Source organism: Aquipseudomonas ullengensis, assembly GCF_014174475.1.
Classification (GTDB): Bacteria; Pseudomonadota; Gammaproteobacteria; order Pseudomonadales; family Pseudomonadaceae; genus Aquipseudomonas; species Aquipseudomonas ullengensis.
This window is the reverse complement of record NZ_JACJUD010000002.1, coordinates 761,230-816,717: the sequence shown is the minus strand read 5'-3', so window position 1 is coordinate 816,717 and position 55,488 is coordinate 761,230. Positions and strand designations below refer to the sequence as shown.

Here is a 55,488-nt window from a genome sequence, read left to right as displayed (position 1 = left end):
CAGCGGTGAAAGTCCAGACCTTGCGGGTGCGGCCATCCATGCACTCGACCCGCAGCATCGGCTGCTCGCCACTGGCCTGGGCGTCGAGGTCAAACTGCCAGGCATGCAGATCGTCGATCAGCAGCATGTCGGCGGTTTGCAGTTCACTGAGCAGGGTTGGCGTCGCGGTCATGGCAGTCACTCAAACAATCGGGGGGCTCATCATAAGCCAAGCCACCCCCGCAGGCTCAGGCCGGTTGACGGGGCAGCATCAGGCTGGCCTGCAAACCGCCCTGCACCCGGTTGGCCAGGACCACACGACCACCCAGACGCGAGGTGATCATCTGCACAATGGCCAGGCCCAACCCTGCGCCCTGGCTGTTGTCGCGGCGATAGAAGCGCTCGAAAACCTGTTCCAGCTCCTGCGCTTCGATGCCCGGCCCCTGGTCCTCGACGCTGAGCAAAAAGTCCTGTGCCTGGGCGCTCAACAGAACCCGTACCTGGCCACCTGCCGGCGAGAAGTTCACCGCATTGGTCACCAGGTTCTGCAGCGCGATGCCAACCGCCCCGGCATCGGCGTTGATCCGGTAATCGCCCTCCGCCACGTCCAGAGACAACTCCAGCCCCTGCTTGAGCACCCAGGGCGTCAGCTCGGCCAGGGTCTCGCGCACCACCGCCTGCAGGTCGATGCGCGGCCAGTTGCCACGGGCCAGGCTCGGCTCGACACGGGCCATGGTCAGCAACTGGTTGACCACCCGAGTGGCGCGATCAATACCGCCGATAAGGAAATCCAGCGATTCGCTGCGCTGGGCTTCGTCACTGGCCTGGATGGCGTTCTGTACATGGATGCGCAGCACCGCCAATGGCGTACGCATCTCGTGGGCGGCATCGGCGATGAAGCGCCGCTCGCGCTCCAGCACCTGATCGATCTGGAACAGCAAACGGTTGAGCGCCGCCTGCATCGGTGCCAGCTCGCTGGGCAGCGGCTGCAGTTGCAGCGGTTCCAGGGAATCGGCATGCCGGCCCTGGATCACCGCCGCCATGTTGCGCAGCGGCCGCAAGCCCCAGCCAATGGCCCACCAGACCAGTGCGGCGAGCAGCGGAATGCCGATCAGGCTCGGCCACAGGCTATGGCGGACGATTCGTCCAATCAGATCCTGGCGCACGTCATCGCGCTCGCCGACCCAGATCAGCACCGCCTGCTGCTCGTCCCGGAGCAGAAAGCCCCGCCACTGATGTTCGCCCAGGTCGATGTTGGCGTAGCCAGGGCGGGCCGGTGGTTGGCTCAGGTGCGGAGCGCTGGCGGTGCTCACCAGCAGTTCGCCGGCGGCGCTCCACACCTGGAAGGCCAGCTTGCTCTCATAGGGATGGCCCGGCTTGCGCTGCCCGGCGCGTTGCAGCGCACTGTTGAAGGCGTCGTACAACTGGGTGCGTTCCACCCCCTGGATGGGCATCTGTATCACGCCCTGCAGCAGCCGCGCAGTCTGTGCCAGCTGGGCGTCGTAGATCTCGGTGATCTCATGGGAGCTGTCGACGTAGTTGAACAGCGAGATCACCGCAGTGCCCAGCATGAGCAGGCCCAGAACCAGGGCCAGGATGCGCCGGCGAATGGAGATCATGCCTGCTCCTCCACCAGGTAACCGACACCGCGCACGGTGCGGATCAACTGGCTGAAGAGTTTCTTGCGCAGGTGATGGATATGCACCTCCAGGGTGTTGCTCTCGGCCTCCTCGTCCCAGCCGTACAACGACTGGGCCAGGCGCTCGCGGGTCAGCACCTTGCCCGGCTGTGACAGCAGTTCGTGCAGCAACAGGTATTCCTTGGGGGTCATCGGCACCGCCTTGCCCTGGTAGGTGACCTGCTGGCTGGCCGGATCGAGGCACACGCCGGCATGTTCGATGCGCAACTGCGCCCGCCCGGCACTGCGCCGCAACAAGGCCCGCAAGCGGGCCTTGAGTTCGTCGAGGTCGAAGGGTTTGATCAGGTAATCGTCAGCACCGGCATCCAGGCCGGCGATGCGGTCTTCGGTGGCGTCGCGCGCCGTGAGCACCAGCACGGGCAGGGCCGAACCGCTCTTGCGGAGCTGCTGCAGCACCTGGATACCGTCAAGGCGCGGCAAGCCGAGGTCGAGCACCAGCAGGTCAAAGCTCTCGCTGAGCAATGCATGCACAGCGCTGGCGCCATCTTCCAGCCAGTCCACCGTGTAGCCTTCCTGGCGCAGCCCAAGGCGCACGCCCTCGCCCAATGCCTTGTCATCCTCGACCAGCAGCAAACGCATGCGTTTCCCTCAGTTCAGTTTGGCTTCAAGCGCTTTCAGCAGCTCGTCGATCTCATGCTGGCGACCGCGATCAGCCAGCTCTCGGCCCGGACGCGGTGCGGCCTGTTTAGCCTTGAGCAAGGCCTCGCGCGCTGCAGCATATTGCCCCTGGCGGAACAGGTGGTCACCCCAGAAGTAAAGACTGTCGATACCGTTCGGGTTGATCTGCAAGGCTTGCTTTAGCAGCTTCTGCGCCTCGTCTTCGTCGCCGAAGCCTATCGGCCAACCCGGCACACGGTCATACAGCGTGCCCAGGCTGGTATACGCCGAGCCCTGCAGGGCCTGTGGGTCGAGGCTGATGGCCTTTTCCAGATCGGCCCGCGCCTGTTTGGCCTTGCTCAACGCGCCCAGGCCACCCTCGGCGCCGGCCCAGCTGCTGGTGACGATGCCGTGCCAGATCCACGCCTCGGCGGCCTGCGGTTGCTCGCGGGTGAAGGCCGCGCTGACGCCTGCCAACTGCTCGAAGGCCTTTGCCTTGTCGGCCTGCGGTACTTCGTATTGAATCCGCGCCCAGCGTTGCTGCACCTCAAGCAGACGCTGGCTGCCGGCCTCGTCCAGGGCCCAGGCAGGCGCACTCAGCAAGAGTGCCAGGCAGAGGCTGAAAAGTTTGTTCATGGTTGGGATTCCTTGTGTTTGGAGGTCTGGCTGAAGTGTCGAATCAGCGGCAATTGCTTGCGCAGGGCCCGGTCCACCAGACCCGGCAGCATGCTGTTGAGGCGCACGAAGAACTTTTCCGGCCAGCCCAGGTACAGCTCGCTGCGGTTGGCCACCACGGCGGCGATAACCTCGGCCGCCACGCTGGCCGGGGAATCCATGCTCACCTTGAGCGCCTCATTGAGCGCCACGGCTTCACTGCTGTTCATCGCCGTGCGGGTGGCGCGCGGAGCGACATACAGCACGCCCACGGCGGTATCGGCCAGCTCGCGGCGCAGTGCCTCGGAGAACCCACGCAGGGCGAACTTGCTGGCGCAGTACGCGGCATAGCCGGGGTAGCCAATGGAGCCGTAGGTCGAGCCGACATTGACCACCAGGGCACGACGCGGCTGGCGCAGTAACGGCAACAGCGCACGAGTCAGTTGCAGGGTGGCGATCACATTGAGTTCGAGCATCTCCGCTATCTCGCCGTCGTCCAGCTGCTCGAGCAAAGCGAAACGGTTGATCCCGGCGGCGTTGATCAACAGGTTGAGGCCGCCCATGGCACGCGCCGCATCGACCACGGCCAGGCGGCCGCCCACCGTGGTCAGATCCGCCTCGACCCGCCGCACCTGCTCGGGATAGCGCAGGCACAGCTCATCCAGTGCCTGCCCCTGGCGCGATACCGCCAGCAGCTGCGCACCGCCGGCGCACAAGGCCTCGGCCAGGGCCAGGCCAATACCGCCACTGGCCCCGGTGAGCACCACGCGCGACTCAGGCAGTCGCATGCTGCACCTCGCGCGGCGTCTGTTCTCCGGTGCTGCGCGGCAGGCCACGGAACATGTCGGCGTAGAGGCGATAGACCACCTTGCTGGCATGGATGACCGCGGCCTTGTCCTCAGGGCTGTCGAGCTGGTTCATCAGGGCGCGATAACTGTCCATGTGGCCGATATCCAGCGAGCCGTGGGAGAACAGGTAACTGAAGGCCTCCTTGGGCAGGTTCAGGCGCCCTTGGATGGTCGCCGCCGCCTGGGTGGCCAAGGCAATGCTGGTGCCTTCCAGCACGTTGACCATGCCGAACAGGCCCACCGGGTTGCCACGGGCGATGGTGTCGTAGAGGAAGCTGACCATCAGCTCGATCGCCAGCGACGGCTGCCCGTCGCGCACCACTTCATGGTCAGCGCCGCAGGCGGCGATATCGCTGAGAATCCACTGCTCATGGCCGTACTCCTCCTCGATGTAGTCACGCACCGCCGCGCGCAGCCACTCCTTGCCAGCCGGCAGGCGTGCACCGCAGGCCATCATCAGCGGTACGGTATGGCGTACGTGGTAGTAGGCCTGGGTCAGGAAGGCTACATAGCTGTCCAGGCTGACCTGGCCACTCAGCGCCTCACGGATCACCGGCACACTGAACAGCGCCTGGCGCTCTGCGGTGGTGGCGGCTTGCAGCTCATCAAAGAAATTCATGCTGGGTTCCTCATTCGGTTACAGGTTCGCAAAACAGCTGTTGGTAGCGGGCCAGGATGGCCTCGCGCCGGGGCCGGCCATTGGCGGTCAGCAGGCCATTGGCCGGGGTAAAGGGTTCGCTCAGGCGCACCCAGCTGGCCACGCGGGCATAGTCAGGCAGGCTCAGGTTGGCGGCGGCCACACTGCTGGCCAGCAGCTCGTCCGGGCAGGCGGGATCGTGCGGCCAGAGCAGCGCGACATTGCGCGGCAGCCTCTCGCCATGCACGAAGGCCTGGGCGATGGCGCCGCCCTGGGTCAGCTCGGCCTCGACCCACTCCGGGTTGACGTTGCGGCCGAAACTGGTGACGAACTGGTGCTTCTTGCGCCCACGCAGGTACAGGTAGCCGTCGCTATCGAACTCACCGATATCGCCGGTAGGCCACCAATCGCCGCTGAACCCCGGTTCACCGAGATAGCCAAGCAAGGTCGAACCCTGCACCAGTACCTCGCCATCCTCGGCCAAGCGCACCTGCACATGCGCCAGTGGCTGGCCGACACTGCCCGGGCGATGGGCATCCGGGCGATTGAGGCAGACCACCGAGGCGCACTCCGACAGGCCATAGCCTTCATAGACCGGCAACCCGACACGCACGGCGCGCTGCAGCAGCGGCGGCGATACCTTGGCACCGCCGACCGCGATGAAACGAAAACCGCTGGCCGGCACCGCACCACGTTCGATGGCGGTGACCAGGCCCAGTAACAGTTGCGGCACCAGGATCAGGCTCTGCGCCCCCCGCGCCATCAGCATGCCCAGCAGGCGCGGCCAATCCACCCCACTGGCGCCGCTGATGCCCAACTGGCGCTGGCTCGGCAGGCTGACCGTGGCGCCAGCAAGCAGCGCCGCGTAGATCCCCAGGTTTTCCAGCAGCACCGCCAGCGGCAATACCGCCAGGTAATGCTGTGGCGCGCTGGCGCGGCTGACCAACTCCAGCTCACGGGCCACACGCAGCATGGCTTCGGCGCTCAGGCATACGCCCTTGGGCGTACCGGTGGTGCCGGAGGTGTAGGTGACCTTCGCCGTGCCGGGCACCATCGGCACCTCGCCCGCACCCGACTGCGGCCGCCAGAACGGGCCGTCCAGGCGATAGCCACAGGCCTGCAGCTCCTCGGTCAGCGCCTCTTCGGCAACCACCAGTTCGGGTTCGCTCTGGTGCAGACAGTGAGCGCGCTGCGCGGGGCTGAAGAACGGCGGCAAGATCAAGCAGGTAACCCCAGCGAACAGTGCCGCCAGGTCCCAGATCAGCGCCTGCGGGCCGTTTTCCAGGGCCAGGGCAAACACCGAAATTCCCGACTCGCGCAGCAGCGATTCGCGGGCCTGCACCTCAGTCAGCAAACCCTGGTAGTCCAGGCGCTCGCTATCGCCCCACAGCGCCAGCCGCTGCGGCTGGCGCTCGGCATGCTCGGCCAGGGTGTCACGCAGGTGCTGAAGCTCAGGCTGCATGACAGGCCTCCCGGCTAGGCAGGGTAAAACCCAGGCGCTGCAGCACGCCCTGCTGCTGCAACTGGCGGAAACCCAGGGTGATGCTGCCGGCAAACACCTGTGGATGCTGCTCGTAGTAGTCGCCCCAGGTAAGCCGCTGCTCGCCCAGGCGCAGCGGGTCGGCTTCACACAGGCGCAGCGGCTCAAGCCCCAGGCGACGGAAGCTGTTGATCAGGCTGGCCGCGCCGGTGAACACCACCCACTCCAGGCCGCGACGGGCCAGCAGGCTGGTCATGGCAATGATGATCAGCCGCGCGCTACCGGCACTGCTGGCTGCCAGGTTGCCGACCTCGACAATCGCCTCGCGCGGCACCGCCCGCCCGGCCAGGCGGGAAATACGCATCTGCACCGGCTCGTTCAGGTACTGCTCGAGAAATAGCTCTTCGCGCTCGGCCAGGCGGGCCCCGGCAACCGCCTGCAGGCTGTGGTCTGCCGCGTGCAGGCCGATCAGCTCCGGCATGAAGTGCGCGACCTCGGCACCATGCGCCTCGCTAAAGCGCGCCTGGATGAACTGCTCCAGCACCGGCCGGGCAGGCGCGCCCTCGGCGACCAGGGTCAAGCTGGCCTGGTGCAACGGATCGCTACCGAAATACAGGGGAAAAGTGGTGTTCCACTCGCTATGGCTCATCAGGCTCCCTCCACGGGAATGATTCGTGGAGTGGAGTATCTGCAGCCAGTCTTAATGAATCCTGAAGGTCGCCTTCAGGCAGCAGGCAGGCCTGAACTACAGGCCAGCAGCAGCTGCAGTGCCGTGGGGCAACGCCACGGCTCGCTCAAACATCACAGCAATTGGCTTTCCAGGTTAGCCAGGCGCTCTTCCAGGGCGGCGATGCGTGCCTCCAGTTCGGCGATGCGGCCCTCATCGGCCGGTGCCGCGCGCGGCGTGCTCTCCGCCTGGCTGCGGGCAGCCAGCAGCGTGTCGAGATCGCCAGGTTCGCCCAGCAGGTGCATGTAGCGTTCTTCGCGCTGGCCCGGCTGGCGTGGCAACTGGCAGGCCAGGCCACGGCCGGCGAGACGCTCCAGCTGGTGCTGGACCTCGTCGACATCCTCGAAGGTGTGCAGGCGGTTGCTGCGGGTCAACAGCTCGCTGAGGGTTTGCGGGCCGCGCAGCAGCAACAGGCCGATCAGCGCCACCTGCGGCTTGACCAGTTCCAGGGTCTTGTCGGCGCGCTGTTCCCAGCGATCGGCGCGGCCACCCATGACCAGGCGCGACAGGCCGCGGCCCTCCAGGCTACGCAGGCTCTGGCCGACCTGGCCTTCGGTGAGGCTCATCAGGGGCTCGCGGCTGGTCTTCTGGTTGCAGGCCAGGAGCAGGGAGTTGAGCGTCAGCGGATAGGTTTCCGGGGTGGTGGCCTGCTTCTCGATCAGGCAACCCAGGATGCGCACCTCGACGGCGTTGAGCGGCTCGAAATCGGGGGTCTCGCTAGACATGGCAGCATCCACAGGTAAAGGGCCACTAGCCTGCCACGTGCGCCGCGCAGTGGGAATCGCCGTGTCAGCTATCGCTGGCCGGTTGATCCTGGGCCGGTTGCCCCGCCGCGACGGCGCCCGGCACCTCGGACGCCAGCACCACCCGGTCGCGCCCGCCGCTCTTGGCCTGGTACAGCGCCTGGTCGGCAGCCTTCAACCACGCGCTGGAGTCCAGCTGGAGCGGGCTGTAGCCGGCCAGGCCGATGCTCAGGGTAAAACGCAACTGCGGCGCCAGCTCGCTGCGGATGTCCGCCAGGCTATGGCGCAGGCGCTCCATCACCTCGGTGGCCAGCACCGGCGGGGTATGCGGCAGGATCACGCAGAATTCGTCGCCACCATAGCGACCGGCCAGGTCATCCTCGCGCAGGCTGTGCACCAGGCGCTCGCTGATCAGGCGCAGCACGCTGTCGCCAACCAGATGGCCGTGGGTGTCGTTGATCGACTTGAAGTGGTCGACATCGATCAGCGCCATCGTGGAGCGCTGCTCGCCCTGCCGGCATTTGCTGAACTCGTGCTGCAGCAGGTCTTTCCAGTAACCGTGGTTGAACAGCCGGGTCAGGCTGTCGGTGCGGCTGACCGCGCGCAGGGCCTGCTTGTGCTCGGCCAGCGTGATGGTCAGCCGGTAGCACACCAGGCCCAGCGCCAGCGGGTAGAGCACCAGCATCGGCAGGCAGGCGTACAGCTGCGCCATGCTGGTGGCCGGACTGAAGGCGAAACCGAACAGCGTCATGGACAGCAGCGCGCCGAATAGCTGCGCGGCACAGCCGGCGAGGAAGAAACGTGCACCGCCGGCGGCGATGTTGTTCATCGCCATCATCGACAGGATGGTCACCGTTGGCAGTGCGTTGAACTGCATGGCGCCTGCCCAGAAGCCGCCGAAGACCGAGTCCAGCAACAGGTTGCGGCGCTCGGTCAGGTAGGGCTTGGCGGAAAAACGGGAAATCTGGAAGGCCAGGTGCGGCCAAAGGTAGCCGTTGAACACCAGCACCACCCAGATCCAGCTCGGCATCGCCATCGACCAGAGGCCCGCAGCGACACAGAAAAAGCCGACACCCAGGCCGATGGCACGAGGCAGGTAAATACGCTTGGCAAACGACAGGCCAGAGCCGGTGTTTCTATCCATGGTCACACTCAGCGGTACGGTCAACATGCGCAACTTCTTGATCAACGCCAGGCAGCGACCCTAGCACAGGCGGGCCTTTGCGGGCAGATGGGGGCCGCTCGAAAGCTGCCCGCTCCATCAACTAGTGTGGCCGGAAAATCCTTTCTGGCGAATACCAAAGGCACCCTTGTGATCGCACCGGGCACTGGGTAACGTGGCCGCTTCTTGCCTGGAGTGCCCCCATGTCCCCCGCTCGTGCCCTGATTTTCGCCCTGCTTCCGCTGTTTGCCGGCTGCCAGGTGTTCGTTCCCGGCGAAAACGCAGGCGAGCCGCCTCGCCAGCGCCTGCAAGGCGAGCTGAACCTGCTCAATGGCCAGCTGCAATTGCGCCCCTGCGGCGAGCAGCGCCAGTTCCGCCTGCTCAATGACGGCAGCAGCGAGATCGTCCGTGAGGCGGGTGAACTGCTCAAGGACGGCCCCGGCCCGTTGTTCGTCGACCTGAGCGGCCACCTGAGCGCCGGCAAAACCGCCGACAACGATGGCGAACTGCAGGTCAGCGAGGTCTACCGCATCCAGCGCGAAGGCCTGGGCTGCGACGATCCGGCCTTCAAGCGCCTGGTGCTGCGCGCCAGCGGCAACGAGCCGGACTGGAGCATGAATATCACCAGCCAGGGCCTGGTTCTCTATCGCCCTGGCCAGGAACCGCTGGCCCTGCCGTACCTGGAAGAGCAACTGCCCGATGGCCGTTTCGCCATCAGCAGCGAAGCCAACGGCCAGCGCCTGGACCTGTGGGTCGCCCCCCAGCGCTGCAGCAACAGCATGAGCGGCGCCGTGCAGCACCTCAGCGCCGAACTGCGCCTGGATGGCCAGGTACTGCGCGGCTGCGCCGCCTTCGGTGGTGCCCGCAACCGCTGATTGAACGCAGCCCGGCCATCCGCCACCTATGCTGAGGGCAACCCCGCCAGCCGGAGATTGCCATGCTGCGCATTGCCCTCAATGGATACGGGCGCATCGGTCGCGCCCTGCTCCGCGCGCTGTTCGAGCGCGGATTGGAAAACCAGCTGCACCTCGAAGCCATCAACGAGATCGGCGACTTCAAGACGCTGGCCCACCTGACCCGCTTCGATTCCACCTTCGGCCGCTTCAATGGCCATGTCGAACTGCATGAAGACATGCTGCTGGTACGCGGCCAGTCGATCCGCCTGCTCGGCGAGCGCGAAATCACCCAACTGCCCTGGAAAGCCCTCGGCGTCGATGTGGTGGTGGACTGCACCGGCAAACTGAAAAAGCGCCTGCTGGCCGACCAGCACCTGGTAGCCGGTGCGCCACGCGTGTTGCTCTCGCACCCGCTGGAGGGTGCCGACCTGACGGTGGTCTACGGGGTCAATCACCAGTTGCTGGGCAACCAGCAGATCGTCTCCAACGCCTCCTGCACCACCAATTGCCTGGCTCCGCTGGCCCAGGTACTACACACCGCCGTGGGCATTCGCCAGGGGCTGATGACCACGGTGCACGCCTACACCAACGACCAGAACCTGCTGGACAAGACCCACAACGATCTCTACCGCGCCCGCGCCGCGGCCCTGTCGATGATCCCCACCGCAACCGGCGCCGCCAAGGCCATCGGCCTGGTGATTCCAGAGCTGGCCGGGCGCCTCGATGGCATGGCCATCCGCGTGCCGACCGCCAATGTGTCGCTGCTCGACCTGACCTTCAGCAGCGAACACCCGACCAGCCGCGAAGCGATCAACGACATCCTGCAGAAGGCCGCCCGCCAGTTCCCCCTGGGTGTGATGGAGTGCAACGACCTGCCGCTGGTCTCCAGCGACTTCAATGGCTACCCGGTGTCCTGCGTGGTCGACCTCAACCACACACGCGTGCAGGGTGGTGATCTGGTCAAGGTGCTGGCCTGGTACGACAACGAATGGGCCTTCGCCAATCGCCTGCTGGATGTGCTGGTGGCCTGGCTCAGGCCGCTGGAGTCGTCACGCACGGTGCCCGTGCAGCCTGGTAGCTAACGGTGGGCGCAGCCGTAGATTGGGGTTGAGCACAGCGGGCACGCCAAGAGCCGAAACGTGCCATCAACCCGCAGTTACGTAGCGCATTGCGACTATTTTTTCAGCCCGTCATCTCCGCGCAGGCGGAGATCCAGTGCCGGCAACTCCGTGTATTTCTGTATTAGCGCGTTGACTGAAGCACCTCTGGTTCCCCGCCTGCGCGGGGACGACGGGGTAAGAGACGTGCATACCGGCAGTGTTTTCAGAAGTTAAGGTCGTGCTCGAAAATCAGCGTACACAGCACCTTGATATTCACTGCCGTCATACGTAGTTGCCCGCGGGTATCCATCAATCCAGCACCCCGGCCGGCACCGGCGCACTGCTGCGCCACTGGCTCAACGCCACGCCGACGAACACCAGGCCAGCGGCCAGGTACTGCACCGGACTCAGGCTCTCGCCCAACAGCAGGGCGGCGAAGATCAGAGTGAACACCGGCAGCAGGTTGGTGAAGCCGGATGCCTGGCTCGCCGGCAGGCGGCTGACGCCGAAGTTGTACAGCCCGTAGGCCCCCACCGTGACCACCAGGCCGAGGTAAATCACCGAGCCAACGCCCAGCACGCTGAACTGGCTCGGTAGCGGCTCGGTCACCAGCGCCAAAGGCAGGAAGAACAGCGAGCCGATAAAAGCCTGCATGGCGGTGAGGATGAAGGGCGAGTAGCGCTCGGAGAGGAACTTCAACAGCAGCGTGTAGCAGGTGGCGCAGAGCATGGCGACGAATTCGTAGAAGTTGCCCAGCAGCGGCGCCGGCGCACTGGCGTCCGCCTCGCTGGCCAGACTCAGCCAGACCGCACCGCACACCGCCAGCAGAAAGCCAGCCCAGGTAGTGGCGGCGACCCGCTCGCGCAGGAAAGTGAACGCGCCCATGGCCACCAGCAGCGGCAACAACGCGGTGATCATGCCGGCCTGGGTGGCGCTGGTGTGCTGCAGAGCCAGGGCCTCGAAGATGAAGTACAGACAAGGCTCGCAAGCCGCCAGGGCGAGCAGGTACTTCCAGTCACCGGGGCGATAGTCGAGGCGACCACGCCAGCGCCAGGCGCAGAGGAACACCAGGCTGCCGAGGGCCATGCGGCCGAAGATCACCCACATCGGCGGCAGCTCGGCAAAGGCGAACTTGAGGGCGATGAAGGAACTGCCCCACAGGGCCATGGCCAGCACCAGACACGCCATCGCAAACAGTCGTCCCTGCCGGGCCATCACATCACCTCAACCAAAAGGCCCAGTGTAGAAGCCTGCCTGAAGTGCCAACAGACACAGCGGCGCGGCAAAACTGTTCAGGCTCACCAGAGCCGGTGAGTCGGCAGCACATCTCGCAGCAGGCAATAGACCAGCGGAATCACCAGACCCGCGATCAGCACGCCAGGGCGGCGCGGCCGCCCAACCAGCAACCCCAGGCCAGCCAATACGCTCAACGCTGCCAGCAGGAAAACCAGAACCACCAGCAGCAAGTCGATCAAGTCCGACGGCCCATAGGGATCACCCGGATAAGGCTCCCAACTGGCCCAAACCAGAGAACGAAAGGCCAGCCCAAGCACCGCCAACACGGCGGCCAGCCAGGCGCTACTCAGGCCGATAATGCGCAACAACCGCTGGCCTCGCGCCACCCTACTGCAGCCAGGGCTTGCCGCGGGTCTTCTGCTCCAGCGGCAACTGGTGCAGCACCGCCGCCTTGGCCAGCATGTAGGCGCTGACCGGGGCGCTGATGAACAGGAACAGGCTGATCAGCAGCTCGTGGGAACTCAGGGTCTGCTCACCCACGCTGAAGAAGATCAGCGACGCCACCACCATGCCGCCCACGCCCAGGGTGGTGGCCTTGGTCGGGCCGTGCAGGCGCATGAAGAAGTCCGGCAGGCGGTACAGGCCGATGGCGCCAACCAGCACGAAGCCACTGCCGAGCAGCAGCAACAGCGAAACGAGGATTTCCAGCCACAGGCTCATTCGATGATGTCTCCGCGCAGCATGTACTTGGCCACCGCCACGGTACTGACGAAGCCGAGTACGGCAATCAACAGCGCCACCTCGAAGAACAGCTCGCTGCCCTTCCAGATGCCGTAAAGGATGATCAGGGCGATGGCGTTGATGTACAGGGTGTCCAGGGCCAGCACCCGGTCTGGCAGGCTCGGCCCCTTGATCAGGCGCGCCGCCGCCAGCAGCAGGGCCAGGCCGAGCATGGCCAGGCACAGCAGGATCACGTAGGCGAGCATGGGAATATCTCCTTCAGCGGCGCCTCGTAGCGCTGCTTGATCTCGTCGATCATGGCTTGCGGGTCCGGTACGTCGAGGCCGTGTACCAGCAGGGTGCGCTGGTCCAGGCTGAGGTCGGCGGCCAGCGAGCCGGGCGTCAGCGAGACCACGCTAACCAGCACGCTGATGGCCAGCTCGTTATCCAGCTCGATCGGCACCTCGACGAAGCCCGGGCGCAGCGCCTCGACCCGGCCCAGGGTCAGGCGCGCGACATGAAAGTTGGCCACCAGAATGTCGCCCATCACCAGCAGCAGGAAGCGCAACAGCTTGAGCGGCTTCCAGCCCTTGGGGTGTTCGATCAGCAGGCGGTTGAACATCAGCGGAATGGCGATGGCGAGGACGCCACCCAGTAGCCACTGGCCGAAGGCGAAGGTGTCCACCAGCAGCATCCAGGTCAGCAACAGCAGCACACTCTGCGCCGGGTGCGGCAGCAAACGGTTCATCGTGCGCCCTCCGCGAGGATGGCCCGGTACTGCGCGATGTCATGCAGTTGCGCCGCAGCCGCCTGGGTGTAGTCGATCAGCGGCTTGGCGATGGCCACCAGCAGCAGGCTGCAGGCCAGCAGCAACAGGGTCACGGCCAGGCGCCCGCGATCCAGCTCGGAACTGTCCAGGGTGCTGCGCCCGACGCGCCAGAACAGCGTACTGCCGGCCCGACTGAACGCCATCAGGCTGCAAAAGCCGGCGCCCAGCAACACGCTCCACAAGGCTACCGCCGCGCCACCGGGCGGCACCGCCTGGAGCATCAGCAGCTTGGCGAAGAAGCCGGACAGCGGCGGCAAGCCGACCACCGCAATCGCGCCGAAGAAGAACAGCCCACCAAGCAGCGCCGGATGTTCCAGCGCGGGCCCCTGCACCAGTTCACCCGCCTTGTCACCGCGCTGACGCGCCAGCAGGTCGGCCAGGAGGAACAGGCCACCAGCGACCCAGGTGCTGTGCAGCAGGTAATACAGCGCCGCCGCTTGCGCTTCGGCCGTGCCCAGGGCGATCACCGCCAGCAGCGTGCCGGCGGATACCACCACCAGGTAGGCCAACAGGCTCTGCAGGGTGCGCGCCGCCAGGGCGCCAAGTGCGCCCAGCACCACACTCGCCAGGGCCAGCGGCCATAGCCAGGCCTGGGCCAGGTTGGCCAGCAGGCCGGCGCCTTCGCCGAACACCTGCGTGTACACGCGCAGGATGGCGTAGATGCCGACCTTGGTCATGATCGCGAACAGCGCCGCCACCGGCGCCCCGGCCACCGCATAGGCACGCGGCAACCAGAAATACAGCGGCAGCAGCGCGGCCTTGAGGGCGAACACCAGCAGCAGGAGCAGCCCCGCCGCTGCCAGCAGCGGCGCCGTATCGGCGCTGGCGGCCGCCACCTGCACCGACAGGTCGGCCATGTTCAGGGTGCCGGTCAGGCCGTACAGCGTGCCGACCGCGATCAGGAACAACGCCGAGCCGCACAGGTTGAGCACCACGTAGTGCAGCCCCGCCCTCACCCGCTGCGCGCCGCCGCCATGCAGGAGCAAGGCGTAGGAGGCGATCAGCAGGATCTCGAAGAACACGAACAGGTTGAACAGGTCGCCCGTCAGGAAGGCGCCATTGACACCGAGCAACTGGAACTGGAACAGCGCATGGAAACGCGGCCCGGCCCGATCATCGCCACGCACCGCATAGAGCACCGCAGCGCTGGCCAGCACCGCGGTGGCCAGCAGCATCAGCGCAGCCAGGCGGTCGAGCACCAGGATGATGCCGAACGGCGGGCGCCAGTCGCCCAGGGCGTAGATCTGCACGGGGCCGGCCGCAGCCTGGGCCAGCAGGACGAAACTCAGCGGCAGCAGCGCCAGGGTGGCCAGCACCGACAGGCCGCGCTTGAGCCGCTCATGGGACGGCAGCACCAGCAGCAGGCCACCACAGAACAGCGGCAGCAGGATGGGCAGGATCAGCCAATGGTTCACGGCGTCGACTCCTCATCCTGCTGCCCGTCGACATGGTCGTTGCCCAGCTCGGCCACGCCGCGTAGGGCCAGCACCACCAGGAACGCGGTCATGGCAAAGCCGATGACGATGGCAGTGAGCACCAGTGCCTGCGGCACCGGGTCGGCCGGCGTGCCGCCCTGCCCCAGCACCGCCGCCTCGCCACTGAGGCGGCCCATGGCGAACAGGAACAGGTTGACCGCGTAGGACAGCAACGTCAGCCCCAGCACCACGGCGAAGGTGCGCGCCCGCAGCAGCAAGTACACGCCGCTGGCGGTGAGCAGGCCCAGGGTCACGGCAAACAGCGCCTCCATCAGTGAATCTCCTCGCTGGCAGCGGGGGCCAGGCTGAGCCGCCCCAGGTTGACCAGAATCAGCAGCGTGGCACCCACTACCGTCAGGTATACGCCGAGGTCGAAGAGCATGGCCGTGGCCAGCTCGAACTCACCCACCAGCGGCAGCTCGAAGTGGCCGAAGGCCGTGGTCAGGAACGGCCGGCCGAAGGCCCAGCTGCCCAACCCGGTCAGCCCGGCGATCAGCACGCCGACGCCGGCCATGCGCTGGTAGTTCAGCGGCAGGCGCTCCTCGACCCAGTCCACACCATTGGCGATGAACTGCAGGACTAGCGCCACCGCGGTAATCAGCCCGGCGATGAAGCCGCCACCCGGCAGGTTGTGCCCGCGCAGGAAGATGAACAGGGAGATCAGCATCGCCAGCGGCAACAGCAGGCGCGACAGGGTCTTGAGGATCAGCGGGTGCTTGGCCCAGGCCCAGCGCCGGCCCTGCGGGTCGCAGGTCGGGTTGCTCAGGCGCAGGCCGTTGAGCATGGCGATGATGCCCACCGCAGCGATGGCCAGCACGGTGATTTCGCCCAGGGTATCGAAGCCGCGGAAGTCCACCAGGATCACGTTGACCACGTTGGTCCCGCCGCCACCACTGACGCTATTGGCCAGGAAGAACTCGGCAATCCCGGCATAGGGCCGGGTCAGCACGCCGTATGCCAGCAGCGCCACCATCACCCCGCAGCCGCCGGCCAGGACGAAGTCGCGCAGGCCACGCAGGCTGGAGCTTTCCTCCGGCGTACGCCACGGCAGGTAGTACAGCGCCAGCACCAGCAGCACCAGGGTCACCACCTCGACTACCAACTGGGTCAGCGCCAGGTCCGGCGCGGAGAAACGCGCGAAGGCCAGCGCCACCAGCATGCCGCCGACCCCAAGGATCAGCAGGGCCACCAGGCGCTGGCGATGGAAGATCGCCGTCAGCACACCGCTCACCGCCAGCATCACCAGACCCAGGGCGGTAATCCCATCCAGCGGCGTCAATGCGCGCTCCCCTCCCAGCTGCGCCAATGGCGCCAGGGCGACGGCCGTCAGTACCAGGGCACTGCCCAACAGCAACGCCAGGTAGCGCTGCTGCGAGCCGTTTTCCAGCAACCCGGTCAGCCAGTTGGCGAAAGCCGTGATGCGCTGCACCTGCTGCTCGAACACCAGCTTGGCGTCCACCTCCGGCAGGCCGGCATACCAGCGAAACAGCGGCTGGCGGAAGACATATACGAGAATGCCGCCGACCGTGGCCACACTGCTCATCAGCAGCGGCAGGTTGAAGCCGTGCCAGATCGCCAGGTCATAGGCCGGCAGGTTGCCCCCCAGGCTGGCATTCGCCGCCACCGCCAGCAGCGGCGCCACGGTGTACGCGGGCAGCATGCCCACCAGCAGGCAGAGGAACACCAGGATTTCCACCGGCACCTTCATGTAGCGCGGCGGTTCGTGGGGCGGGAACTTGGGCAGGTTGATCGGCTCGCCGTTGAAGAACACGTCGTGCACGAAGCGCAGCGAATAGGCCACCGAGAACACCGCTGCGAGGATCGCCAGCGCCGGGATCACCCAGTTGAAGCTGCCCAGCAGGCCCTGCTGCAGGGCCTCGCCGAAGAACATTTCCTTGCTCAGGAAGCCATTGAGCAGCGGCACCCCGGCCATCGCCGACGACGCCACCATCGCCAGCACCGCCGTGTGCGGCAGGTAGCGCCACATGCCGTTGATGCGGCGCATGTCGCGGCTGCCGGTCTCGTGGTCGATGATCCCCGCCGCCATGAACAGCGAGGCCTTGAAGGTCGCGTGGTTGATGATGTGGAACACCGCCGCAACGTTGGACAGCTGCGTATCGAGCCCGAACAACAGAGTGATCAGGCCCAGGTGGCTGATGGTCGAGTACGCCAGCAGGCCCTTGAGGTCGTGCTGGAACAGCGCCATGAACGCGCCCAGCAGCAACGTCGCCAAGCCGCTGAGGCTGACCAGGTAGAACCACAGGTCCGAGCCGGACAGCGCCGGGTACAGCCGCGCGAGGAGAAAGACACCGGCCTTGACCATGGTCGCCGAGTGCAGATAGGCCGACACCGGCGTCGGCGCCGCCATCGCGTGGGGCAGCCAGAAGTGGAAGGGAAACTGCGCCGACTTGGTGAAAGCACCGAGCAACACCAGCACCAGGGCTGCCGGATACAGCGCGTGGGCACGGATCAGGTCGCCACTGGCGAGCACCGTGCTCAGCTCGAAGCTACCGACGATATGGCCGATCAGCAGGATGCCGGCGAGCAACGCCAGGCCACCGCCACCGGTCACCGCCAGGGCCATGCGCGCCCCCTTGCGCGCGTCGCTGCGGGCGCCCCAGAAACCGATCAGCAGGAACGACGACAGGCTGGTCAGCTCCCAGAACGTCAGCATCAGCAGCAGGTTTTCCGACAGCACCACGCCGAGCATGGCGCCCATGAACAACAGCAGGTAGCTGAAGAAGCGGCCAATCGGCTCGCGTTCGGAGAGGTAGTAGCGGGCGTAGAGGATCACCAGCAGGCCGATGCCGAGGATCAGCAGGGCAAACAGAAAGCCCAGGCCATCCAGGCGCAGCGACAGGTTGAAGCCCAGCTGCGGCAGCCAGGGTTGGCTCACCACCCGTACATCGCCGGCAAATACCTGCGGCGCCAGCCACAACAGCAGGCCCAGGGCCAGAAGCGGTGCGAGAGCAGTGGAAAGGCTGCAGGCCAGTCGCCCGAAGCGTTGAAACAGACAAGGCAGGAAGGCGCCGAGAAACGGCAATCCGACGATGAGCAACAGCTCCATGAATCCCCCTCAGCGGGCCCATCGCCAACCTGCCGAGCAGCGCCTGCGAAGGACGAATCGTCCTGGATGCATCTGCGCATCAGCGCAGAACTATTCGCCGATTATCCATAACCAACGGGAGCAAGTCATGGCTGAATTATTACTAAAACTTATCTAAATACCGGTAGCCGATAGAGCCAGCAGTGAAAAAGCCCGGTAAACACCGGGCCTTCTGGCTATCAGTGAGCGACGCGGCTGGTGCCGTCGACGGTCATGATGCGCACGCGCTCGCCGACGCGGAAGATCTGGTTTTCCTCTACCTGCTGCACGTAGGCGCGCAGGGTGCCGTCGTCTTCACGCACAGTGATTTCCACACCCTGGGTACGGGTGATGCCTTCTTCGGTCATGGAACCGAGCAGGCCGCCGGCCACGGCACCGATCACCGCAGCGACCACCGAACCTTTACCGCCGCCTACCGTGCTTCCCGCTACACCGCCGACTACCGCACCGGCGCCGGCGCCGATTGGAGTCTTGGTGCCTTCGATCTTCACTGGACGCAGCGACTCGATGGTGCCCATGCGCACGGTCTGCACTTTGCGTGCTTCATCGCGGCTGTAGCTGTCGCCACTGAGGTTGGAGGCACAGCCACCGAGGGTCAGGGCCAGAGCGGTGAAGGTCGCAGTCAACAGCATGGATTTACGCATTGGGTTCTCTCCGTATGAGGCAGTGAACATTAGACCTTGGCCACCGCTGGATGTCACTCGCTGTGCTATCCAGAGTGTAGAGGCCCGGCTAAAAACGCAAAGCTCCCGCCGCCAGATCCGCTTAGCGCACCGCCTGGGCCACGCGCCACAGGCGCGCCAGATCGGCACTGCGCGCCTCCAGCTCCTGCGCCGCCTGGGCCAGCGCCTGTTCCAGGCTGAGCGGCCCCGGCACAAGGCTGAAAGCCGCATCGATCCCGGCGCCGTACACCTGCTGGTAGCCCTCCCCCAGGCTGCCGGCCAGGGCAATCACCGGCACACCGGCGGCCTTGGCGATACGCGCCACACCCACAGGCGTCTTGCCGTGCAGGCTCTGCGAGTCGAGTCGACCCTCGCCGGTAACCAGCAGATCAGCCCCCTGCACCGCCTCGGCCAACGCAGAGAGTTCGGCCACCAGTTCGATGCCGGGGCGAAACGTGGCATGCAGGAACGCCTTGCAGGCGAAACCCAGGCCACCTGCGGCACCGACGCCGGGCAAGCGGCTGTGGTCTTCACCCAAGGTCGCCGCAACCCGCTGCGCGTAGTGCGCCAGTGCCGCATCCAGCAACTCGACCTGCGCCGGGCTCGCGCCCTTTTGCGGACCGAATACATGGGATGCGCCCCGAGGCCCGCACAACGGGTTGTCGACATCTGCCGCCACTTCGACCTGCGCCTGCAGCAGCCGCGCATCCAGCCCGCTCACGTCCAGCTGATCCAGTTGAGCCAGCGCGGCGCCGCCTGGCGGCAACTCGGCGCCATTACGATCGAGAAAGCGGATACCCAGCGCCTGCAGCAACCCGGCCCCGCCATCGTTGGTGGCACTGCCGCCCAGGCCGAGAATGATGCGCCGCGCCCCGGCATCCAGGGCCTGGCGAATCAGCTCGCCCGTGCCATAGCTGCTGGTGCGCGTGGCGTCGCGCTGCTCGCGCGGCACCCAGTGCAGGCCACTGGCGGCGGCCATCTCGATCACTGCCGTGGCATTACCCAGCCAGCCCCAGTGCGCCAGTACCGGGGTGCCCAGGGGCCCTCGAACTGTGCATTCGCGCCGCTCGCCACCCACCGCCGCCAGCACGGCGTCCACCGTGCCTTCACCGCCATCGGCCATCGGCCGCAGGACGATCTCAGCCTGGGCAAATACCTGCCTCCAACCACGCCCGATGGCAGCCGCCACGTCGGGTGCGCTGAGGCTCTCCTTAAAGGAGTCCGGAGCAATGACAATTTTCATGGATACCTCGAAGGTTGCGAGCGCCCAGGGGCGCCCGCGATGTAGCAGGAATTACAGCAGCACCAGGCTGAGCAGCCAAACGGTGATGATCCCGGCGATACCCTGGATCAGCGTCGCCACGGTTTGTGCGCGATAGGCCACGGCCACCGGCATGCGGCTGAACTGGGTCACCACCCAGAAGAAGCTGTCGTTGGCGTGGGAAACGGTCATCGCGCCCGCACCAATCGCCATCACGGTGAGCACCCGGCCCATCTCGCTGTCTAGGCCGAGTTGACCGAGCAGCGGGGCCACCAGCGCCGAGGTGGTCACCAGCGCCACGGTGGTCGAGCCCTGGGCGCTCTTCAGCGCAGCGGCCACCACGAACGGCATGAACAGGCCAATGCCGAGCCCCGACAGGGTGCTGCCGAGGTAATCGCCAAGCGGGGTGATCTTCAGGATCGCGCCAAACGCACCACCGGCACCGGTGATCAACAGGATCGGCGCGGCCGAGAGCAGCCCCTCGACCACGTGATCATGGAATTCCTTGCGCTTGTCGGCACTCTTCAACAGTGTGCAGGCCAGCGCCAGGCCAACCAGCAAGGCCACCACCGGCTGGCCGAGGAAGATCAGGCTGGACAGCACGATGCCCTCGCCAAACGGCTTGCTCGGGAACACGGCAATGGAGCCCAGGCAGATCAGCAGGATCGGCACGAAGATCGGCGCAAAGGCCTGGAAGGCACTGGGCAGCTTGCCGTAGCGCGCTTTCAGCTCGGCGAAATCTTCGGCGGCGGGCAACGGCAGGCCGTCATCCTCCAGGGCGATGTCCTTGCCGATAAAGCGGTTGGCCCACCACATACCGGCCATGGCCGTGACAAAAGCGACCACCAGGCCCACGGCGATCACCAGGCCGAGGCTGTTTTCCAGGCCCAGGTTGCCGGCAGCGGCAATCGGCCCGGGCGTCGGCGGCACGAATGTGTGGGTGGCATACAGGCCGGTGGCCAGGGCCACGCTCATCGCCACCACGGAGACTTTCATCCGCGCGGCCAGGGCATTTTTCAGCGAGTTGAGGATGACGAAGCCCGAATCACAGAACACCGGGATCGACACCAGGTAGCCGATGATCGACATGGTCAGCGTGGGGAAACGCTCGCCGAGCAGCTTGATCACCGTTTCCGCCATGGTGATCGCCGCACCACTGCGCTCGAGGATGACCCCGATGATCGTGCCCAGCACGATGACGATACCGATATAGCCGAGGATGTTGCCGAAGCCGGCATTGATGGTCTTGACGATTTCTGCGCTGGGCAGCTGATAAGCGAAGCCGGCGATAAAGGCGGCGGCAAGCAGGGCAAGAAAGGGATGCAGTTTGAGACGGGTGGTGGAGAGCACGATAAACGCGATCAATGCCACCAGGATCATGACCAGAAGCATGGCCGACTCCTCATTGTTGTTATGGGTATGGTGTCGCTAGACGCGCCATTGTTGCCCAGACAATGCGGCGCACGCCTTGTTCAAGCGCACCTCAAGCACTGACTCGAAGGCATGCCGATATGTGCAAACGCACAATGCGGCCCGCGCTATTCGCCCAGCAGGTCCAGCCCCAAGGTGAACAATAGCCGCTGGTCACGCCGCGCCAGGTCCACGCCACTCAGCTCGGCAATACGTTCGAGCCGGTAGCGCAGGGTATTGCGGTGAATGCCCAGTGCCTCGGCACACGCCTGCGGATGACCATCGTGCTGGCACCAGGCTTCCAGCGTTTCGCGCAGTACGCCCTGGGCATCCTGGGCCAGCACCTTGCGCAAGGGCGCCAGCCAGCGCTGCATCGACCAGCCCTGGCGCTGCCCGAACAGCAAGGCGGGAAGTCGGTATTGCTCCAGCCGCAGCAGGCGCGAAGTGGGCTGGCGGGCACGGGCATAGGCTTGCAGCTCACGCAGCGCCAGCGCCGCTTCGCGCAGGTCACTCAGGTTGTCCAACCCGTCGCTGAGCAGCAGGCGCTGTATGCCCCACTCCCGGCTATCCGCCTGAACCAGCCAGGCCTGGTCATCGCGCGCAGCCTGGAACGGTCGACTCAGCAGCAGCTCGCGCACGCCCAGCGGCGCGCATGGCTGCTCTGGCTTGTTTGCCAGCGCGCCGAGCACGCGCGCCTGCCGCGCCAGCGGATCGCCCTCCTCGACCAGTTCGAGCAGCAAGACCTGACGCGGCCAGCTCAACTGCAGGCCAATGCGTTCGGCTTCTGCGGCAAGTTGGGCAAGGGCGACGGAGGGGTCGAGCAACTGGCGCATCCAGGCATCCAGCTGATGCCGCTGCCAGTGCCGCTCAGCCTGCAGCTGACGCTGCTCGACCAGCATCTCGGCGGCCATGCGCACCAACTCGGCATAGGGCCGCACGACCTCGGGCTCGCCGGTGATGCCAAGCACGCCGATCAATTGCTCGGCATGCAGCAACGGCAGATTGACCCCTGGCTTGACCCCACGCAGGCACGCGGCGGCCTGGGCGTCGATTTCCACCACGCGGCGGTTGCTCAGCACCAGTTGCGCCCCTTCATGGCGGGTATGCAGGCGCTGCGGATCACCACTGCCGATGATCATGCCCTGGCCATCCATGACATTGATGTTGTGCGGCAGGATGGCCATGGCACGGTCGACGATGTGCTGGGCCAGGGTGGAATCGAGCTCGATCATGCAGGCGACCTCCGAAACGAGGCCGCCAGTTTAGGGCGCCAGACGCTCGAACTGCCAGGCGCCATCGACCTGACGATAATTCAGGCGGTCATGCAGGCGGCTCGGCCGCCCCTGCCAGAACTCGACGCGCTCGGGCAGCAGGCGGTAGCCGCCCCAATGCGGCGGGCAATGCGGGGCCTGCTCGAGGAAACGCCGCTCGGTCTCGGCCAGCAGGCCCTCCAGCTCAGCACGGTCGGCAATCACCTGGCTTTGCGGCGAAGCCCAGGCGCCGATGCGACTGCCCAGCGGGCGTACCTGGAAGTAGGCGTCGGACTCCTCGGCACTGACCCGCTCCACCCGCCCCTCGATGCGCACCTGGCGCTCTAGGGTCGGCCAGAAGAAGGTCATCGCCGCGAAGGGGTTGGCCTGCAGTTGCTGGCCCTTGGCGCTGTCGTAATTGCTGAAGAAGGTGAAACCGCGCTCGTCGAGCCCCTTGAGCAGCAGCACCCGGCAATGCGGACGACCGTCGTCATCCACCGTTGCCAGGGTCATGGCGTTGGGTTCCACCGGCAGCTGCTCGGTCAGCACCGCCTCGTCGAACCAGCGGCGGAACAGGGCAAAGGGCTCAGCCGGGGCCTGCGCCTCGCTGAGCCCTTCGCGGGTGTAGTCACGTCGCATATCCGCGATGCGCTGGGACATGCTGCTCTCCTAAGGCTCAGTCGACCTTGGCCGGCTTGATCTGCTCGATGGAGGTTTTCGCTACGACCGGCTGGTTGTACTGGGCCAGCAACGCCACCAGGGTCTCTTGCGGGGTCAGCACCAGCTCCACACGACGGTTGAGCTTGCGCCCGTCGCTGCTGTCGTTGGCGGCGCGCGGCATGTCCGAACCGACGCCCTTGAGCATCAGGCGATCGCGGTTCAGCCCGCTCAGGCGGAAGATCGAGGCCACCGCCTTGGCGCGGTCCTCGCTGAGCTTGCGATTGGCCTCGACCTGGCCCGAACTGTCGGCATGGCCGAGGATCAGCACGCCGGTCAAACGATCCTTCTCGAGGATCTTGGCCACCCGGCTGAATGGGCCGAGGGCTGCCGGCAGCAACATCGACGGGCGATCCGCGTTGAACGAGGCGTCCACAGGGGCGGTGACTACCAGCACGTTCTGCCGGCGCTCTAGCTCCATCTTCGAGCCTTTCAGGGCTTCGCGCAGTTGCGGCTCGTACTCGTCGAGCCAGGCCGTGGTGAGCTTTTTGTCGATTTTCGGCACTGCCGCCGGGGCGGCGACCTTTTCCTTGCCACCGAACGACCACCAATTGCCAGAATCGGCAGACTTGTCGGAAGAAGCGGCACAAGCGGTGAGGCTGCTGCAGAGAATCAAGGCAAGGCAGTTAGCTCGCATCATCGATATTCCTGAATGAGGGTTCAAAGACACTGATCCAATACCCGCGCCAGCTTTTGCGTGCGTGGGTCCATCAGAACATAGGGGCCGAGGCTATTGGTAACGAAACCGAACGCGACTTCACGCTCGGGATCAGCGAAGCCTACCGAGCCACCAGCGCCCGGATGGCCAAAGGCCTTGCGGCCCATTCCGTAGGTGGCGTTGGCCACCTCCGCCTGGTCGAGCATGCAACCCAGCCCCAGACGCGTCCGGGTCAGCAGGGTGCGGTCTTCGCCGCAGGCATGTTCGCGGGTCATTTCATTGAGCAGTTCGGCCGGCAACAGGCGGCCATCCAGCAGGCCGGCATAGAAACCCGCCAGCGCACGGGCATTGCCGTGGCCATTGGCGGCCGGCTGCTGCATGCGCCGCCACTCCGGCTTGTTGGTGCTGGTGAGGATCGACGGCGGATTGGTGAACGCCCGCGTGCTCATGGCAGTCGGCTCGCTCATCATGCATTTGAGCAGGCGCTGCGCCGCGGCATCGCCCAGGTCGCCCTTCTTGCGGGCGATATGCGCCACGCGTTCGAACTCGCTGTCGGCCAGGCCGACGTGGAAGTCCAGCCCCAGCGGCTTGGCGATGCGCGCCACGATAGACTCGCCCGGGCCACGGCCCTCGATACGCTGGAGCAATTCGCCAGTCAGCCAGCCATAGGTGATGGCGGCGTAACCGTGGTCTTCGCCAGGCGTCCACCAGGGCTGCTCGGCGGCCAGGGCAGCGGTCATGCGCGCCCAGTCGTACAAGGCTTCCGGCGGCAGCAGCTCACGCAGGGCAGGCAGGCCGGCACGATGGCTGAACAGTTGCCGAGGCGTCACCAGCTCCTTGCCGGCTGCGGCGAATTCCGGCCAGTAACGCGCCACCGGAGCGTCCAGGTCGAGCCTTCCCTCGTCCACCAGTTGCAAGGCGGCGACGGCAGCGAAGGGTTTGGTGCAGGAGAAGAGATTGAGGATGGTGTCGCTGTGCCAGGCCTGTTCGCCGTCCTTGTCGGCCGTACCGGCCCAGACGTCGATCACGGTCTCGCCGCCGACCTGTACACACAATCCCGCGCCACGCTCCTGCGGGTCGGCGAATAACTCGGCGAAGGCTTCTTTAAGCGGCTCGAACTGCAGGTCGAAATAACCCTGAATCTGCAAGCGTTACTCCTTGGTCTCGATGCGCGATCTGCGTCGCGCTGGCCATCTGGCGATGGATGGGCATTGTGGCAATGCCCGTCGCCGAAAGAAACCGTAAGGAGACGGGCTGCAGGTCAGATCAGTTCTTGCCGGCCTCGGCGGCAGCCGGGGCCGCAACGGACGCCGGCTTCGCAGCTGCCGGCTCAGTGGCACCAGCAGCCGGCTTGGCCTCGGCCTTGGCAGCCTTGCCGAGCAGGCTTTCCGGCACGCCCAGGTTGGCCTTGCGCACGGCCTCGACGAAGCCCTGCCAGGGTCGATCGGTGATGCCGACCAGGCCCAGGTGGCCGTTCTCACCATCGAGCAGGCGACCGGTGGCTGGCTGGTCGAGGTACTGGAACCAGTGCACACCGACGATCGTCGGCTCCTCCAGGGCCTTGTTCAGGAAGCGCGCGTAGGCCGGGCCACGCTCCTCTTCCTTGTACACCTCGCTGACACCGCCCCAGAACGGGCCGCGATCACGCGAGCCGAAGTGGAACTCGGTGACCAGCACCGGTTTGTCCAGTTCGCGCAAGGCGGTGAAGTTCTGGCCTTGCTGCGGTTCCGGGGTATAGAGGTTGAAGCTCATCACGTCGCAGTACTTGGCACAGGCGGCGATGGCCTCCGGCGTGGTGATGGCGAAGCGGCCACCGAGCAGCAGGTGGTTGGGCGCGTGCCACTTGAGCGAGTCGGCGATGGTCTTGAAGTAGGTGTCGGCAAACAGGTTCTGGAAGTTACGCAGATCCTCTTCGATCTGCGGGTGCTCGGCGCTGGGCAGCGGCGCCTCGAAGCCCGGGTCTTCCATCAGCTCCCAAGCGCCCAGCTCGATGCCCCAGGCCTTGGACAGGCCGCTCTGATTGCGGTACTTGTCGCGCAGCTGCTTGAGGAAGGCGCGCTTGGCTGGGACGTCGGTGGTCAGGCGCAAGGTGCCGTAGGCCAGGCCGTAACGGGCTTTGGGGTCATCACCCGGGCCGGCCCAGGCCAGCTCGTTGTCAGCGAAGAAACCAATCAGCCAGGGATCTTCACGACGATCACGGGCGGCGATGGCAATGGCGCGCTCGGCGGCCATGGCGAAGCGCGGGTCGAACGGGTCGGGCATGCCGCCCCACCAATCGAGGCCGGTGCTGATGGTGGCGTAGTCGCCAGAAATCGACAGCGGGCGGGTATACGGCACGCGCTTGGCATCGCCCAGGGTGTCGTCGCTCCAGTTGCCCAGGCTGTTGAAGCCCCAGGCCTGCAGGCGATCAAGGCTGTGCTGGGTCCAGCGCTCGGCATCCAGACCTGGTGCCGGGCATGGACTGGCGACCACAGCGGGAGCACTTGCAGGTGCGGCGGCCGGCGCAGCAGCAGGTGCTGGCGGCGGGCATGGCTGGGCATAGCTGCGCTGCAGGTTGGCGCGGTAGAAGTCGAACCAGCGGCCATGGTCGAAAGCTCGGCCACGGTTGGCACCGCTGTTGCTGCGGCTGTCACGCTTGCCGTAGTAGGCGGCCAGTGGCTCGCCTTCCTTGGGCAGGCTCTTGAACAGCGACTCGCGGCCTTCGACGTAGGTCTGGCTCTGCCAGGCGCTGACGGCGTTGACGCCGAGGGAATAGAACGGATGACCTTCCGGGGTCACCAGGAACCAGCGGCCGTCGCGTTTCTCGGTACGGAAGAAACCACTGGCCTCGAAGCTCGGGCCTTTCAGCCAACCGCCAAAAGCGTCCTGCTCGGGGCGCTTGGTCAGCCATTGCTTGAGCTGACCCTGCTCGCGACTGGCGGCCTCGCGCAGTTGCTGGTCGCTGCTGATTTTCTCCGGCCACTGGCCACGGCTGTACTGACCCCAGGCATCCATGATGCCGTCGTAGATGGCCGCCTGTGCGCTGGCAGCGTCCTGCACACCGAAACGGCCGAGCAGGATGTTCTGCGCAGCGGTCGGATTATCCAGGGCGATGGTCACGGCGCTGACCTGGGCGGCGTTCAGCTCACCGTTGACGCTTTCGGCCAGCAGCACCCGCTGCCCGTCCAGGGTGACCGGCATCGGCGGGCCGGCACGCATGCCACGGGCCAGCGGCGAAGAGGCCGTGAGCGGTACCAGCAGGGTTTGCGCCGGGCCGGCCGGCAGCGCGATGCGGCTGGTCAGAACCTTGCCGTCGCGGCTTTCGATGCGGACTTCGAGGGTGATCGCCCAGTCCATGGCGTTCTGCAGGCGCAGGCTCATGGCGCCGGATTGCGACCAGTCCCAGTCGCCACTCTGCGGAGTCAGGCGCAGGTTGGGGTGTTCGGCGGCATTGAAGGTGAAACGACGCAGCACCTCGCCTTCGGCGGTGGGTTCGGCGGTCAATTCGGGGAAGCTGGCCTGCTCGGTCACCACCTGCACCACGTCGGTGGGCTTGATGAAGCTGAACAGGGTTTGCTGGCCGGCCGGGGCGGCAATGGCCGGGGTGGCGAGCAAAAAGGCAAAAATACTGGGCAGTGAACGGCGAATCATGTGGCAGGTACTCCGGAAGACGCACAAGTAGACAACAGCTGGGCCGCTTGATGCCAGTGCGTAGGCGGATTAAAGCGCTGCAGTCATCCCCTCTTGCTGTTCACACCGCCGAGCGCTTGATCCGATCAAGCAGCCGATCCGGCAACAGGCGATTGAGCACGCGAAACAGCTTGGCCGGTACGGTGACCGGATAGCGAACCCGCGGCACCCGGCGCTGCAAGGCCCGCAAAACCACCTCTGCCACGGCCTCGGCGGGCAAGGTGTACTTCACCGCCGCACCCTCCTTGGCCAGGCGTTCCTCCATCTGCACATAGGCCTCGGCATGCACACTGCGCTGCCTGTCGACGTGCTTGCGCAAAGCCACCAGGCTGTTGGCACGAAAGCGCGCCATGATCGGCCCAGGCTCGATCAGCACCGCCTCGATGCCGCTACCGCTCAGTTCCAGGCGCAAGGTATCGACCAGGCCCTCGATGGCGAACTTGGAGGCGTTGTAAGCGCCACGCAGCGGCAGCGCCGCATAACCAAGCACCGAGCTGTTGAACAGGATGCGACCATGGCCCTGGCGCCGCATCACCGGCAACACCGCGGCGGTCAGTTCGGCCGGGCCGAACAGGTTGGTCTCGAACTGCTCGCGCCAGGCCATGCGCGGCAAATCCTCGATAGCGCCCGGCTGGCCATAACCACCATTGTTGAACAGCGCATCCAGGGTGCCGCCGGTCTGCACCAGCACCGCCGCCAGAGCCGCCTGGATGCTCGCCGAGTCATTCAGGTCCAGCTGCAGGGCGGTAAACCCTTCCGTCTGCAGGCAGGCGACATCCTCGGCATCACGCGCCGAGACGAACACCTGCCAGCCGGCTGCACGGCAAGCCACCGCACTGGCGTAGCCGATGCCCGAGGAGCAGCCGGTAATCAGGATGGAACGGGGAGCGTTGGACACGGAGCCCTCTCCTTGGCGCAGATGGATGATGGATAAAACTCAGCTGATCTCGCGGCGAAACGGCGGTAGCGCGTTGAGGATGGCCTTGCCGTAGCGCTGGGTCACCACGCGCCGATCCAACAGCGTGATGGTGCCGCGATCTTCCTCGGTACGCAGCAGACGGCCGCAGGCCTGCACCAGTTTCAACGAGGCATCGGGCACGGCGATTTCCATGAACGGGTTGCCGCCGCGTGCTTCGATCCACTCGGCCAACGCCGCTTCCACCGGGTCGTCCGGCACGGCGAAGGGGATCTTGGCGATCACCACGTGCTCGCAATAGGCACCCGGCAAATCGACGCCCTCGGCGAAGCTGGCTAGGCCGAAGAGCACGCTTTCCTCGCCGCTGTCGACGCGCGCCTTGTGTTTGTTCAGGGTTTCCTGCTTGGACAGGTTGCCCTGGATGAACACGCGCTTGCGCCATTCGCGATCGACACCGTCGAACACTTCCTGCATCTGCTTGCGCGAAGAAAACAGCACCAGGGTGCCGCGCGAGCCTGCCACCAACCCTGCCAGGTCGCGAATGATCGCAGCGGTATGCGCCGCCGCGTCACGCGGGTCGGCCTTGAGATCCGGCACCCGCAGCACACCGGCGTCGGCATGCTGGAATGGGCTGGGCACCACGGCGGTGACCGCCGCCTTGGGCAGGCCGGCACGCATGCGGAAACGGTCGAAGCTGTTCAGCGCAGTCAGCGTGGCCGAGGTCACCAGGGCGCCATAGGCGACATTCCACAGGTTGCGACGCAGGGTCTCGGCGGCGAGGATCGGGCTGGCGTTGACCTCGATATCGAACAGCGCACCGCTGTCGGCCAGGGTCAACCAGCGCGCCATCGGCGGGCTGTCCTCGGGGTCTTCAACAGTGAAGGCGGTCCACAGCTCCCAGTTGCCCTGGGAGCGCGCCAGCAAACTACCGAACAGCGGATACCACTCCTCGGCCTGGTGGCTGGCGATGCCGACACTGCCCTCTCCATCCATGGCCTCCTTGAGCAATTCGGTGAGACGGGTGAACACATCCGTCAGCTGCGAGAAGCCTTTCTTCAGCTCGATGCCTTGCTCACGCAAGTGTTCCGGCACCAGGCCGCCGACGAACCGATGGCGCGGACGCTCGCGGCCTTCCATGTCTTCGCCGGCCTTGAAATCGGCCAGTTGCTCGCAGGTGCTGAACATGAACTGCTGCTGGGTGCGCAGCTCGCGGGCCATTTCCGGGACTTTCTCGATCAGCCGGCCGAGGTCGCCGGGCAACGGGTTCTGTGCCAGCAGCTTGGTCAGGTTCTTTTCTATCTGGCCGAGCCAGTCGGCCGTACTGCGCAGGCGAGTGAAGTGGGCGAAGTGGCCGATGGCCTTGTCCGGCAGGTGGTGGCCTTCGTCGAACACGTAGAGGGTTTCACGCGGGTCGGGCAGCACCGCGCCGCCGCCCAGGGCCAGGTCGGCCAGCACCATGTCGTGGTTGGTGACGATCACGTCGACTTTGGTCATGCCTTCGCGCGCCTTGTAGAAGGCGCATTGGCCGAAGTTCGGACAATGGCGGTTGGTGCACTGGCTGTGATCGGTGGTCAGGCGGCTCCATACGGCATCATCGAGTTCCTCGGACCAGCTGTCACGATCGCCGTCCCAGCGATTGCCGGCGAGCTTCTCGATCATCCCGGTGAACAACTTTTGGCTGCTTTCGTCGACATCCAGGCGAAAGCCTTCTTCGGCGAACATCTGTGCGGTAGCGCCCTGGGCCTCACCTTCCTGCAGCAGCATGTCGAGCTTGGACAGGCACAGGTAGCGGCCTCGGCCCTTGGCCAGGGCGAAGCTGAAGTTCAGGCCGCTGTTACGCAGCAGGTCCGGCAGGTCCTTGTGCACGATCTGTTCTTGCAGCGCCACGGTGGCCGTGGCGATCACCAGGCGTTTGCCGGCGGCCTTGGCGATGGGGATCGAGGCCAATGCATAGGCCACGGTCTTGCCGGTGCCGGTGCCCGCCTCGACCGCCACCACGGCCGCCTCGCCATCGCGCTGACCTTCGTCGTTATGCTGGATGGTGCCCAGCACCTTGGCGATCTCGGCAATCATCAGGCGCTGGCCATAGCGCGGTTTGAGGCTCTTGGCTTCGAGGAAGCGGCTGTAAGCGCCCTGGATCTGGGACTTGAGTTCGGGACTGAGCATGGGGCGCGCAATAGAGACTGGATAAATTCTCAGTAGTTTACCGGCAGGTTATGATGCCGCGCCATGCTTAACCGCCCACTGACGGAGAACCCGATGACTGCCTTTGCCGCTACCTATGCCCTGCATGTACTGGCCGCCCTGATCTGGGTCGGCGGGATGTTCTTCGCCTGGATGATCCTGCGCCCCGCCGCCGTTGCCACCCTGGAAGCGCCCGCACGCCTGACGCTGTGGGCCGATGTGTTCCGGCGCTTCTTCCAGTGGGTATGGGCTTGCGTACTGCTACTGCCGATCTCCGGCATGGCCATGCTGCACCTGCGCTTTGCCGGCTTTGAAACCGCGCCTCGCTACGTGCACATCATGATCGGCCTGTTTATCGTCATGCTTGCGCTGTTCCTGCGCGTGCAGTTCCTGGTGCTTCCGGAACTGCGCCGTGCCATTGCCAGCCAGGACTGGCCTGCCGGTGGCGCCGCACTCGGCAAGATCCGCAAGCTGGTGGGTTTCAACCTGCTGATCGGCCTGACGCTGGTGGCGGTTGCAGCGATCCGGCCCATGTTCTGACGCTACCTGAGCGCTTTGCGTGCAGGACAGAAAGAGGATTTGAAGGGGAAACTCCTGCGCTATCGAGTTAGCGATAACGCAGGAGCGGACTGCGGACCAATAGGCTGACTAAGGCTTGGCCTCAACTGCCGCTTCTACCCGGCGGTTGATGGCTCGACCTTCGTCGGTATCATTATCGGCAACCGGTTTCGACTCACCGTAACCTGCTGCCGACACCCGATCGCCGCCCACACCATATTGGTTGACCAGCACATCACGCACCGCATTGGCGCGGCGTTCGGACAAGCTCTGGTTGTAGGCATCGGTACCCTTGGAGTCTGTATGCCCTTCCACCACGGTAGTGGTTGCAGGGTACTGACCCATGAAGTCGGCCAGGGCCTTGATATCGGCCTGACTCTCTTCTTTGACCTCCGACTTGTCGAAGTCAAACTTCACGTCCAATTCGACGCGCACCGCTTCGGTCGCCTCGGCAACCGGCTCTGCAGCAGGTGCTTCGGTGCTCGGATAGTCCGGCAGCGGACAACCGTTATGACGAACCGGGGTATTGGCAGGGGTATCCGGGCAACGGTCGCGGCGATCGTGTACACCATCGCCATCTGCGTCACCATCCTGGGCATAGCACACCAGAGTACCGAGGACCGCACCGGCCACCGCTCCTCCACCTGCCCAAGCTGAACTCTCGATTGCGCCAAGCCCGCCTCCGGCCAAGCCGCCAATCACTGTACAAATCGGCCAGTTCCCTTGGTTAAGCGGTGCGTCTCCCGTACTGGAAGTCGTAGCGCAACCAGAAAGAACACTACTGACCAAGAGAAGGGGTACTGCAGCCCTTGAGAGTCTTGTTCTCATGGCGATGATCTCCTGTGTCACCGGTTGAATACCGGTAACACAGGAGTAAAGACCCGTCCCCCGAAGTCTACAAGCCCGCTAGGGCAGGCATATCGGGGGCTCGGGGGTTACGGACGGGTTTCCACCTCAGCCTCAACGCGACGGTTGATGGCACGGCCTTCTTCAGTCGCGTTGTCAGCAACCGGGCGGCTTTCGCCATAACCGGCAGAGTTCACGCGATCAGGCGACAGACCGTACTGGTTGACCAGCACATCACGCACGGCATTGGCGCGGCGTTCGGACAGGCCCTGGTTGTAAGCATCGGTGCCCACCGAGTCGGTGTGGCCTTCTACGTCAGTCGTGGTTTGCGGGTATTGCGACATGAAGTCGGCCAGGGCTTTGATATCGCCATAGCTCTCTTCCTTGACCTTGGCCTTGTCGAAGTCGAACTTGACGTCCAGTTCGACGCGAACCGGCTCGGCAACTACAACTTCTTCAACCACGGCAACCGGCTCCGGCAATGGGCAGCCTTTCTCGTCGACCTTGGTGCCTTTCGGCGTATCACGGCAGTCGTCGAGCTTGTTGACTACGCCGTCACCATCCTGATCGCCATGTACCCAGCAATAGGCCGCGCCGGTAAGAGCACCAAGACCCAAGCCAGCAGCAGCCCAAGAGGAACTCTCGATGGCGCCCAGACCTGCGCCACCCACACCACCGATCAGCGCGCAAGGCGGCCAATCGGTTTCGGGAAGGCTCGAGCAGCCTGTCAACAGACTGCCACACAGAAGCAAAGGTACCGCTGTCCTTACCATGTTCATCTGCATCTCTCCTCGATAGATCGGTTTATCCCGATGCTAGGAATTAAAGACGCAGCTATTAAAATCCGCCAATCTAGAGCCAATCTGATTGAATCATCTGCGAAGAGAAACGCATGAGCACACCGCAAACGCCGCAACAGGCGATCGCCGCCCTTCTCGACCGCTATCGTCCCGGCAACCTATTGGTGGTCGGCAGCGGGGAAATCCCGGCCGTGGCCGCGTTCGCCGCCGCGCACCCTGAAAGTCACGTCCTGCAAGTGCCCGCAGGCCCTTTGCCGCCCGAGGCGGCGGCCCAGCGCTTCGAATTGGCACTGCTGGTCGACTGCCTGGAACACCTGCCCAAGCGCACTGGCCTGGAGCTGCTGGGCGGCATCCGCAACCTGAACGCTAGCCGCCTGGCCGTGCTGGCCGATCTCAGCGCCTGCGATTGGCAGGAGGCCGACTTCTTCTCCCTCGGTCTGCGCGTGGATGCCCGTTTTAGCCGTGATGAACAATGCCTGCACCTGTTCAGCTACGACCTGCACGACTACAAGCAGATCCCCGACTGGCTCAACGCGAAGTTCTGGGCCAACCCGGAAAACTACGGAAAATACTGGTGGTGATGCGATGAGTCAGGCCTGTCCCTGCGGTAGTGGCAGCTCGCTGGAGCAATGTTGCGGCCACTACCATAGCGGCGAAGCCCACGCGGCGAGCGCGGAAACCCTGATGCGCTCGCGCTATAGCGCCTATGTGCTGGGGCAGATCGATTACCTGATCGCCACCACTCTGCCGGCCCAGCAAGCGGATTTGGACAGCACCGCCATCCGCGCCTGGAGCCTGGGCAGCACCTGGCTCGGCTTGGAAGTGGAAAGCAGCGAACTGATCGGCGGGCAACCCGAACACTCCTTCGTCACCTTCACCGCACGCTGGCATGACGACAGCGGCGAGCACAGCCATCGTGAGCGCTCCTCCTTCGTCCAGCACGGCACGCGCTGGTACTTCATCGACCCGACCGTGCCGCTCAAGGCCGGACGCAACGACCCGTGCCCCTGCGGCAGCAAACAGAAATTCAAGAAGTGTTGCGCAAGCTATCTGTGAAATGCACAAGGCCCTCGAATGAGGGCCTTGTCTTTATTGCAGCTTCAGGTGCGAGGTATCGGGCGGGGGCGCCGCCGGCTCGGCCTTGGCCTGGCCCATGTCACTGCCGGTCGGTGCCAGGCTGAACTGGCTCAGATCGACGTGCGGCGCCTGCGGGTCAGGTCGCGCATCTTGCAGGTCGACGCCCACCGGCGCGATGCCGAAATCCGGCGCCTCGACATCGGCAAACGCCGCCATGTATTCATCACGCGGGATAACCCGCGCACCTGGCCCCGCACTGGTCACAGGCGCAGCAACAGGTGCCGAGGGAGTAGCTGCTGCGGGCGCAGGTGCAGCCGGCTGTGCAACAGGCGGCGGCGCCAGCTCCACTTCTTCTATATCCAGCGACTGGACGATGGCCACCGCGCCAGCCCGCTCCAGGGTCGCACGGTACTTCTCCGCGCCAGCGGCATCCAGGTTGCTCTTGATCACGATGCGCCGCCCGGAGAACAACAGTGCAATGCGCTGCTCATCCGCCTGAAACAGCCGCGTCAGATTCTCCTTCACCAGCTCCAGCTGGGCGCCTGGCACCAACTGCCCGGCGAAGGCGATCTCGTAGAGGCTCATGGTCACACTCCTGTCCAATTCGGTCTCCAGTATGGCGCAGTTTTTTTCTCAGAACAGCCCATGGCGGCCAAGCAGGCGCTTGGTACACTGGCGCGACCAAGGGAGTCACTCATGCTCGATCAGATACGGATACTCAAGCTGATCAGCCTGACAGTAGTTCTCGGCCTATTCGCAGGCCTGCAAGGATGCGCCAGCTGGTTCAGCGGCGATTTCCAGGACCCGGAAGTCCGTCTCGTCAAGGTTGATGTGGTCAAGGCCAGATTGCTGGAGCAGCAGTTCGTCCTGCGTTTTCGCATCGACAACCCCAACGACGACAGCTTCCCCGCGCGCGGCCTCGACTACAGCGTGCAACTCAACGGCGTGCCGCTGGCCAGCGGCGAGTCCAGCGAGTGGTTCAGCGTGCCGGCGCGCGGTCATCAGGTGTTCGATGTGCCGGTACGGACCAACCTGTGGCGGCACCTCAAAGACATCGTGCGCGCCCTGGAAGACCCCGATCAGCCGATTCGCTACAGCCTTAGCGGCGAAGTGAAAACCGGCCTGTTGTTCGGTCGCAGCGTGCACCTTGTGCGCAATGGCGAGATAATCCCCAGCAATTACATACCGGAGGATTCCCCATGACCCAACAACCCCACGTCCACGGCCCGGACTGCAACCACGATGACGACCACAGCCACGACCATCATCACGATGACGGCCACGTGCATGGCCCGCATTGCGGTCACCATCAGGAGCCGGTGCGCAACCCGCTGAAGGAAGTCGGTCGCAACGACCCCTGCCCGTGCGGCAGCCAGAAGAAATTCAAGAAGTGCCACGGCGCCTGATCTGATCGATCACCGGCAGGACTGCACAGTCCTGCCGCCACTCTCTACGCTGCGCCCCTACCGCGTTACCGCTCCCGCCCTCTACAATTCGCCCATCCTCCGACTCCCTGCGCCAGGAGCCAGTTCATGGGTTCGCGCCTGCTCTCTCGTTCCGCATTCATCGCTGCCGCCTCGCTGCTCGGTTGCAGCCTGCTGCTCACTGGCTGCCAGTCCTTCCTCAATGGCCGCTATGCCGACAGTGTTCCGCCGGACCAGGGCATCGTCCGCGTCCAGGGCCTGGCCCAGAGCGTGGTGATACGGCGCAACCCACTGGGCATGCCGCTGATCGAGACCACCACCTTCCACGACGCGCTGTTTGCCCTCGGCTATGTGCATGCCAGCGACCGCCTCAGCCAGATGGTTGGCATGCGCCTGCTGGCCGAGGGCCGACTGGCTGAGATGAGCGGCCCCGGCGTGCTGGAAGTCGACCGTTTCATGCGCACGGTCAACCTCAAGCGCAGCGCCGAGGTGATGTACAAGAATGCCTCGCCGCGAATGAAGAAGTTCTTCGAGGTCTATGCCCGCGGCGTCAATGCCTACCTGTTCCGCTACAAAGACAAACTGCCGATGGACCTGGCCGAGTCCGGCTACCGCCCGGCCTACTGGAAGCCGGAAGACTCAGTACTGGTGTTCTGCCTGCTCAACTTCGGTTTGTCGGTCAACCTGCAGGAAGAAATCGCCTCCCTGGTGCTGGCCGGCAAGGTCGGCAGCGACAAGCTGGCCTGGCTGCTGCCGACCTACCCGGATGAGCCCCTGCCGTTCGAGGAAGCCGAGAAGCTGCGCGGCCTCAACCTCGCCGGGCAGATCCCCGGACTGGCCGCAGTCGACCAGGCCGCCAGCCAGGTCGCCGCGCTGAACATGCTCGGCGTCGCCGCCTCGAACAACTGGGCCATCGCCCCGCAACGCAGCCGCAGCGGCAAGAGCCTGCTGGCCAACGACACCCACCTGCCGCTGTCGATGCCCTCGATGTGGAACTTCGTGCAGATCCGTTCGCCGAAATTCCAGGCCGCCGGGGTCTCCATCGCCGGCGTACCGGCGGTGGTCGCAGGCTTCAACGGCAAACTGGCCTGGGGCATGACCATGGTCATGGGCGACAACCAGGACCTGTTCCTGGAGAAGGTCAAACGTGAAGGCGGCCGCCTCTATTACCTGGCCGACGGCAAATGGCAGCCGGCCATCGAGCGCCAGGAAACCTTCTTCATCAAGGGCCAGCGGCCGATCCGCGAAAGTGTCTTCGAAACCCGCCACGGCCCGCTGCTGAACAGCGCACTCGGCGAACGCAAGACACCCCTGCAACCGCTGGCGTTCAAAAGCGGTTACGGCCTGGCACTGCGTACCGGCCAGCTGGAAGCGGACAACTCGCTCGACGCCTTCTTCGATCTGTCCCGCGCGCAATCGGTGGATCAAGCCTTCGAGGCCACCCGCGAAGTTCGCGCCATGGCCCTCAACATCGTCTTCGCCGATGCCCAGCACATTGGCTGGCAGGTCACCGGGCGCTTCCCCAACCGCAAGGCCGGCCTGGGCCTGGTGCCGTCGCCGGGCTGGGACGCCGCGTATGACTGGGATGGCTACGCCGACCCGATGCTACACCCCTACGACCAGGACCCGATGCAGGGCTGGCTGGGCACCGCCAACCACCGCACGGTGCCGCGCGGCTATGGCATGCAACTGTCCAACTCCTGGTTCTACCCGGAGCGCGCCGAGCGCATTGCGCAACTGGCTGGCAGCGGCAAGCAGGACCAGCAAAGCATGATCGCCATGCAGTACGACCAGACCACGCCCTTCGCCGGCAAGCTGCAGGCGATGTTCGAAGCGCCGGTCATGGCCGCACCACTGAAAAAAGCCATCGATGCGCTACCCGCTGCCGACCGCGCCAAGGCCCGCGAGGCGTTCGACCGTTTGATGGCCTTCGACGGGCGGATGAGCGCCACCTCGGCCGATGCCGCGCTGTACAGCGTGTTCCTCCAGGAAAGCGCCCGGCAGACCTTCCTCGACGAACTCGGCCCACAAGGCAGTCCGGCCTGGCAAGCCCTGGTCGACACCGCCGACAACTCCTACTCGGCACAGGCCGACCACCTGCTCGGCCGCGACGACAGCCCGTTCTGGGACGATATCAAGACCCCGCAGAAAGAAGACAAGCCCGCCATCCTCGCACGCAGCCTGGCAGCCACCGTGAGCCAACTGGAAAGCCAGCTGGGCAGCACGCGCAGCGCCTGGCAGTGGGGCAAGTTGCACAGCTACACCTGGCGCAGCACGGCCACGCAGATGGCACCTCACCTGAGCAGCGGCGAGCGCAGCAGCATCCAGGCCCTGTCCGGTTACCTCGATCGCGGCCCATACCCGGCAGGCGGCGACCACGGCACCTTGAACGTCTCGGCCTATCACTGGGGCGAGAATTTCGACACCTGGCTGATTCCGGCCATGCGCATCGTCGTCGACTTCGGCCGCGAAGAACCACTGATCGGCGTCAACAGCTCCGGCCAGTCGGGCAACCCAGCCAGCGCGCATTACGCCGACGGTATCGATGCCTGGCTCAAGGGTGGCTACATGAGCTTCCCCTTCCAGTCGCGCAACATCGACAAGACCTATGGCAACAAACGGTTGTTGCTGATGCCGGGCAAGTGACCCGACTCAGCTGCCCGAGGTGAGTCGGGCACCACCCATTGACCTGTGTTTTTCCCAAGGGCGCCTCCGGGCGCCCTTTTCTTTGCCTGGAAAAGTGCTGGGGTAAAGTGTGCGACAGCGCACACAACCGCTCTAGCACGGGCAATCCACTCGTCGGCAGAGCGATTCTGGACGACTTGATAAAAGTTCCCGACGTGTGCAAAAAAATCCTTTGCCATCAGCATTCGCCCATAGAAAACGGAATTCAATTTCCACATATCGCCATTTTTTCGACGCCAATATAACGACAAACGGTGGTTAACCTTCTCCTTGCCAGGCCGTATAAAGCGCCACACCCGCCGCATCAGCACTTCCTGAGCGGGCCATTTGAGCTTCATTCAGCGCGCATGTGACTGGCAGGGCAGCCAGGTAGTTTTCGGATTCAGGATTAATCCGCGCCCCGGATGCCCTTTCGTTTTTTACGGAGTCACCTGCCACATGATCGACCTCAACACCTGGAACCTCACCATTCCTGTCGGCGAGCCTGCCACCACCATCAGCACTCCTTTGCTCGCCAACGGTTACCAGGACGACTATTTCAAGAACATCAACGGCACCCTCTTCTTCTGGGCACCGGTCAACGGCAGCACCACCAAGAACGCCAAGTACCCACGCAGCGAACTGCGCGAAACCTATGCCGACGGCAAACTGCGCAACTGGAAGTACACCGCCGCCGACAACTACCTGAAGGCCACCCTCAAGGTCACCCAGGTCCCCTCGACCGGCAAGGTTGTGATCGGTCAGATCCACAACGTCGAAGGCGACGATCCACCCATCAAGCTCTCCTATCAGTACAAGAGCGACACCAAGACCGGCAGCATCGTGGCTATCTATCGCCCGGCGCCCGGCCTCGACACCCAGAGCATCACCGTCCTCAAAGGCGTGCCGCTGGGCCAGAGCTTCAACTACACCATTCGCCTGACGCCTAGCGGCACCTTGGCGATCTACGTGAAGACGCCGAGCACCACCACCGTCAAGTGGACCGCCAAGCTGGACAAGGCCTGGGCCGCCCAGACCATGTACTTCAAGGCTGGCAACTACGTACAGGACAACGTCGGCGACAACACCGAAGCCGGCTCGGTGACCTTCACCTCGCTGACTGTCCAGCACCTGTAATCCCCTCACCACCGGTTCAGCACTCACTCTACGGGGTGAGTGCTGCCCCCCCTCCCTGGCTCCCTTGGCTTCCAATCGATCACTTTTTAAGCACTGGTCGATATATAAGCCTTATTCAAAATCCTTAAACAGTTTAAAAACAGCCCTTTACAGCCGACTTGTAGCACTACACTTCACATTGAGCGGCTAACCCCGCTCCCGGTGGGGTCTTTATTAAAATCAAGTACAGCTGCCAAGCACCTGACCCCACCGGCACCCTTTGCGAGGGTTCCATGGGAATTGCTGCCAACGAGCTATGCCAGTACGTCATCCGCCCTACCCTCCTCTATCTGGGGCGTCACTCCGCTACCGCCGAAGCCCTGTTGCTCGGCACCGCCGCCAGCCAGTCCGACCTCGGCTCGGCCCTCGACGACCGCCACGGCCACGGCCTCTACCGCATCAGCGAACTGCGCCATCAACAGTTGTGGGATCTGCACCTGGCCCGCGACCCTGATCTCGCCAGCCTGGTTCGCGGCCTGGCCAGCCAGCACGCGTTTCTTGCCGCGCCACACCTGGAGCTGACCGTCAACCTGCGCTATGCCACGGCCATCGCCTGGTTGATGATCGAAGCCGATGCCGCCGAACTGCCAGCCGCCGATGATTTACATGGCCTGGCGCGTATCTGGCGCCGAGTGTTCCAGCCCCACGGCCACCTGCGCGACTTCCTCAGCGCCTGGCAGCACTGCGTACCGGAGCAGCCCCGCGTCGCGTAAATAGAGGGAACATCCGCCAACAAACGTCGTCCTAGCTGACGGACGGTAGAAAGCATTCATTCGCATTCATTAGCTGACCGATAAGACAGTCTTATCGGCTCGATTTCTTTAACGAATCTTCACTAAAAATGCAGGCTAGAGCGGTTGGCAAGCCCCGGCAAAAGGGGTAGTTTGCCGCCCCCGCTTTACTGAACGTGAGCTTCCTAATGAAAAACGTATGGTTTAAAACCACCCTCGCCCTGGCCGTCAGCGCCATTTCCACCCACAGCTTGGGCAACGGAATTGCCATCAACGAACAAAGTGTCAGCGGCATGGGTACCGCTTTCGCCGGCCGCGCCTCGGCCGCCCAGGATGCTTCCACCCTGTACGGCAACCCTGCCGGCCTGGCCAAACTCAAGCGCACCGAAGTCATCGCCGGTATGGCGATGATCGACGCCAAGGTCGACATCGACCACTCCAGCGCCGCAACCAGCGAAGGCGACATGGTGCCGCTGGCTTCCGTACCGTTCGGCTACATCGCCACCCCGCTGAATGAAGACTGGCACTTCGGCCTGGGCCTCTACGTGCCCTACGCCCTGATCAGCGACTACGAAAAAGGCTTCGGCGGCCGCTACAAGGGCCAGTACAGCAAGGTGCAAGTCATCACCCTGCAGCCGACCCTCAGCTACCAGATCAACGATCGCGTCTCCGTCGGCTTCGGCCCGACCTTCAACAAAATCGATGGCAAGCTGACCAGCAAGCTGGACAACAGCGCCGTCGGCGGCACTGGCGATACCGATATCAACATCAAGGGTGACGACACCGCCGTCGGCTACAACGTCGGCGTGCTGGTCGACGTCACCGACAAACTGGCCTGGGGCCTGACCTACCACTCCAAGGTCGACTACACCCTGGAAGGCCGCACCAAAGTCAGCGGCGGCGACGGCCTGACTGCGCTGTTCAACGGTCAGTACGACGCCCAGCTGGACTTCACCACCCCGGAATCGGTCGACACCTCGGTGACCTACAAGCTGGACGACAAGTGGACCCTCTACGGCGGCGCCACCTGGACCCGCTGGAGCCGTCTGCAGGCGATCATCGTGGAAAACCAGGGCACCCCTGCCGGCCTGCTGGATGAAGTCAGCGAAGAGCTGAAGTGGAAGGACACCTGGGGCTTCGCTGTCGGCACCTCCTACCAGCTCAACCCGCAATGGGTGCTGCGTACCGGCTTCGCCATCGACGCCGCACCGACTGCCAACGACAACCGCACCGTGCGCATCCCAGTGGGCAACCGCAAGGTGTTCTCCCTGGGCGCCGGCTGGTCGCCGACTGCGGACATGACCATCGACGTGGCCTACTCCTACCTGCGCGAGAACGAAGCCAAGGTCAACCAGGAAGCCACCGAGCTGGCCGGCGTCGAAATCGCCCCGGGCTACAGCGCGACCTACAACAACAGCGCCCACGGCCTGGGCGCGCAGGTCACCTACCGTTTCTGACGGTCGGCCTGCACATGAAAAAGCCGGGCATTGCCCGGCTTTTTTCTGCCTGTCTGTTGTGCCCTGCGCCCCGCCTCAGGGTTGCTGGGCAATCGCCTGTTCGATGGCCTTGCGCAAGTCCTCGTCGTCCGGCGTGGTCAGGCTGGAAAAGCTGGCGATGACCTTGCCGTCGCGCCCCACTACATACTTGTAGAAGTTCCAGCGCGGCGCACTGCTCTGCTCGGCGAGCTGACGGAACAGCGGCACAGCGTCATCACCGCGCACATGCTGCGGCTCGCTCATGGCGAAGGTCACGCCGTAGTTGACGAAGCACACCTTGGCCGTTTCGCTGGTATCGGCGTCTTCCTGCTTGAAGTCATTGGAAGGCACGCCCAGCACCTCCAGGCCCTGGTCCTTGTAGCCCTGGTACAGGGTTTCCAAACCCTTGAACTGAGGAGCGAAGCCACAGTAGCTGGCGGTATTGACCACCAGCAGCGGCTTGCCGGCAAAGCGCTGGCACAGGTCGATCTGTTCCTTCGAGCGCAACTGCTGCAACTGCCCCTGCAGCAAGGGCGGGCACTCGGCCGCCTGCAAGGCGCCGGCAAACAGCGCAAGCAGCAGGCCGGTAGAAAAACGCAGGTTCATCGCACTACTCCTGATTCACTGATGCCACCACGCTACGCGCCAATGGCCGGTGCGGCAATCGTCAACACATCGGCATATCCAGTTGCAGCAACGCCAGCCCAGCGGATTGCCAGCCCCACCAGGCCAGCGCCAGCAGCGCAGCCAGGGCCAACCCGAGCAGCCCACGCAGCAGCGTCTTGTTCACGCTGCCGGCACCACGCGCAAACGCTCCACCGGCTGCTCGCGCACCGGCCAGTTGAGCGCCGCCGCCAGCAGGCCGAGGAGGATCGACAGCTGCCAGACCATCTCATAGCTGCCCGTATGGTCGTACAGGTAGCCGCCCAACCAGCCACCGAGAAAGGCGCCCAACTGGTGGAAGAGGAACACGATGCCGCCGAGCATCGACAGGTTGCGCACGCCGAACAGGGTGGCCACGGTGCCATTGGTCAACGGTACCGTGGACAGCCACAACAGGCCCATCGCCACGCCAAAGGCATAGGCGCTCCACTCGCTCAACGGCGAATAGACGAACGCCACGATCACCAGCGTACGCAACAGGTACAGAGCAGTGAGCAGGCGCGGTTTGGACATCCGCCCGCCGAGCCAGCCGGCAATATAGGTGCCGAACACATTGAACAGCCCCACCAGCGCCAGCACCGTGGTACCGACCTTGGCCGCCAGGTGCTGATCCACCAGATAAGCCGGCAGGTGCACGCCGATGAACACCACCTGGAAGCCGCAGACGAAGAAGCCCAGCGCCAGCAGCCAGAAACCGGAATGCGTGCAGGCCTCGCGCAGCGCCTGGCCCAGGCTCTGCTCAACACCCAGCGAAGGCAGCGGCTGATCACGCACCAGCAGCGCCAACGGCACGATCAGCGCCACCAGCAGGCCCAGCGCCAGCAAGGCCGCCGACCAGCCCAGCCAGCCGATCAGGCCGAGCGAGCCCGGCAGCATGGCGAACTGGCCGAAGGAGCCCGCGGCAGCCGCCATGCCCATGGCCATGCTGCGTTTCTCCATCGGCACCGCACGACCTACCACACCCAGCAACACCGAGAACGAGGTACCGGACAGGCCAATGCCGATCAACAGGCCGGCGCTCAGCGACAGCGACGCCGCCGAATCGGCGAAGGCCATCAGCAACAGGCCGGCGGCATACAGCACCCCGCCAACGGCGATGACCCGGCGCGCACCATAACGATCGGCAATCGCCCCGGTCACCGGCTGCGCCAGGCCCCAGATCAGGTTCTGCAGGGCAATGGCGAAGGCGAACACTTCCCGCCCCCAGCCGAATTCCGCGCTCATCGGCGTGAGGAACAGGCCGAAGCCGTGGCGAATACCCAGCGACAGCGCCAGGATCAGCGAAGCCCCGAGCAACACCCAGCCGCTGGTACGCCATACAGAAGTCATGATTCATCCTCCACGGGCAGCGCCCGCTCATTCACCAACACTCAGTCGAGCCGTTCCAACTCGCCCAGCAGTTCCAACAGCAGCGCACGGCGCTCACCGCCCATGCGCTCGGCCAGCTGCACCTGCGCCTGCTCCCAGGCCTGCAGCGCCTGCGCCAGGCAGGCCTTACCCGCTTCGCTCAGCGACACCAGGCGATTGCGCTGGTCCTCGCCACCAGACAACAACACTAACCCCTTGCCTTGCAGCACCTTGAGGTTGCGCCCCAGGGTGCTGCGGTCCAGGCCCAGCGACTCGGCCAGCGTGGTGATGCTCGGCTGGCCGAGGCGCTGCAGGTGTTTCAGCAGCGAATACTGGGCGACGTTGATCCCGACCGCGTCGAGGGCATCGTCGTAGAGCTTGGTCACGCTGCGGCTGGCGCGGCGCAACTTGGTACACAGGCAGTGGGTCGGCAACATGAATAGATGTATATACCCGCATCAGGCAAAACGCCCGCTACAGTTGACGAGCAACTGCGCGGTACAGTTGATTGAGTCAACCGTAGGGCGGGTGAAACCCGCGTAACCAATGCGCGGGTTTCACCCGCCCTACCCGGCTAGAACAGCAGTAGCCCGGACTTCAGTCCGGGGCAGGTCAGCTCCCGGATTGAAGTCCGGGCTACCGCGCTGCCAAATAGGCTTTCAGAGCAGCGCCAGGGCCACCAGCACCGCACATTCGGCCAGTTCCAGCAGCGCTCCGGCGGTATCGCCGGTGGTGCCGCCCAGGCGGGCGACGAAGGCGCGGCGCAGCAGGTAGAAGGCCAGCAGCGCGGCGAGGATGGCCGCCAGCACGCTCCAGCCGAACGCCAGCATGGCCAGGCCATTGACCGCCAGAAGCAGTGGCAACTGCTGGCGTGGCAGGTGCTGGCTAAGCGCCTCACCCAGGCCACCGGCGCGCACGTAGGGCGTAGTGAGAAACAGCAGCGGCAACAAGCTGCGCCCCAGCCAAGGCGCCAGCAGTAGAGCCGCCCACTGCCCGGCCTGCAGCAGCGCGACCAGCGCGGCGAACTTGAGCAGCAGCAGGAGCACCAGCACCACCACGGCGATCGGCCCGCTGCGCGGGTCCTTCATGATCGTCAGGGTGCGCTCGCGATCACCGTAGCCGCCGACCCAGGCATCCGCCGTATCGGCCAGGCCGTCCAGGTGCAGGCCGCCAGACAGCGCCACCCAGGCCGCCAGTAGCAATGCCGCGTGTAACAACAGCGGCGCGCTGCCCAGCAGCAGATGCAGAGCCAGCAACAGACCGCCAATCAGCAGGCCCACCAGCGGATACCAGAGCAGCGAGCGGCCGATATCCGCCGCCTGCGGCATACCCGGCAGGCGCACCGGCAAACGGGTGAGGAACTGCAAGGCGATCAGCAGGGCCAGCGGTAAGCGCATCTCAACACTCCCGCAACTGCAGGTCGACATCGACCTGCAGGCTGAACAATCCACCATGGGGCGCGGCCACCTGCATCAGTTGCTCAGGCGGCAACTGGCGGGCCCGCGCCAGCAGCAGGTTGATCACCCCGCCATGGGTCACCAGCAGCACATGGCGCCCGGCATAGCGCGCCTGCAATCGGGCCAGGGCGGCCAATACCCGCGCCTCGAAGCGCAGCAGCGTCTCGCCTCCTGGCGGCGTGAAGCTGTAAGGGTCCTGCCAGAACAGACCCAGTTCGCGCTCAGCGTCCTGCATCAGCTCCAGGGCGGTGCGGCCTTCCCACTCGCCGAAATGCAGTTCCTGCAGATCAGGCTCCAACTGCAACGGCAGGTCGAGCTGCGTCGCCAGCTCCGTGGCGAACGCGGCGCAGCGCTGCAGCGGCGAGCTGACCAGCGCATCCCAGCGCGGTTGCCCGGCAACTGCCTGGCGCAATTGCGCCCAGCCCGCAGCGGTCAGCGCATCGTCGATGCTGCCGCGAAAGCCGCCGCCACGCTCGGTCTCGCCATGGCGCAACAGGTCGAGACGCAGGCTCATACCGGACGATCCGATACCGCCGCCTCGGCGAACGTGGCCATCTCGTTGTGCAGCGCACAGGCTAGGCGCAGCAGCGGCACCGCCAGTGCGGCGCCGCTGCCCTCACCCAGGCGCAGGCCGAGTTGCAGCAGCGGCTCGGCCTGCAGTGCATCGAGTACCAGGCGATGCCCCGGCTCGGCGCCGCAGTGGGCAAACAGCAGCCAGTCACGGCAGGCGGGATTCAAGCGCACCGTACAGAGCGCCGCCACCGTGCAGATGAAGCCGTCGACCAGCGCCGGCAGGCCCTGCTCCGCACAGGCCAGGTAAGCGCCGGCGAGCGCGGCGATCTCGAAACCGCCGAGGTGGCGCAGCACCTGCAACGGGTCGTTCAACTGCGCTGCGTGCAGCACCAAAGCACGCTCGATCACCTGCGCCTTGTGCGCCACGCCAGCACTATCCAGTCCGGTACCGGGGCCTACCAGTGCATCGGCTGGCTGCCCCAGCAAGGCACAGGCCAGCGCTGCAGCAGCCGTGGTATTGCCAATGCCCATCTCCCCGCCAATGAACAACTCGGCGCCGGCCGCCCGGGCCCGGCGCACGCTGTCACGCCCGGCTTCGAGGGCCTGCAGGCACTGCGCCTGGCTCATCGCCGGTTCGCGGGCGAAGTTGCGGGTGCCGGCGCCCACCTGCAGATGGCGCACGCCCGGCAAGGGCGGCAGCGGCACGGCCGTGCCCAGGTCGACCACATCCAGCAGCGCGTCGAGCTGGCGGGCCAGCACGCTGATCGCCGCGCCGCCGTTGACGAAGTTGTGCAGCATCTGCCCGGTGACGGCTTGGGGAAAGGCCGATACACCCTCCTCGACCACGCCATGGTCGCCGGCAAAGATGGCGATCCACGGTTGCCCGATGCTCGGCCGCTCGCGGCCCTGCAAACCCGCCAGGGTGATCGCCAACTGCTCCAACTGGCCCAGCGAGCCAGCCGGTTTGGTCAGTTGCGTTTGTCGCTGGCGGGCAGCCGCAGCAGCCTGTTCATCCGCTTGCCGAAAAGCCTGCTGCCACCAGAAGGCGGTACTCATAGCGGCGCTCCTTTGAGCAACATGGGCAGACCGGCGACGCAGAACAGCACGCGCTGGCTGCGCTCGGCCAGGGCCTGGTGCAGCCAGCCGGCCTCGTCGACATAACGGCGGGTCAGTTCGCCCAGCGGCACCACGCCCAGTCCGGTTTCGTTGCTGACCAGGATGATCCGCCCCGGCAGCTCGGCCACGCCGGCCAGCAAGGCGTCGCGCTCTGCCGCCAGGCGCGCTTCATCCTCCAGCATCAGCAGGTTGGTCAGCCACAGGGTCAGGCAATCCACCAGCAGGCAACGCTCGGCGGCGGCCTGTTCGTGCAGCACGCGCAGCAGCGCCAGCGGTTCTTCCACCAAGCCCCAATCGGCCGGACGCCGCGCACGGTGATGGACGATGCGCTGGTTCATTTCGCCATCCAGCGCCTGGCTGGTGGCGATATAGGTAACCGCCAGGCCGCTGTCGCTGGCCAGTTTCTCGGCCAGGCGACTCTTGCCGGAACGGGCGCCGCCGAGGATCAGTTCAAGCATCGTGTGTTTCCTTTGTCATCGCCCCAGCCCTCTCCCCAAAGGGGCGAGGGAGTCGAACGCTACAGCCCGCACAATTCCCGCAATTTACCGGTATCCATATGCGCCTCGACCAGATCGGCCAGGCGCTCGATATCCCGTTCGCGCAGGGCGTGGTAATCAACCTGCTGCACCTGGCGCAAACCGGCCCAGCGCAGCAGAGCCGCACAGGCCGCACTCGATTCGAACAGACCATGCAGATAAGTACCGATGACCTGCCCGTCGGCGCTGCAAGCGCCATCGCCACGCCCATCATTCAGGTGCACCGCCGGGGATTCCAGGGCCGGACCGCTGCTGACACCGGCGTGAATCTCGTAGCCGCTGACGGCCGCCTGCTCCAGGCTCAGCACGCCCTGCACATTGCGCAGCTGTTTCTGCGCCTCCAGCACGGTGACGAACTCCAGCAGACCAAGCCCTGCGCTGCTACCCGCCGTGCCTTCCAGGGCCAGCGGGTCGTCGATGCGGCTGCCGAGCATCTGCAAACCACCACATATGCCCAACAGCTTGCCGCCATAGCGCAGATGGCGCTGGATCGCCGCTTCCCAGCCCTGCTCGCGCAGGTGCGCCAGGTCGGCACGCACGCTTTTCGAGCCGGGCAGGATGATCAGGTCGGCCGACGGGATGGCCTGGCCGGGGCCGATGAATTGCAGGTCCACCTGCGGGTGCAGGCGCAGCGGATCGAAGTCGGTGTGGTTGCTGATACGCGGCAGCACCGGTACCACCACCTTGAGCAGCTCGGCGCCCTTGTGCGCCTGGCGCACGTCAATGGCGTCCTCGGCTTCCAGGTGGAAGTCCATCAGGTACGGCAGCACGCCCAGTACCGGCTTGCCGGTGCGCTGCTGCAGCCAGTCCAGGCCGGGTTGCAGCAGCGCGATGTCGCCGCGAAAACGGTTGATCACGAAGCCTTTTACCCGCGCCTGCTCGCTGGGCGAAAGCAGCTCCAGGGTACCGACCAGGTGGGCGAATACGCCGCCCTTGTCGATATCGGCAATCAGGATCACCGGGCAATCCACTGCCTCGGCAAAACCCATGTTGGCGATATCGCCGGCGCGTAGGTTGATCTCCGCTGGCGAACCCGCGCCCTCGACCATCACTACCGGGTATTGCGCGGTAAGACGCTGGTGCGAAGCCAGCACGGCCGCGTGGGCCGTCTGCTTGTACGCGTGATAATCCACGGCATTCATGTTGCCGATGGCCTGGCCGTGGATAATCACCTGGGCGCCGGTATCGCTGTTGGGCTTGAGCAGCACCGGGTTCATGTCGGTATGCGGCGCCAGCCCAGCCGCCTGCGCCTGCACCGCCTGGGCGCGACCGATCTCGCCGCCATCGGCCGTGACGGCGGAGTTGAGCGCCATGTTCTGCGGTTTGAACGGCACCACGCTGACACCCTGGCGCTTGAGCCAGCGGCACAGCGCGGTCACCAGAGTGCTCTTGCCGGCATCGGAGGTGGTGCCCTGCACCATCAGCGTGGCGCTCATTGCGGCATCTCTCGCAGGGCCTGCTCCAGGCGCTGCCAGCCAGCCTCGTCGGCAGGCAGGCCAAAACGCAGGCAGCGGGCCTCGGCGAACAGGCGCAGGAGAATGCCGCGCCGGGCAAAGTAACCATGCAGACCGACCGCCTGGGTATGGCCGACCAGCTGGAACAACGCGGTGCCGCCAGCCGGTGCCAGGCCATAGCTACTGAGCAACACCGCCAGGCGCAGACCGTCGCCACGCAGGCGTTCGCGTTGGCGTGCCTGCCCCTCGGTATCCGCCAGCAGCACGGCTGCCACCGCCCGCGCCGGGCCGCTCACTGCCCAGGGGCCGAGCGGCTCGGCCAGGCGCTCCAGCAATTCGCTTTCAGCCAGGACGAAGCCCAGGCGGATACCGGCCAGGCCAAAGAATTTGCCGAACGAGCGCAACACGATCAGCCCCGGCAGGTGGCTGTCGGCAGCCAGGCTGTGCTCGGGCGTGCAGTCGATGAACGCCTCGTCCACCACCAGCCAGCCGCCGCGCGCAGCCAGGCGTGCGTGCCAGTCGAGCAGTTGCTGACGTTCGATCAGTCGCCCGCTGGGGTTGTTGGGGTTGACCACCACCAGCACATCCAGGCGCTCCAGGGCGCGATCCACCGCCCCTTCGCCCAGTTCGGTGACCTGATGGCCTTCGCCGCGCCAGGCCAGGGCATGCTCGGCGTAGGCCGGCGTCACCACCCCAACCCGTGCGCCACGGCGCAAGCGCGGCAACGCCTGAATGGCCGCCTGCGAACCGGCCACCGGCAACAAAGCCGGCGCCGCGTAGTAGTCGCGGGCCAGTGCCTCCAGGCCATCGTCGCTCTCCGGCAGGCGTTGCCAGGCCGACTCGGGAATCGCCGGCAGCGGCCAGCCATAGGGAGCAATCCCGGTGGACAGGTCCAGCCAGTCCGCCAGGGCTATGCCATAGCGCTGGGCTGCTGCGCGCAGCCGGCCACCGTGTTCAAGCAAGGCAGACACTCCCCATCAGCAACACCACTAACCACACCAGCACGCCACCGTTCACCAGATTAAGCGCCCGCTCGATATCACGCGCCTGCGCCGGCGCACCCTCGCCCAGCACCGGCCGCTCATGCAGTTCCCCATGGTAGACCGCCGCGCCGCCCAGGCTCACCGCCAGGGCACCGGCACCGGCAGCCATCACCGGGCCGGCATTCGGGCTGTCCCACAGCGGTGCCTGCTGGCGCCAGCAGCGCAAGGCCAGGCGGGTGTTGCCGAGCAGTGCATAGGTCAGCGCCACCAGGCGCGCCGGGATGTAGTTGAGCGCGTCGTCGATCTTCGCCGCCGCCCAGCCGAAGCGCTCGAAGCGTTCGTTGCGGTAGCCCCACATGGCGTCCAGGGTATTGCTCAGGCGGTACAACACCACGCCCGGCGCCCCCGCGACGGCAAACCAGAACAGCGCGGCGAACACCGCATCGCTGCCGTTCTCCAGCACCGACTCGGTACCGGCGCGCGCCACCCCACTGCTATCCAGCTCGGCGGTACGTCGGCTGACCATGTAACCGACCCGTTTGCGCGCCTCGGCCAGATCGCCCAGGCGCAGGGCCTGGGCCACGGGTAATGCATGCTGGCCCAGGCTTTTCAGGCCAATGGCGAAATACAGCGCGGCGATCTGCACCAGCCAGCCGAGCGACTCGCTCAGGCTGAGCAAGCCGACCAGCAGCACCGGCGGCAACACCGCCATGCACCAGCCGGTAACGCCATGACTGCGCCAGCCATAGCCACCGCTGTTGAGGCGCTGTTCGATGCGCTGCGCCAGGTTGCCGAAGCCCACCAGCGGATGCCAACGACGCGGCTCGCCAAACCAGGCGTCCAGCGCCACGCCCAGCAGGCTGAACAGGGCCAGGCTCATTCGTGCTGCCCCCAGGTGTCGGTGAACAGCAGGTCCTGCAGCGGCCGCGCCTGCGCCCAGCCTTCCTGCACCAGCATTGGCTCGGCATAGAACTCGGTCACCGGTCCCAGGCACAGCACCGCCACCGGCTTGCTGCCGGGCGGCATGTGCAGCAGCTCGGCCAGCGCCTGCGGCTCGAACAGCGACACCCAGCCCAGCCCCAGCCCTTCGGCCCGGGCGGCCAGCCAGAGGTTCTGGATGGCACAGGCCACGGAGGCCAGGTCCATTTCCGGCAAGGTGCGGCGCCCGAAGATGTGCTCTTCGCGCCGGTCCGTCAGCGCCACCACCAGCAGCTCGGCACAGTCGCGGATGCCCTCGACCTTGAGCCGCATGAAGTCATCGCTGCGTTCGCCCAAGGCCTCGGCGGTGCGCACCCGCTCGGCCTCGACCTGGGCGTGGATGGCCTCGCGCAGCTCGGCGCGGGTAATGCGGATAAAGCGCCAGGGCTGCATCAGGCCGACACTGGGCGCCTGGTGCGCGGCCTGCAGCAGGCGCGCGAGCAACTCGGGCGTCAGCGTGCCGCCGGCGAAATGGCGCATGTCGCGCCGCTCGGCGATGGCGCGGTAGACCGCGGCGCGCTCGGCGTCGCTGAAAGCCTGTTCGCTCATGCTCGTCTCTTCATGGCAACAGCAGCCTGGCCGCGGCCTGCGGGTTGGACGGCAGGTAGAAGTGAATATAGGAAGCGGTCAGCCGGCCGATGCGGTACACCGCCTCGGCAGCCGGGCGCTGGTTCGGGCTGCTGCCTCGGGCCAGCGGCTCAAGGGCACAGTCGAGCAGCGAATGGTGGTAGGTGTGCCCGCGCAGCAGGCCTTCCGGCAGCTCCACCTGCTGCAGGCCGAGGGCGGCCATGCGCGGCTGCATCTGCGCGCAGCCCGGCAGCAGGCCGAGCAACTCGCCACTCTCGCCCTGCTTGTCGGTGAGCCGGTCGAGCAGGTAAAGCATGCCGCCACACTCGGCCAGAATCGGCTTGCCGGCGGCATGGTGCGCCGCGATCGCCACCGCCATGCGGCGATTGTTCTGCAACTGCGCCAGGTGCAGTTCCGGGTAACCACCCGGCAGGTAGAGACTGTCCACCTCGGGCAACTGGCTGTCGCCAAGCGGCGAGAAGTACTCCAGCTGCGCCCCCAGGCGCTGCAGCAGGTCGAGATTGGCGCGATAAATGAAGGCGAACGCAGTGTCGTACGCCACACCGACACGCACGCCGGCCAGCAGCGGCTCGACCGGCACGGGTTCGGGCACCGCGAAGCTCACCGGGTCCGGCAGGCTGTCGCCAGCGGTGGCCAGTAGGGCATCGGCGGCGGCATCCAGGCGTTTATCCAGATCCGCCAGTTCATCGGCCTGCACCAGGCCCAGGTGACGACTGGGCAACTCGACCTCGGCGCTGCGCGGTAGCGCGCCAAACCAGCGGATCGCCGGCGGCAGGCTGTCGCGCAGGATCTCGCCGTGGCGGGCACTGCCCACCCGATTGGCCAGCACGCCGGCGAACGGCAGGCTGTGCTGGAAGTTGGCCAGGCCATAGGCCAGGGCACCGAAGGTCTGGGCCATGGCGCTGCCGTCGATCACTCCCAGCACCGGCACCTGGAAACAACGCGCCAGGTCGGCGGCCGAAGGGCTGCCGTCGAACAGGCCCATCACCCCTTCGATCAGGATCAGGTCGGCCTCACCCGCCGCCTCCCAGAGCAGGCGCCGGCACTCGTCCTCGCCAACCATCCACAGGTCGAGCTGGTACACCGGCGCGCCGGATGCACGCGCCAGGATCATCGGATCGAGAAAGTCCGGCCCGCACTTGAACACCCGCACACGCTTGCCGGCCCGCGTATGCAGGCGGGCCAGGGCGGCAGTCACGGTGGTTTTGCCCTGCCCGGAAGCAGGTGCGGCGATCAGCAGAGCGGGACAGCAATGGGCATCCATCAGAACTCGATGCCCTTCTGTGCTTTCACCCCGGCCTTGAAGGCATGCTTGACCAGGCTCATGTCGGTAACGGTGTCCGCCGCCTCGATCAGCTCATCGCGGGCGCCACGACCGGTCACCACCACATGTTGCAGGAATGGCCGCGCGTGCAGGTCAGCCAGCACCACGTCCAGCTCCAGATAGCCATGCTTGAGGGCGATGTTCAGCTCATCCAGCACCACCAGGCCAATGTCCTCATCAGCCAGCAGCTCGCGCGCCACTTGCCAGGCCTCCTCGGCCTTGAGCTTGTCGCGCTGGCGGTCCTGGGTTTCCCAGGTGAAGCCTTCGCCCATGCGGAAATAGCGGACTTCCTCGGGGAAGCGGCGGAAGAAGGCCTCCTCGCCGGTGGCCGCCCCCTTGATGAACTGCACCACGCCGACCTTGATGCCATGACCGAGGGCGCGGGCGACCATGCCGAAGGCCGAGCTGCTCTTGCCCTTGCCGTTGCCGCTGTGCACCAGCAGCAGACCACGCTCGTCGCTGGCCTGGGCAATCTTCTCGTCGATCACGGCTTTTTTGCGCGCCATACGCGCTTTGTGGCGCTCGTCGCGCTCCTCGGACTCAGTCATGCCGGGCTCCTCATCGGGCCGTGCTGCGCGCAGCGCAGGCGTCGCACGCCAGACCAGGGCCAGGCACACGGACAGAAACAGAGGCAGAGGAAGGACAAACAGGATGGCGGCGGACACAGGCCCACCCACCCGCAGAGCCCTCCGCACTGCCGTGGATTGTATTCAGGCCGGTCTCCGGGCTTGTGAGCGGAGCTTTTGGCTCCCCAGTCGCGCCTTCCCATGCCAAGCACAGTGGCTGAATGCGACCTTGAACTCACCTACCGTTGCGGGGGCAGCGCCGGATTCTTCGCGAACGAATGGACCGGCTTCCCTGTTTCACCCCATGGACGCATTGCGTCGGGGGTACCTGTAACAAGGCGCGCAGGTTAGAAGGTTGGCAATGGAGCGTCAACGCTTGCGGCAGATGGTCAGGCCGTCGCCCAGCGGTAGCATCGACAGCTCGACGCGCTGATCGCGCTTGAGCGTGCGATTGAGCGCCTGGATCGCCCGGGTATCGGCGCTGTCCGGGTTCTGTTCAAGCACCCGGCCGCTCCACAGCACGTTGTCGAACAGGATCAAACCGCCCTTGCGCACCAGCACCAGCGCATGTTCGAGATAGATCGGGTAGTTGGCCTTGTCGGCATCGATGAAGATCAGGTCGAAGCTCTCGCCCTGCCCGCCCCGCTCCAAGGTGCTGAGGGTTTCCAAGGCGGGTGCCAGGCGCAGGTCGATACGTTCCAGCAGTCCCGCCTCATACCAGTAGCGCCGGGCGATGGCGTTGTAGTCGCCGGACAGGTCACAGCAGATCAGCTGACCATCCGCCGGCATCGCCTGGGCCAGGCAGATCGCGCTGTAGCCCGTGTAGGTCCCGATTTCGAGGATGCGCCGGGCACCCGTGAGCTGTACCAGCAGCGCCATGAACTGGCCCTGCTCGGGCGCGATCTGCCAGCGCGCCGTGGGCAGCTGCGCGGTTTCATCACGCAGGCGCTTGAGCAGCGGCGTCTCGCGCAGGGAAACATCCAACAGGTACTGATACAGGTTGTCGTCGAGATTGAGGCTGCGCTGGGTCACGGTGTCTGCGCCAGGTGGTCAGCCCTCAGCACGCGTTTGGCCGAGAGGAAGCTCTTCTGCCAGTAAGTCGCATCCAGGCTGTCCAGGCGCACCGTGCCGCCACTGGACGGCGCATGCACGAAGCGCCCCTCGCCGACGTAGATGCCGGCATGGCTGACCGTGCCGCCGCCGTTGGTGGCGAAGAACACCAGGTCGCCGCTCTGCAGGGCATTACGGCCGATGCTGGGCACGCGCAGGCCAATCATCTCGCGGGTCGAGCGCGGTAGCTGAATGCCCGCCGAGTTGCGGTAGACGTAGCCGATCAGACCGCTGCAATCGAAACCGCTGTCCGGGGTGTTGCCGCCATAGCGATACGGCGTGCCCACTAGGCCGATGGCGCTGATCAGCACATCATCGGCGCTGCCATCACTGACAACGGGAAAGGGATTGGTGGGTTCTGGAGCGGGAGAGTGGCCGGCGCATGCGGTGAGCAACGCGGCGAGGGCTAGCAGGGCGAAGCGAGCCGTGTATGGCATGGGCGGGCGATCCTGGCCGGAATGCGCCCTACTCTGCCCAGCCTGCGCCACGGGCGCAAGGCCCGCGGAAGGAATTAGCGGTGCAGCGGATTGCTTTGCTGATCGTCCTGTTGCGGCGCCATGGCCAGCGCGCGCTTGGCTTCCATGTAGCTGCGGCTCCAGTAGCTGTCGTCCAGGCTGTCGACCCGTACGCCACCGCTGCGGCTGCTGCTGGAATGGATGAACTGGTCATCGCCCAGGTAGATCCCAGCATGACTGACGCGGCCACGGCCACGGTTGTTGAAGAAGATGATGTCGCCCGGTTCCAGCTCGTTGCGCGAAACCAACGGCGCGTCGAGGTTGATCAACTCACGGGTCGAGCGTGGCAGTTGCATGCCCGCTTCTTCCTTGTAGAGGAAGCCGACAAAACCGCTGCAGTCGAAACCAGTGTTCACCGAGGTGCCGCCCATGCGGTAGCGGGTACCGATCAGGGACAGACCGTGGGCCAGGATGTTGTCCGCCAGGACGGGCAGCTCGTAGGGCTTGTCCTTGGCGAAGTCCGGGAGCTGCTCGTCACCGAGGTACTCGACCGGAGTGGGTTCCTGTTGCAGATCGACCTCGGCGAGATCGACTTGAGACTGCGGTGTCGGGCTGGTGGCACAAGCCGCCAACAGGACTGTAAGTGCAATGGGCACGAGGGGTGCGAAGCGCTTTAGCATGGGCACGACCGTGTTTGTCTGGTTTTTATAAGGGGGCGACTATGCCGTCTGAAGGCTGAGATTGCAAATTCAATGCCCGTAAATGTGACTTAGTAGTTCCGGAAAAACATCTAACGCCCTTCCCGACAAGCGGACGTCGACCCGGCTGCTGAGATCGGTCAGTGCAGGGTTCACTTCCACAGTTAAACCCCCGTTCCTGCGGGCTTGCGCCACCGGCTCGACGATATAGGGGAAGCTCGCCGTGGTGCCCACCGCCAGCACCACATCAAAGCCTTCGCGCACCTGGTCATAAAGCCGACCAATGGCATCTTCCGGCAGCATTTCCTCGAACAGCACCACCGGTGGGCGCAGG

Annotated in this window: 59 protein-coding genes, 1 pseudogene and 1 riboswitch (2 of these 61 cut by a window edge); of the genes and pseudogenes, 11 read left to right on the top strand and 49 right to left on the bottom strand. The window is 65.3% G+C overall.

From position 1 onward, the window contains the following. The 10 genes from H3H51_RS09190 to H3H51_RS09145 all read right to left on the bottom strand — a co-directional run. Positions 1-172, bottom strand: the 5' portion of a protein-coding gene (locus tag H3H51_RS09190) for a DUF5629 family protein (protein ID WP_183088738.1). Its footprint begins 143 nt before the window's first position; the window shows 172 of its 315 coding nt (coding positions 1-172); it begins with the start codon at positions 170-172; its stop codon lies beyond the left edge, outside the window. 55 nt (positions 173-227) lie between these two features. Then, positions 228-1,598 carry an ATP-binding protein gene (locus H3H51_RS09185; protein WP_183088737.1) on the bottom strand — a complete coding sequence of 457 codons (1,371 nt, stop codon included), beginning with the start codon at positions 1,596-1,598 and terminating at the stop codon, positions 228-230. After that, complete coding sequence (locus tag H3H51_RS09180; RefSeq protein ID WP_183088736.1) at positions 1,595-2,257, bottom strand: response regulator; 663 nt, start codon at positions 2,255-2,257, stop codon at positions 1,595-1,597. The genes H3H51_RS09185 and H3H51_RS09180 overlap by 4 nt, the downstream gene beginning before the upstream one ends. Before the next feature lie 9 nt (positions 2,258-2,266). Beyond that, a complete protein-coding gene (locus tag H3H51_RS09175; RefSeq protein WP_183088735.1) occupies positions 2,267-2,911 on the bottom strand; it encodes a tetratricopeptide repeat protein in 645 nt (214 codons plus the stop codon). After that, entirely contained in the window at positions 2,908-3,717 is an 810-nt protein-coding gene (locus tag H3H51_RS09170; protein ID WP_183088734.1) for an SDR family oxidoreductase, read from the bottom strand. The genes H3H51_RS09175 and H3H51_RS09170 overlap by 4 nt, the downstream gene beginning before the upstream one ends. Beyond that, positions 3,704-4,396 (bottom strand): TenA family transcriptional regulator, encoded by a 693-nt coding sequence (locus H3H51_RS09165; RefSeq protein ID WP_183088733.1) that lies wholly within the window; start codon positions 4,394-4,396, stop codon positions 3,704-3,706. Before H3H51_RS09165 ends, H3H51_RS09170 begins: the two co-directional genes overlap by 14 nt. Positions 4,397-4,406: 10 nt before the next feature. Next, positions 4,407-5,876, bottom strand: a complete 1,470-nt coding sequence (locus H3H51_RS09160) for an AMP-binding protein (protein ID WP_183088732.1) — start codon at positions 5,874-5,876, stop codon at positions 4,407-4,409. Further along, positions 5,866-6,543 (bottom strand): thermostable hemolysin, encoded by a 678-nt coding sequence (locus tag H3H51_RS09155; protein WP_183088731.1) that lies wholly within the window; start codon positions 6,541-6,543, stop codon positions 5,866-5,868. The genes H3H51_RS09160 and H3H51_RS09155 overlap by 11 nt, the downstream gene beginning before the upstream one ends. 152 nt (positions 6,544-6,695) lie before the next feature. Further along, entirely contained in the window at positions 6,696-7,346 is a 651-nt protein-coding gene (locus tag H3H51_RS09150) for a YceH family protein (RefSeq protein WP_183088730.1), read from the bottom strand. A 64-nt stretch (positions 7,347-7,410) separates the two neighbouring features. Next, positions 7,411-8,508 carry a diguanylate cyclase gene (locus tag H3H51_RS09145; RefSeq protein WP_183088788.1) on the bottom strand — a complete coding sequence of 366 codons (1,098 nt, stop codon included), beginning with the start codon at positions 8,506-8,508 and terminating at the stop codon, positions 7,411-7,413. Positions 8,509-8,729: 221 nt separating this feature from the next. Between H3H51_RS09145 and H3H51_RS09140 the strand changes: the two genes are divergently transcribed. Beyond that, positions 8,730-9,401 (top strand): COG3650 family protein, encoded by a 672-nt coding sequence (locus tag H3H51_RS09140; protein WP_183088729.1) that lies wholly within the window; start codon positions 8,730-8,732, stop codon positions 9,399-9,401. A 62-nt stretch (positions 9,402-9,463) separates the two neighbouring features. Continuing rightward, positions 9,464-10,504 carry a type I glyceraldehyde-3-phosphate dehydrogenase gene (gene gap / locus H3H51_RS09135; RefSeq protein WP_183088728.1) on the top strand — a complete coding sequence of 347 codons (1,041 nt, stop codon included), beginning with the start codon at positions 9,464-9,466 and terminating at the stop codon, positions 10,502-10,504. 327 nt (positions 10,505-10,831) lie between these two features. Here the strand turns inward: gap and H3H51_RS09130 are convergent, their stop codons facing one another. The 18 genes and pseudogenes from H3H51_RS09130 to dinG all read right to left on the bottom strand — a co-directional run bounded on the left by H3H51_RS09130 (position 10,832) and on the right by dinG (position 30,597). Next, positions 10,832-11,737 carry a DMT family transporter gene (locus H3H51_RS09130; RefSeq protein ID WP_183088727.1) on the bottom strand — a complete coding sequence of 302 codons (906 nt, stop codon included), beginning with the start codon at positions 11,735-11,737 and terminating at the stop codon, positions 10,832-10,834. 83 nt (positions 11,738-11,820) lie between these two features. Beyond that, complete coding sequence (locus H3H51_RS09125; protein WP_183088726.1) at positions 11,821-12,126, bottom strand: hypothetical protein; 306 nt, start codon at positions 12,124-12,126, stop codon at positions 11,821-11,823. 19 nt (positions 12,127-12,145) lie between these two features. After that, the gene (locus H3H51_RS09120; RefSeq protein ID WP_183088725.1) at positions 12,146-12,478 is read right to left on the bottom strand and encodes a Na+/H+ antiporter subunit G; all 333 of its coding nucleotides are present in this window, start codon (positions 12,476-12,478) and stop codon (positions 12,146-12,148) included. After that, entirely contained in the window at positions 12,475-12,744 is a 270-nt protein-coding gene (locus H3H51_RS09115; protein ID WP_183088724.1) for a K+/H+ antiporter subunit F, read from the bottom strand. The genes H3H51_RS09120 and H3H51_RS09115 overlap by 4 nt, the downstream gene beginning before the upstream one ends. Beyond that, positions 12,729-13,226 (bottom strand): Na+/H+ antiporter subunit E, encoded by a 498-nt coding sequence (locus H3H51_RS09110; protein WP_183088723.1) that lies wholly within the window; start codon positions 13,224-13,226, stop codon positions 12,729-12,731. Before H3H51_RS09110 ends, H3H51_RS09115 begins: the two co-directional genes overlap by 16 nt. Further along, complete coding sequence (locus H3H51_RS09105; RefSeq protein ID WP_183088722.1) at positions 13,223-14,722, bottom strand: monovalent cation/H+ antiporter subunit D; 1,500 nt, start codon at positions 14,720-14,722, stop codon at positions 13,223-13,225. The genes H3H51_RS09110 and H3H51_RS09105 overlap by 4 nt, the downstream gene beginning before the upstream one ends. Beyond that, entirely contained in the window at positions 14,719-15,054 is a 336-nt protein-coding gene (locus tag H3H51_RS09100) for a Na+/H+ antiporter subunit C (RefSeq protein ID WP_183088721.1), read from the bottom strand. Before H3H51_RS09100 ends, H3H51_RS09105 begins: the two co-directional genes overlap by 4 nt. Then, positions 15,054-17,849: a monovalent cation/H+ antiporter subunit A gene (locus H3H51_RS09095; protein WP_183088720.1), complete on the bottom strand. Its 2,796-nt coding sequence runs from the start codon at positions 17,847-17,849 to the stop codon at positions 15,054-15,056. Before H3H51_RS09095 ends, H3H51_RS09100 begins: the two co-directional genes overlap by 1 nt. A gap of 218 nt (positions 17,850-18,067) precedes the next feature. After that, positions 18,068-18,532: an outer membrane lipoprotein gene (locus H3H51_RS09090; protein WP_183088719.1), complete on the bottom strand. Its 465-nt coding sequence runs from the start codon at positions 18,530-18,532 to the stop codon at positions 18,068-18,070. A 121-nt stretch (positions 18,533-18,653) separates the two neighbouring features. Continuing rightward, positions 18,654-19,793 (bottom strand): glycerate kinase, encoded by a 1,140-nt coding sequence (locus H3H51_RS09085; protein ID WP_183088718.1) that lies wholly within the window; start codon positions 19,791-19,793, stop codon positions 18,654-18,656. 51 nt (positions 19,794-19,844) lie between these two features. After that, positions 19,845-21,203: a GntP family permease gene (locus H3H51_RS09080; RefSeq protein WP_183088717.1), complete on the bottom strand. Its 1,359-nt coding sequence runs from the start codon at positions 21,201-21,203 to the stop codon at positions 19,845-19,847. A 146-nt stretch (positions 21,204-21,349) separates the two neighbouring features. Then, positions 21,350-22,453, bottom strand: coding sequence for a sugar diacid recognition domain-containing protein (locus tag H3H51_RS09075; protein ID WP_183088716.1), 1,104 nt, complete (start codon positions 22,451-22,453; stop codon positions 21,350-21,352). A gap of 30 nt (positions 22,454-22,483) precedes the next feature. Beyond that, positions 22,484-23,131: a pyridoxamine 5'-phosphate oxidase gene (pdxH, locus tag H3H51_RS09070; protein ID WP_183088715.1), complete on the bottom strand. Its 648-nt coding sequence runs from the start codon at positions 23,129-23,131 to the stop codon at positions 22,484-22,486. Between the two features lie 25 nt (positions 23,132-23,156). Beyond that, positions 23,157-23,792 (bottom strand): annotated as a pseudogene (locus H3H51_RS09065) (OmpA family protein); the annotation flags it as partial. Positions 23,793-23,848: 56 nt separating this feature from the next. Next, positions 23,849-24,994, bottom strand: coding sequence for a serine hydrolase domain-containing protein (locus H3H51_RS09060; RefSeq protein WP_183088713.1), 1,146 nt, complete (start codon positions 24,992-24,994; stop codon positions 23,849-23,851). A 118-nt stretch (positions 24,995-25,112) separates the two neighbouring features. Next, a complete protein-coding gene (locus tag H3H51_RS09055; RefSeq protein ID WP_183088712.1) occupies positions 25,113-27,476 on the bottom strand; it encodes a beta-agarase in 2,364 nt (787 codons plus the stop codon). Between the two features lie 100 nt (positions 27,477-27,576). Continuing rightward, positions 27,577-28,413 (bottom strand): SDR family NAD(P)-dependent oxidoreductase, encoded by an 837-nt coding sequence (locus H3H51_RS09050; protein ID WP_183088711.1) that lies wholly within the window; start codon positions 28,411-28,413, stop codon positions 27,577-27,579. A 39-nt stretch (positions 28,414-28,452) separates the two neighbouring features. Next, entirely contained in the window at positions 28,453-30,597 is a 2,145-nt protein-coding gene (gene dinG, locus H3H51_RS09045; protein ID WP_183088710.1) for an ATP-dependent DNA helicase DinG, read from the bottom strand. Positions 30,598-30,690: 93 nt separating this feature from the next. On the opposite strand from dinG, the gene H3H51_RS09040 reads away from it, so the two are divergent. Then, positions 30,691-31,155 (top strand): CopD family protein, encoded by a 465-nt coding sequence (locus tag H3H51_RS09040; protein WP_183088709.1) that lies wholly within the window; start codon positions 30,691-30,693, stop codon positions 31,153-31,155. A gap of 108 nt (positions 31,156-31,263) precedes the next feature. Here the strand turns inward: H3H51_RS09040 and H3H51_RS09035 are convergent, their stop codons facing one another. Together H3H51_RS09035 and H3H51_RS09030 are read right to left on the bottom strand one after the other, a co-directional pair. Then, a complete protein-coding gene (locus tag H3H51_RS09035) occupies positions 31,264-32,001 on the bottom strand; it encodes an OmpA family protein (RefSeq protein WP_183088708.1) in 738 nt (245 codons plus the stop codon). Positions 32,002-32,108: 107 nt separating this feature from the next. Beyond that, positions 32,109-32,798, bottom strand: coding sequence for an OmpA family protein (locus tag H3H51_RS09030; RefSeq protein WP_183088707.1), 690 nt, complete (start codon positions 32,796-32,798; stop codon positions 32,109-32,111). A 113-nt stretch (positions 32,799-32,911) separates the two neighbouring features. On the opposite strand from H3H51_RS09030, the gene H3H51_RS09025 reads away from it, so the two are divergent. Together H3H51_RS09025 and H3H51_RS09020 are read left to right on the top strand one after the other, a co-directional pair. Continuing rightward, on the top strand, positions 32,912-33,400 hold the full coding sequence (locus H3H51_RS09025) for a DUF6231 family protein (protein ID WP_183088706.1): 489 nt from the start codon (positions 32,912-32,914) through the stop codon (positions 33,398-33,400). 4 nt (positions 33,401-33,404) lie between these two features. Then, the gene (locus H3H51_RS09020; RefSeq protein ID WP_183088705.1) at positions 33,405-33,875 is read left to right on the top strand and encodes a YchJ family protein; all 471 of its coding nucleotides are present in this window, start codon (positions 33,405-33,407) and stop codon (positions 33,873-33,875) included. 33 nt (positions 33,876-33,908) lie between these two features. Here H3H51_RS09020 and H3H51_RS09015 read toward each other — a convergent pair whose 3' ends face one another. After that, on the bottom strand, positions 33,909-34,481 hold the full coding sequence (locus H3H51_RS09015; protein ID WP_183088704.1) for a hypothetical protein: 573 nt from the start codon (positions 34,479-34,481) through the stop codon (positions 33,909-33,911). 111 nt (positions 34,482-34,592) lie between these two features. Between H3H51_RS09015 and H3H51_RS09010 the strand changes: the two genes are divergently transcribed. From H3H51_RS09010 to H3H51_RS08985, 6 genes are all read left to right on the top strand, one after another. After that, positions 34,593-35,099 carry an LEA type 2 family protein gene (locus tag H3H51_RS09010; protein ID WP_183088703.1) on the top strand — a complete coding sequence of 169 codons (507 nt, stop codon included), beginning with the start codon at positions 34,593-34,595 and terminating at the stop codon, positions 35,097-35,099. After that, complete coding sequence (locus H3H51_RS09005; protein ID WP_183088702.1) at positions 35,096-35,302, top strand: SEC-C metal-binding domain-containing protein; 207 nt, start codon at positions 35,096-35,098, stop codon at positions 35,300-35,302. Before H3H51_RS09010 ends, H3H51_RS09005 begins: the two co-directional genes overlap by 4 nt. A gap of 126 nt (positions 35,303-35,428) precedes the next feature. Next, positions 35,429-37,966: a penicillin acylase family protein gene (locus H3H51_RS09000; RefSeq protein WP_183088701.1), complete on the top strand. Its 2,538-nt coding sequence runs from the start codon at positions 35,429-35,431 to the stop codon at positions 37,964-37,966. 477 nt (positions 37,967-38,443) lie between these two features. After that, the gene (locus H3H51_RS08995) at positions 38,444-39,121 is read left to right on the top strand and encodes a polysaccharide lyase family 7 protein (RefSeq protein WP_183088700.1); all 678 of its coding nucleotides are present in this window, start codon (positions 38,444-38,446) and stop codon (positions 39,119-39,121) included. A gap of 272 nt (positions 39,122-39,393) precedes the next feature. Further along, the gene (locus tag H3H51_RS08990; protein ID WP_183088699.1) at positions 39,394-39,873 is read left to right on the top strand and encodes a hypothetical protein; all 480 of its coding nucleotides are present in this window, start codon (positions 39,394-39,396) and stop codon (positions 39,871-39,873) included. A gap of 206 nt (positions 39,874-40,079) precedes the next feature. Further along, complete coding sequence (locus H3H51_RS08985) at positions 40,080-41,348, top strand: outer membrane protein transport protein (protein WP_183088698.1); 1,269 nt, start codon at positions 40,080-40,082, stop codon at positions 41,346-41,348. 75 nt (positions 41,349-41,423) lie between these two features. Here H3H51_RS08985 and H3H51_RS08980 read toward each other — a convergent pair whose 3' ends face one another. The 18 genes from H3H51_RS08980 to H3H51_RS08900 all read right to left on the bottom strand — a co-directional run. Next, positions 41,424-41,972, bottom strand: a complete 549-nt coding sequence (locus tag H3H51_RS08980; protein WP_183088697.1) for a glutathione peroxidase — start codon at positions 41,970-41,972, stop codon at positions 41,424-41,426. A gap of 61 nt (positions 41,973-42,033) precedes the next feature. Beyond that, complete coding sequence (locus tag H3H51_RS21275; RefSeq protein ID WP_268945820.1) at positions 42,034-42,156, bottom strand: hypothetical protein; 123 nt, start codon at positions 42,154-42,156, stop codon at positions 42,034-42,036. Further along, positions 42,153-43,358, bottom strand: coding sequence for an MFS transporter (locus H3H51_RS08975; RefSeq protein WP_183088696.1), 1,206 nt, complete (start codon positions 43,356-43,358; stop codon positions 42,153-42,155). Before H3H51_RS08975 ends, H3H51_RS21275 begins: the two co-directional genes overlap by 4 nt. Before the next feature lie 41 nt (positions 43,359-43,399). Beyond that, a complete protein-coding gene (locus H3H51_RS08970; RefSeq protein ID WP_183088695.1) occupies positions 43,400-43,813 on the bottom strand; it encodes a MarR family winged helix-turn-helix transcriptional regulator in 414 nt (137 codons plus the stop codon). Positions 43,814-44,035: 222 nt separating this feature from the next. Further along, positions 44,036-44,773, bottom strand: a complete 738-nt coding sequence (locus tag H3H51_RS08965; protein ID WP_183088694.1) for an adenosylcobinamide-GDP ribazoletransferase — start codon at positions 44,771-44,773, stop codon at positions 44,036-44,038. 1 nt (position 44,774) lies between these two features. Then, entirely contained in the window at positions 44,775-45,347 is a 573-nt protein-coding gene (cobC, locus tag H3H51_RS08960; RefSeq protein WP_183088693.1) for an alpha-ribazole phosphatase family protein, read from the bottom strand. Next, a complete protein-coding gene (gene cobT, locus H3H51_RS08955) occupies positions 45,344-46,402 on the bottom strand; it encodes a nicotinate-nucleotide--dimethylbenzimidazole phosphoribosyltransferase (RefSeq protein WP_183088692.1) in 1,059 nt (352 codons plus the stop codon). Before cobT ends, cobC begins: the two co-directional genes overlap by 4 nt. Further along, entirely contained in the window at positions 46,399-46,920 is a 522-nt protein-coding gene (gene cobU / locus H3H51_RS08950; RefSeq protein WP_183088691.1) for a bifunctional adenosylcobinamide kinase/adenosylcobinamide-phosphate guanylyltransferase, read from the bottom strand. The genes cobT and cobU overlap by 4 nt, the downstream gene beginning before the upstream one ends. 59 nt (positions 46,921-46,979) lie before the next feature. Then, a complete protein-coding gene (locus H3H51_RS08945; protein ID WP_183088690.1) occupies positions 46,980-48,434 on the bottom strand; it encodes a cobyric acid synthase in 1,455 nt (484 codons plus the stop codon). Then, complete coding sequence (gene cobD / locus H3H51_RS08940) at positions 48,431-49,414, bottom strand: threonine-phosphate decarboxylase CobD (protein ID WP_183088689.1); 984 nt, start codon at positions 49,412-49,414, stop codon at positions 48,431-48,433. Before cobD ends, H3H51_RS08945 begins: the two co-directional genes overlap by 4 nt. Continuing rightward, the gene (gene cbiB, locus H3H51_RS08935; protein WP_183088688.1) at positions 49,407-50,315 is read right to left on the bottom strand and encodes an adenosylcobinamide-phosphate synthase CbiB; all 909 of its coding nucleotides are present in this window, start codon (positions 50,313-50,315) and stop codon (positions 49,407-49,409) included. The genes cobD and cbiB overlap by 8 nt, the downstream gene beginning before the upstream one ends. After that, positions 50,312-50,962 (bottom strand): 5,6-dimethylbenzimidazole synthase, encoded by a 651-nt coding sequence (bluB, locus tag H3H51_RS08930; protein ID WP_183088687.1) that lies wholly within the window; start codon positions 50,960-50,962, stop codon positions 50,312-50,314. The genes cbiB and bluB overlap by 4 nt, the downstream gene beginning before the upstream one ends. Positions 50,963-50,972: 10 nt before the next feature. Beyond that, positions 50,973-52,265, bottom strand: a complete 1,293-nt coding sequence (locus H3H51_RS08925) for a cobyrinate a,c-diamide synthase (RefSeq protein WP_183088686.1) — start codon at positions 52,263-52,265, stop codon at positions 50,973-50,975. Further along, positions 52,265-52,873 carry a cob(I)yrinic acid a,c-diamide adenosyltransferase gene (gene cobO / locus H3H51_RS08920; protein ID WP_183088685.1) on the bottom strand — a complete coding sequence of 203 codons (609 nt, stop codon included), beginning with the start codon at positions 52,871-52,873 and terminating at the stop codon, positions 52,265-52,267. Before cobO ends, H3H51_RS08925 begins: the two co-directional genes overlap by 1 nt. A gap of 148 nt (positions 52,874-53,021) precedes the next feature. Further along, positions 53,022-53,238: riboswitch (cobalamin riboswitch) on the bottom strand. A gap of 22 nt (positions 53,239-53,260) precedes the next feature. Then, on the bottom strand, positions 53,261-53,923 hold the full coding sequence (locus tag H3H51_RS08915) for an O-methyltransferase (protein WP_183088684.1): 663 nt from the start codon (positions 53,921-53,923) through the stop codon (positions 53,261-53,263). Next, positions 53,920-54,438 carry a C40 family peptidase gene (locus H3H51_RS08910; RefSeq protein WP_183088683.1) on the bottom strand — a complete coding sequence of 173 codons (519 nt, stop codon included), beginning with the start codon at positions 54,436-54,438 and terminating at the stop codon, positions 53,920-53,922. Before H3H51_RS08910 ends, H3H51_RS08915 begins: the two co-directional genes overlap by 4 nt. A gap of 74 nt (positions 54,439-54,512) precedes the next feature. After that, positions 54,513-55,136: a C40 family peptidase gene (locus tag H3H51_RS08905; protein ID WP_183088682.1), complete on the bottom strand. Its 624-nt coding sequence runs from the start codon at positions 55,134-55,136 to the stop codon at positions 54,513-54,515. 69 nt (positions 55,137-55,205) lie between these two features. After that, positions 55,206-55,488 carry the 3' portion of an NAD-dependent deacylase gene (locus H3H51_RS08900; protein WP_328803641.1) on the bottom strand. It continues 485 nt past the right edge of the window, so only the last 283 of its 768 coding nucleotides appear in the window; its start codon lies off the right edge, out of view; its stop codon occupies positions 55,206-55,208.

Coding starts and splice junctions, on each gene's coding strand:
- H3H51_RS09015 (WP_183088704.1), bottom strand. CDS start 34,481: ATGAGCCTCTACGAGATCGCCTTCGCCGGGCAGTTGGTGCCAGGCGCC.
- H3H51_RS09185 (WP_183088737.1), bottom strand. CDS start 1,598: ATGATCTCCATTCGCCGGCGCATCCTGGCCCTGGTTCTGGGCCTGCTC.
- H3H51_RS08910 (WP_183088683.1), bottom strand. CDS start 54,438: ATGCCATACACGGCTCGCTTCGCCCTGCTAGCCCTCGCCGCGTTGCTC.
- cobC (WP_183088693.1), bottom strand. CDS start 45,347: ATGAGCCTGCGTCTCGACCTGTTGCGCCATGGCGAGACCGAGCGTGGC.
- H3H51_RS09085 (WP_183088718.1), bottom strand. CDS start 19,793: ATGAAAATTGTCATTGCTCCGGACTCCTTTAAGGAGAGCCTCAGCGCA.
- H3H51_RS09055 (WP_183088712.1), bottom strand. CDS start 27,476: ATGATTCGCCGTTCACTGCCCAGTATTTTTGCCTTTTTGCTCGCCACC.
- cobO (WP_183088685.1), bottom strand. CDS start 52,873: ATGACTGAGTCCGAGGAGCGCGACGAGCGCCACAAAGCGCGTATGGCG.
- H3H51_RS09040 (WP_183088709.1), top strand. CDS start 30,691: ATGACTGCCTTTGCCGCTACCTATGCCCTGCATGTACTGGCCGCCCTG.
- H3H51_RS09000 (WP_183088701.1), top strand. CDS start 35,429: ATGGGTTCGCGCCTGCTCTCTCGTTCCGCATTCATCGCTGCCGCCTCG.
- H3H51_RS09090 (WP_183088719.1), bottom strand. CDS start 18,532: ATGCGTAAATCCATGCTGTTGACTGCGACCTTCACCGCTCTGGCCCTG.
- H3H51_RS09175 (WP_183088735.1), bottom strand. CDS start 2,911: ATGAACAAACTTTTCAGCCTCTGCCTGGCACTCTTGCTGAGTGCGCCT.
- H3H51_RS09010 (WP_183088703.1), top strand. CDS start 34,593: ATGCTCGATCAGATACGGATACTCAAGCTGATCAGCCTGACAGTAGTT.
- H3H51_RS09120 (WP_183088725.1), bottom strand. CDS start 12,478: ATGAGCCTGTGGCTGGAAATCCTCGTTTCGCTGTTGCTGCTGCTCGGC.
- H3H51_RS09030 (WP_183088707.1), bottom strand. CDS start 32,798: ATGAACATGGTAAGGACAGCGGTACCTTTGCTTCTGTGTGGCAGTCTG.
- H3H51_RS08970 (WP_183088695.1), bottom strand. CDS start 43,813: ATGTTGCCGACCCACTGCCTGTGTACCAAGTTGCGCCGCGCCAGCCGC.
- H3H51_RS09165 (WP_183088733.1), bottom strand. CDS start 4,396: ATGAATTTCTTTGATGAGCTGCAAGCCGCCACCACCGCAGAGCGCCAG.
- H3H51_RS09170 (WP_183088734.1), bottom strand. CDS start 3,717: ATGCGACTGCCTGAGTCGCGCGTGGTGCTCACCGGGGCCAGTGGCGGT.
- H3H51_RS08990 (WP_183088699.1), top strand. CDS start 39,394: ATGGGAATTGCTGCCAACGAGCTATGCCAGTACGTCATCCGCCCTACC.
- H3H51_RS09150 (WP_183088730.1), bottom strand. CDS start 7,346: ATGTCTAGCGAGACCCCCGATTTCGAGCCGCTCAACGCCGTCGAGGTG.
- H3H51_RS09130 (WP_183088727.1), bottom strand. CDS start 11,737: ATGGCCCGGCAGGGACGACTGTTTGCGATGGCGTGTCTGGTGCTGGCC.
- gap (WP_183088728.1), top strand. CDS start 9,464: ATGCTGCGCATTGCCCTCAATGGATACGGGCGCATCGGTCGCGCCCTG.
- H3H51_RS09180 (WP_183088736.1), bottom strand. CDS start 2,257: ATGCGTTTGCTGCTGGTCGAGGATGACAAGGCATTGGGCGAGGGCGTG.
- cobT (WP_183088692.1), bottom strand. CDS start 46,402: ATGAGTACCGCCTTCTGGTGGCAGCAGGCTTTTCGGCAAGCGGATGAA.
- H3H51_RS09080 (WP_183088717.1), bottom strand. CDS start 21,203: ATGCTTCTGGTCATGATCCTGGTGGCATTGATCGCGTTTATCGTGCTC.
- H3H51_RS08975 (WP_183088696.1), bottom strand. CDS start 43,358: ATGACTTCTGTATGGCGTACCAGCGGCTGGGTGTTGCTCGGGGCTTCG.
- H3H51_RS08965 (WP_183088694.1), bottom strand. CDS start 44,773: ATGCGCTTACCGCTGGCCCTGCTGATCGCCTTGCAGTTCCTCACCCGT.
- cobU (WP_183088691.1), bottom strand. CDS start 46,920: ATGCTTGAACTGATCCTCGGCGGCGCCCGTTCCGGCAAGAGTCGCCTG.
- H3H51_RS09155 (WP_183088731.1), bottom strand. CDS start 6,543: ATGAGCCATAGCGAGTGGAACACCACTTTTCCCCTGTATTTCGGTAGC.
- H3H51_RS09100 (WP_183088721.1), bottom strand. CDS start 15,054: ATGGAGGCGCTGTTTGCCGTGACCCTGGGCCTGCTCACCGCCAGCGGC.
- H3H51_RS09035 (WP_183088708.1), bottom strand. CDS start 32,001: ATGAGAACAAGACTCTCAAGGGCTGCAGTACCCCTTCTCTTGGTCAGT.
- H3H51_RS08945 (WP_183088690.1), bottom strand. CDS start 48,434: ATGAGCGCCACGCTGATGGTGCAGGGCACCACCTCCGATGCCGGCAAG.
- bluB (WP_183088687.1), bottom strand. CDS start 50,962: ATGAGCGAACAGGCTTTCAGCGACGCCGAGCGCGCCGCGGTCTACCGC.
- H3H51_RS09025 (WP_183088706.1), top strand. CDS start 32,912: ATGAGCACACCGCAAACGCCGCAACAGGCGATCGCCGCCCTTCTCGAC.
- H3H51_RS09075 (WP_183088716.1), bottom strand. CDS start 22,453: ATGATCGAGCTCGATTCCACCCTGGCCCAGCACATCGTCGACCGTGCC.
- H3H51_RS09140 (WP_183088729.1), top strand. CDS start 8,730: ATGTCCCCCGCTCGTGCCCTGATTTTCGCCCTGCTTCCGCTGTTTGCC.
- pdxH (WP_183088715.1), bottom strand. CDS start 23,131: ATGTCCCAGCGCATCGCGGATATGCGACGTGACTACACCCGCGAAGGG.
- H3H51_RS09115 (WP_183088724.1), bottom strand. CDS start 12,744: ATGCTCGCCTACGTGATCCTGCTGTGCCTGGCCATGCTCGGCCTGGCC.
- cbiB (WP_183088688.1), bottom strand. CDS start 50,315: ATGAGCCTGGCCCTGTTCAGCCTGCTGGGCGTGGCGCTGGACGCCTGG.
- H3H51_RS09020 (WP_183088705.1), top strand. CDS start 33,405: ATGAGTCAGGCCTGTCCCTGCGGTAGTGGCAGCTCGCTGGAGCAATGT.
- H3H51_RS08995 (WP_183088700.1), top strand. CDS start 38,444: ATGATCGACCTCAACACCTGGAACCTCACCATTCCTGTCGGCGAGCCT.
- dinG (WP_183088710.1), bottom strand. CDS start 30,597: ATGCTCAGTCCCGAACTCAAGTCCCAGATCCAGGGCGCTTACAGCCGC.
- H3H51_RS09160 (WP_183088732.1), bottom strand. CDS start 5,876: ATGCAGCCTGAGCTTCAGCACCTGCGTGACACCCTGGCCGAGCATGCC.
- H3H51_RS08985 (WP_183088698.1), top strand. CDS start 40,080: ATGAAAAACGTATGGTTTAAAACCACCCTCGCCCTGGCCGTCAGCGCC.
- H3H51_RS08905 (WP_183088682.1), bottom strand. CDS start 55,136: ATGCTAAAGCGCTTCGCACCCCTCGTGCCCATTGCACTTACAGTCCTG.
- H3H51_RS08980 (WP_183088697.1), bottom strand. CDS start 41,972: ATGAACCTGCGTTTTTCTACCGGCCTGCTGCTTGCGCTGTTTGCCGGC.
- H3H51_RS08925 (WP_183088686.1), bottom strand. CDS start 52,265: ATGGATGCCCATTGCTGTCCCGCTCTGCTGATCGCCGCACCTGCTTCC.
- H3H51_RS09095 (WP_183088720.1), bottom strand. CDS start 17,849: ATGGAGCTGTTGCTCATCGTCGGATTGCCGTTTCTCGGCGCCTTCCTG.
- H3H51_RS09110 (WP_183088723.1), bottom strand. CDS start 13,226: ATGAACCGTTTGCTGCCGCACCCGGCGCAGAGTGTGCTGCTGTTGCTG.
- H3H51_RS09145 (WP_183088788.1), bottom strand. CDS start 8,508: ATGGATAGAAACACCGGCTCTGGCCTGTCGTTTGCCAAGCGTATTTAC.
- H3H51_RS09005 (WP_183088702.1), top strand. CDS start 35,096: ATGACCCAACAACCCCACGTCCACGGCCCGGACTGCAACCACGATGAC.